We start from the raw sequence: 54,461 nt of genomic DNA on the forward strand, positions 1-54,461 counted from the left end.
CTCGTCTTTACTCATTAGTTTTGGGTTAACAGTTAAGCCTGCTAAATACATCGCATCAGAATTCCCCGTTCGATAAAGTTCTTTGGCAAGCTCTTGATCTTTTTTTACATGTTTTACTAAATGCTTTTTTAAGTCTCCCACTTTCACTCCATAAAAAGGTTCTTTAGCTCCGTGGTTCATAAATGTTTTCTTCGTTTGCTCAGAGCCAAGTTGTTCGAGTTTATCCATCATTTCTTCAAGCGTCATAGGTATGCCTCCTTATTTACTTATAACTATGGGTAATGAGATCTGAACAACCGTACCGTTATTTTTTACACTTTTATATTTGATAGAACCACCTAGCTGTTCAATTAAGCGATTAGTGACCATTGTTCCAAGTCCTGTTCCTTTTGATTTTGTTGTATAAAAAGGTAAGCCAATCTTTTTTAATTGTTCTTTCGTTAAACCTTCTCCATTATCCTTTATTTCAACAATGGCATTATCATTTTCTCTCATTATTTCTACAATGACAGTTCCTTTTTCATCCACAGCTTCAATTGCATTTTTCACGATGTTAATTATACATTGTTGCAAGAAGTTTTTATCTGAATTAATAAAAACATCCTGATTACTTTTATTTGTTACGCTTAAGTTTACACTTTTATAGCTTGCAATTGGTTGTAGCAATCGTATTGTATTTTCAGCTAGATCAGTTAAATTTAGCGTTTCATAAGATACTTTACTAGGTTTTGCTAAAGATAAGTAATCCGTTATAATTTTATTGGTTCGATCGAGCTCTTCCAAAATGATTGGAGCATGGTCTTTTAAATTTTTATGGTTTTCACCTTCATTAAGATATTGCACAAACCCTCTAACAGTTGTTAGTGGATTTCTAATTTCATGGGCAAATGCAGCAGCCATGTTTCCAACTGTTTTAAGCTTTTCTAAATAAATGGCTTCGCTTGCTCTTTCATTCATCTGTATCGTTTTCTCTGTTATTACTAATAACATCATAAAAGTTAAGTAGAAAAGGGTAAAGTATATGATATAAAAATTTACACTTAAAAATGGTATATAGAAATATATGGTGATAAGGACTCCAGTAGTATATAACAGATAAATATATGTACCTACTTTAAAAACGCTTGATTTCTTGGCATAGGCTTTACGAAATAATAGTGCTGAAAGAAGTGCTATTGCATTAACAATTACTCCAATTAAGGCGAACTCTCCACCAACTAATACCACCCTTGCAATGGATATTATTGAAAAGGTAATAAATCCAGATAAAACTCCACTATACAGAGTAACTACTATTATAAAAACCATCCGAAAATCAAAGTTAGTATTTCCAAGTACTTCTATTGGGAAAAACAAGCATAAAATTCCTCCAAAACTACCTAAAAAAGCATAATAGATTGTTTCTTTTAATGTTTGATTATCAACCCCATTAAATGGAATGAACATATTAACCGTATATGTAAGAGCAATAATAATTGTATAATTAATAATTAATGGCTTTATTAAATCTAGAAATGTTGACATTAGTTGTAACTCACCACTTTATTTGTAATATTATGTAAGATGATTATCCTATCCTTACTATCATAATTGAAAAAAGAAGGCATAACAATTAAAAAATCGCTAAGCAACTATTTAGCTTAGCGATTTGTTTTTTTTATTTTATTTTAATAGAAAATGGCTGAGTGAAATAATTAGGATAGTTCGAAAGCTTTAGATAGATTACCTCTTCTTTATCAAGAACAGACTTATCAATATCAATACTAGCATAAGCGATATGATTTCCATCAATTCTCTCATCATATCGAGACCCTTGCGAACCTACATAGTCCACATGATTTCCTTCCTCATCTAACATCATACTACCATCCTCTTCCATTAAGTGACCAACAAAACTAAAGTAAGATGGATTCGGATCATCTTCATTTAAAGTAAGGGAGAATTCTAAACTCATTTGATCTTCCTCAAAATAGGATGGCTCTATTCCATCAAATGAGATTCGGTCATCTGGTTGTTTCAATAGTTTCATCTCTTTTACATCAATTGCAACTAATAAATCTTCTTTAGGTAAAGCAGAAATTGTACTTCCCTCTAAGGATAGAGTATTTCTGTTTTTAAAGAAATTACTTTCAAAGTACATCGTATAGGTCTTTTCACCAGAACCATGTCCAGATATAAAATTCCATTCTTCTCCTGTTTCATCAACTAAACGAAAATCATGAAACGATAATAGTTCGAGCGAATTTTGATCTAGTCCTGAGAAAAAAACTGCAATTTGCGTTGGATAAATAACTGCACGGTCAACGTTAAATGTAAAACCTTCAATCGAAACTTTTTCGTTTAAGAGAACTTCTTCTTCCATCGAAAAGTACTTTTCCTTGTTAGGAAAAAATGATACGGAAAAAGTTCGGTCATTTACCAAGCCGTACTCTTTGCTTTCTTCAAAATATTTTTCGATTTGCACTTGAATTGTTAATGTATCTGGGAACAAATCTGAATTGTATTTTGAAACTTCTATCCGGCCTTTTTTAATATTTTTTTCCCCTGACATACCTCCCCATGATATCCCTGCACTTAATCCTTCTCCATTTTCGTTTAAGATCTTAGGGCGGAGGAAGTAATTTTCATTTGGTATATAGTCTTGGCCAAAATCAAAGGTGTAAAAAATAATCATTCGTGAACGATCAAAAATAATGTGATCGACCGTAAATGTTTGGTCATCTACTGTGTTGGAAACGCCAATTTCTTGTATATAGTCATTTGTGACAGCTTCTCTTATCCCCTTATCTGCCCCTCCTAATAGTTCAAAGAAAGCACTTATACCTGGTACAGTTTTTAAATAGTTAGCAAACGCCGGTGAAAGACTTGCACTTGTTATAAGTGTGGCTAAAAGAATACTCGCAGCAAGTGTAGCGATTCGTAAATTACTTGATATCTTCTTCTTTTTCTTTGCATTGTCTATTCCCATTCGGATGTATGAATCAATGTCATCAGGAATTTTAATGTTATCGTTTTCTCGTTTAATTTCTTTTAATTTTTCATCTTCGTGATTATACATAAAACTTCTCACCATCCTTTTCAAGTATAGCTCTTAACTGTTTTAATGCTTTATGTAACCACGTTTTAATCGTACCTTCAGGTTTTTCTAGCACACTCGCAATTTGTTGCACAGTTAAATCCTCATAATATTTTAAAACAATCACTTTTTGGTAGTTTGCTTTTAGCTTGTATATTGCATCCTGCATGGCAATATTCGTCGCATTATCTTCATTTTTAGTGGCTACTTCCTTCTCCGTAAAAACTAATCTTTTTCTTTTTCTTTGTTCATCAATACAATAATTTATCATTATTCTAATGAGCCACGTTTTGAAGTAACTCGCTTCTTTCAATTTTTTTATTCCCTTATATGCACGAAATGTCACTTCTTGTATTGCTTCAAGTGCTTCAGTTTCATTTTTTAAATAAGAAAAAGCAATTCGATAAAGTTGCTCTTTATTCGAAGAGATTAATAGAAAAAACGCTTCATCATCACCCCGTTGTGCTTTTACTAGTAGTATTTCATTTTCCAATTTTCTCTCTCCCTTCGTTCGCTTTCTAACCATTAGACAGTGCTCTATCGATTTTGGTTTTAATTATTTTTCATTTTTTTAGTTTTATTTTTATTTAATAAAGGTATTTCACTTGTCCATGCAAAATAATATATTGTTAGGATAGTATAGTCTGGAGGTATTAAAGATGGAAAAACAATTATATAAACAACTAGAGTTCGTCCGTTTCCAAACAATTAAGTTACTAGAATCTACGACTGAGGAACTGGCAGACCAAATACCAACTGGATTTAATAATAATATCCGCTGGAACCTTGGGCATATTTATGTTTCACTTGATAATCTATTATACTCGCACCTTGGGGAAGAGCCAGAAATCTCTGATGATTATTTTAACATGTTTCATTTCAACACATCACCTGCTGATTGGAAAGATAAGCCGCCCACTTTAGAAGAGCTGAAAGAGAAGTTAGTATCACAAGAGAAAAGAATAAAAGAAACTTTTACAGGGCGACTAAATGAACAAGGGGAAAAACCTTTTAATTTAGGGGTTGTCCAACTTGATTCGTTAGCTGAAGTCTTAAACTTTGCGCTTTGGCACGAAGGGACACACCGTGGAACGATTATTGCTATTAAGAGGGCGCTCGGAGTAGAGGACATTTGGGTAAAAGGGTAAAAACTTTTTAGCTTTCTTTATTTATTTGAATGCTGTTTTCCAAAAGATTGTTTTTTAAATTCAACCTTAGTCTGTCTAGAAAAAAGAACATTTCGCAATTATGAAATGTTCTTTTTATTATCTCAAGTATTAATTTTTTCACTTACAGTGTTAATAAAAGTTTGAAGTTCAATAGCCTTGTTATCTTTAAACTTCCAAATATGAGCTGCACCTGTCGAAAATCTTTTTTGTGATAGTTTTTCTTTTATATCATAAATTGTTGTAACTACGACAATCTCATTAGCTTGAATGAACTCTATTGGAATAATATCAAACCTCTCCCAAAAGATTGGAAGTTGACTTAACACATGTTTCTTTACTTCGTTGAGCCCTAGAATGGATGCTTCTTGGTCTGTGCCAATTGCTTCACGCCAGTATATATCTTCATGAAGCAATTCCGTTACTGCATCGAAATTTAATACACTAAATGAGTCGTAAATCTTTTTTAACGCACATACATAATCCACATCCATGCTCCTCTCCACTTTGTTAATTAGATTTATGCTTTCAATTGATTTTTTAGCATTATTTTTTAATTATGTGGCTCTGTTAAAGATTTTGTTGATTTCGAATAGCTTCAGGCGGACGCTTTCCGCGGGCAACGCTTCAGCCTCTTCGACCTCGTTCCTCGCTCTGCAGGGTCTTCAGCTGTTGCTTTTTCCGCTGGAGTCGCCGCCCTATTTTTAAATATCAACAATCATAGCTAATAGAGCCAATTATTTAAATAAAAGGAGGTTAATAAAATGGTAAAAAATTTCATTAAATTAGAAGGGTTGGTAGTATTTTTAATATCTTTTGGAATTTATTATGAACTTGACTTCAACTGGACCCTGTTCTTTCTTTTACTATTTGTTCCTGACATTGGTATGCTTGGTTATATTCACTCAAAAAAGATAGGCGCAATGATTTATAACACTTTTCACACTTATTCGCTTCCATTATTTTTACTGTTCATTGGTTTTCTACTGAATAACGATTTTCTTCTCTCAATATCAATCATTTGGACTGCTCATATTGGTATAGATCGAGCAATTGGATATGGGCTAAAATACACAACTGATTTTAAAGATACACATATTAACAAAATCTAAAAAATGCTAAGGACTAGTCCTTAGCATTTTGAATAATGTTTAAATCTTGAGATTCTATTTTTGTGTCCTGCATATCATATAATTCGCCAATAACTTCATTTGTTAACAAATGTGGCTTGTCATCAAATATTACTTTTCCATCTTTCAGAGCAATAATGCGAGTAGCAAAGCGTTTCGCTAGTGTAACGTCATGGACATTTATGATTGTTAACAATTTATGTTCATCATGGACTCTTTTGATTAGTTGAAATATTTTTTCAGAAATTCCAGGGTCTAGACTAGCCACCGGCTCATCGCCTAAAAAAACTTCTGGGCGTTGCACTAATGCACGAGCAATGCCAACACGTTGCTTTTGTCCACCACTTAGCTTTTCTACACGTTTATTTTTAAACGACTCTAATTCCACTAGCTTAAGAGCATTTTCCATTTGCTGCTTTTCCTCTTCAGAAAAAACACCTAAAAAGTTTTTCCACTTACTTCGATAACCAAACATACCTGTTAATACATTTTGGGAAACCGTTAAGCGGGGAATTAAATTAAATTGCTGAAAAATCATACCCATTTCACGGCGAACTTTACGTAATTGTTCATCTTTTAACCAAAGGAGGTTTTTACCTTTGTAACAAACCGCCCCTTTTGTAGGTTGAATAAGACCATTCAAACAACGAATAAGCGTTGATTTTCCTGATCCACTTTTTCCGAGAATGCAAATGAATTCACCGTCGTTTGCTTCCAAATTAATATTGTCCAATGCATAATCGTCATTATTAAAATAGGAAACGGAGAGATTATCAATTTTTATTGTTGGATGTTCCATTAAATCACCTTTTCTCGCATACGACTACCATAAAAATCAACTGCAATTACTAATAACATAATTAATAACACATCCATCGAGACCGCTTTATATTGAAATGTTTTAAAATGATTGAATAATTGCTGACCAATTCCCCCAGCTCCAATAAAACCTAGGATTAGCGACGTTCTAATCGCTACTTCAAAGCGATAAAAGTAATGGGATAGAACGTTTGGCCAAATTTGAGGTAAAATTGCAAAGACGTCTGCAATAGATTTTTCAGCTCCTACTGCCTTCATTGCTTCATGAGGCCCTTCGTCTGATGCCTCAATTAATTCAGAAATAAGTTTTCCTAGCACCCCGATATTATGTATAACAATTGCCAGAACCGCGGGGAAAGGACCTAATCCTAAAACAGTCAACAAGACAAGTCCAATAACAATCTCGGGTATAGACCTCAAAAAACTTAAGAAAATGCGCATCCATTGGTAAACAAACTTGAATCGGCTTGTATTCTTTGCTGCAATAAAGCTAAGTGGCAAGGCGATTAACAACCCAAAAAAACTACCAATAAAAGCTATGGAAAGAGTCACAATACTTTCTTTCGCAAGTTTCGGGAAAAGTTCCCATTTCGGCCATATCCAACGTTCTAAAAAATCAATCATATTATGAAAATCTTTAAATTTTCTTATATCAAATTCTGTATAATAAAGGCCGATTGCCGTAAAGACAATCAGCACAATTAGTTGATACATATGTTTTTTTGTAAACCAAGTCATGGGTTGTTACTCCCCTTCAATTACTCCTTGATCAATCGCAGCTTTACGAATTGCTTCATAATCAGCGTCAGTAGCTGTAGTGAACCCACTAGCACCAAAAGCTTTTAATATTACTGGATCTTTAATATTTACAAACGCTTCTTGTAAACGTTTAATTGTGTCTTCATCCGTATTTTCATGAACTGCCCATGGGTATTGGAAAAGCGGAGCAGATTTCCAAATGATTTTAAACTGATCGCCATCGATTGCACCAGAAGCAATTAATGCATCGTAAATCGCACTATCGATTGCTCCAACATCGACACCTTTATTTTGAACCGTTAACGCTGTTGCGTCATGTGAACCTGTATATTGAACTGATTTAAAGCTGTACTCATCTTCAGATACAAATACTTCACGATCCTTTAATTCAATTGAAGGTATTAATGAACCCGACGTTGAACTAATATCACCAAAAGCAAAGCGAACATTTTCGACATCTGCAATCATGTCTTCAATAGAGTTCCATTTGTTATCAACATGTGTAATCATGTAAGAATGATAGAAAGGCTGATCATTAATTAATTGCGTAACGATTGCCTTTGCGTTACTTTGATGATTAGCAATAACATAAGTTAATGGACCGAAAAATGCCATATCTATTTTATCGTAGTTCATTGCTTCCACTACACCATTATAGTCAGGATAAACAGTTAATTCGACAGTGTCATAATTATCTAATTTAGCTGTTAATTCCGCTTTTAGCTTATTCATTGCTTCTTCCATTTCACCTTCCGTTTGAGCAGGAATAACGCCGATTTTAAATACTTTTTCGTCTTCTCCTCCACAAGCAGTTAATGCAACCGTAAATAATAATACTAATAATGCTAATAAACTTTTTCTCATGATTGTTTTCACCTCAAGTAATTTTGTTATAAAGCTGAGTATATTTTTCTATCTCTACTTTATGGTTGTGATTCTTTTCTACATAGAACTTCCCATTTAAAGCAATTTGTTTTTCTTTATTCACTGATAATAGTACTTTTTGTATGCGATGGTAAAAGTCTACAGAACTATCATACAGAAAACCATTTTCATTGTCTGTAATTACGCTTACATTTCCAGCATTTTTTCTAGCAAAAATTAGCTTATTAAAGTACATGCCTTCTAAAATTGCTGAGGACTGCCCTTCAGATATTGATGTATTTAAAACTGCATCTGACCATTTGTAAAAAGCCGGCATCATTTCCAGTGGAACATCTCGCAAAAATTTCACCCATCGATAACGCTTTTCAACAGCCTTAACTTGTTCATAGACTTTATCATCAAGTATAGTGCCTACAAGAATAAATTGCAGTTTTGGAAAACCCTTTTTTAATTCTACTAAAATATCCATTAAAAATAAAACATCTTTTACTGGACGTAATCCCGCAGGCAAAAGAAGCTTCGGAAACCCATCTGGTAGATCTAAGTGATCTTCATTAGTAGAAGGTGGAAACCAAACACTTTGTGGTACTACTGAAATTTTTCCCATTGTGGTAGGAAAAGCTTTCTCAACTTTTTGTAGTCCATCATCTGTAAACACTGTAATTGCACTAGCATTATTAATGATGCTTTCCATCATAAGCCTTTTCGAATTGTCAAACAAGTCGTGATTAATATCAGTTCCACCACTCGTCATAACATAAGGCTTTTCTAACTGAAAATGGTGCTTCATTTGCCAATTTGCAAAACGATAAAAGTGTAAAATATGTAGAACATCACATGACTTAAGTCTCGTTTCAATATCTGATGTAAACTCTTCTTCTTCATAAGCAAAAACAACAACCTCTACCCCTACACTTTCTAAACCTGATACTATTCGCTTGGCAGTCGTAGCATTGCCCCTAACATTATGAAAATATGGCGTTAAAAATCCTACTTTAAGTCGCTCTTTGTTGTTCATTTTTCACCGGCCTTTTGATCCAATGACGTTCGTTGTCGATCCTTTTCGTAATCGCTAATTTATCTAACGATTCTAGAAGTGGGATAATTCCTTTTCGGGAAAGGTTTAAAACTGACTTTGCGTCTTGCACTGTAAAAGGGTTTCCACTAGTACTTTCAAAGAGTGTTTGTACAGCTAGATTATAAGAACTTCTATGAACAAGCATATTCTCTTCTAACTCTATTAGCTGACTAGTCTCTAATACATAGCGTTTTAGCTCTTGGTGCATGGATACAGGTATTTGCTGATTTGATAAATAAGAGTCCCATTTCTCTACTTGTATGCCAGCTTCTTTTATTGTCGTAACGACATTAGCAACTCTAGTATCCCACTGTTTTGGAACTTTTGGGAGATGAGATGTGGTGCTGATATATTGATGCGTTTTTTGCAACTCACCATTATCTATTAATTCTTCAATGATAACTTCAATCAGCCTTTTCGGATAATGGAGCGTACTAATAATCTCCGCTTTATTCATCCCATATCTCATCGGATGATTTTCATGATAAATTGCTAACACTTTATTTATATCTTCTACTAATTGATTGTATATTTGCTTTGACGTAAAGAATTTATCATCATAACAAATTACATCCTTTTCTTTTAATAATGTAGTTAACAGCTGATCAAGCTCTTCTCCAGCAATAGATGTTAGTTGGGTTAACGTTTCTTTTATGCTTACTATTTCTTCATTCAAGACAGATAATACACGTTCCTTTGGTGTACCTTCCATATTTTGCTTTAACATTTTGACTGTATCTTGCCCAAATCGATATTTATCTCCGTATGGGTCAATTACCCATCCACCACCAATTGTCTCAGTTGGAGAAGGTCTTCTTAAAACGAAACGGTCGCCACGTTTAATAACAATAGGTTCGTCAAGGCGGACTTGGCACAGAACCTCTTCCTCAGTAGCTTTTAGTTCATTTCTATCAAAGAAAACAATTTTACCCATAACTTCTGCTGTTCCTGAATGGAACTTAATTGGTGTACGTTGTTTTAAAGGAAGCTCTAACTCATCTGAAGATGTAAGCACGATATCAAGCGTATTAGTATGTGGGATAGCTAAGCTTGAAGCGAGCACATCACCGCGCTCTATCTCTTCTCTAGCAATGCTTACGTTTATCGCAGCCCGTTGCCCTGCAAACGCTTTTTCAACTTCTTGATTATGTACGTGAATATTTTTCACTTTCACAGCTTTTTCACTAGGTAATACTTGAAGTTGCTGCCCAACAGAAACAGATCCTTCATAAACCGTCCCCCGAACAATGGTCCCTTTACCTTGAAGTGTGAAAACTTGGTCAATAGGGAAACGGAAATCTCCAATTGACGATCTTACAGGAATGTCCTCTAGCTTTGCTTTAATTTTACTCTTTAAAACATCAATACCTTTATGAGAAATGCTATCTACGAAAACGACATCGCTTTTTTCAAAAATAGTGTTTCTTACAACACTTGCAATATCATCTTTTACTAGAGGTAAAAAATCTTCCTCGACTTTGTCTGCTTTTGTTACAACAATAATCCCTTCTTTAATACCTAAATAGGTGAGGATTTGTAAATGTTCCCTCGTTTGCGGCATGACACCTTCATCTGCAGCAATAACAAGAAGAACTAAATCTATTCCAGCTACACCAGCAATCATTTGCCTAATGAATCTTTCATGACCAGGAACATCTATTATAGATGCTTTCAGTTCTCCTAAATCAAAAGGTGCATATCCGAGCTCAATTGTAATTTTTCGCTCTTTTTCCTCTTTTAAACGATCGGTATCTACATTTGTTAATGCTTTAGTTAATGACGTTTTACCATGATCAATATGACCGGCCATTCCAACTGTATAAAAACGTTGGCTCATTTCTTCACCTTCTTCAACTTTTCCCTATTATCCCTTACTTTACGCAAAGATTACTATCTATTTCAAGTTATAAGCATTTCAGCAATAATTAATTGCAGTTCGGGACATTATAATGTTGAGAAGTTTTTACATAAAAGGAGTTGAATTACTAATGGCAAAGCAAAAACAAGGTGGAATGAGTAAGAAATTAAGTCAAGCTGTGCAGCATGCAAATGAGTCAAATCCAAAATCTCGTTCAAGTAACCCACCAAACACTTCATCTACAGAAAAAAACGTATAAAAAAATGCCATGCAAGAAACCTTGCGTGGCATTTTTATGCGAACCAAAATGTTAATGTGTCTAAAGCTCCAATGGTGAAAAGAAGTAACCCGGTTAATATTTGCACTAGACTACCAATTTTTTTACTTTGCTTTAAAGTTGTCCCTTGATATCCCGTAAAAGCGATTAACCCAAGAAATAAGAGTAAAGGTAATGACGTTCCTACTGCAAAAACACTCGGTAACAATACGCCAACACTTGAAGTTAACACGATTGGCATTAATGTTAAGAAAAACAACAGAAACATTGTTGGGCAGAATCCTAGTGAAATAAATACACCGAATAGAAAGGCACTATAAACTCCTTTTTTACTTTTAGTAAAATCGCCTCTAGTGAATGAAAAAGAAAACTTAAAATTGATTAATCCCATTAATACTAATCCTATAAAGACAAGCATTGGACCTAATAATTTTCGAATGTAAGGTGCTATACTTTGGAAACTCTCCATGATCTCTTTTCCTACTACTAATACGATTACACCAAGAAAAGAATAGACTGTAATTTTCCCGATAATGAATGCAATTGCCTCTTTCCAGGCGACTTTTTCTTGAAGTGATTTATTACCATAAAGCATAATAGCTCCGAGGTTTCCCGTTATTTGACATGGCGCTAAAATCGCCACCATACCTAACAGAAGCGCAAACATGATAGGTACACTCTCCATACTATATGTTAAGTTAGCAATTGGATTAGAAAGAACGGTGCTCCATTCATGAAATATATGATGCATAAATTTCGCTCCTTTTTTGTAAGGTTTCTACCATTATATTTACGGGTGTAACTTTTAAGACAAGTAATTTCAAAAACACATTCCAGAGAATCAGCTGTAGTTAAAGGATAACGATATCTAGGATCTATTCAATTAAAAATTTAGCTATAAAAAAAGCACCTCCAAATTTTTGGGGTGCAGTTCGAATTATTAAATTTCTTTTAGAGTATGCAAAAATTTTTATATCCTTGATGAAGCACCCGTTAATACAATAAGCAACCTACGCTTTAATTGGGTTATTTTTTTCTTAAACACTTAGTTTGTCTTTTTCACTGTAGTCTTCTCGATAATAAAATGCTTTGCTTGGCTTCAATACTGATAAAGAAAAGATTATAGATAAGAAAAGCATCACAAGTGCCATCGTAATAATTGTTAGTCTTAAAGAAATTAAATCTGCTACAAACCCTGTTACAAGAATAAATACTACTTGAGCAGCACTTTGTATCAACTGATAAATACTTGTCACTCTGCCCATAATTTCTACTGGAACATTATTTTGGTAAAAAGTCGTTATTCCTGCATTTAAGAACACATTAAAGAAACCTAAGATTACAAATCCAACCACAATTGATAGAAATGACCATGAAAATGCATAAGTTACATAACCTATTGTCATCATGACAATACCGGTGACAATCATATATCTAAGCGAGAAGAAATTTGAAAAAATTGAAAGTAACATAGCACCAATAACAGAACCAATCCCAGTAATACTTATCAAGAGACTATACTCCATCTCAGAAAGCCCTATAACTTGTTGTGTAAATACAACTTCTTGCGCATCCATTGCAAAGGTAAAAAGCATAACAATAATAAAGCCAAGGTAGGTAAAAGTTAGATATTTATTTTGTGACATGAACTTCTGAACTACTGAAAAATCCTGTACCACTTGGGAAAAAGTCAATGTCGGGATTGTATCTTTATTAATATTTTCTTTATCCGGTAGAAAAAATAATAAAATTGCTGAAAACAGAAAGAACAATGCATTTAGCCACAATGTCGCTTCAACTGTAGTCAATAAAATAAGAGAGCCGCCTATAGCTGGTCCAATAATAAATGCCCCAGAACTTGTAAAAGAGCTAATAGAGTTAAATTGCTTTCTTTTTTCTTTAGGAACAAGTATAGCAACGTATGTCATTGATGATGGATGGAAGAATGCTTTTGCTACACTCAGGATAACCAAGATCCCATATATAACTGCTATATTTGGTGCAAGTGGGATTAAGCAGATGAAAGTCGCTCTAATTATGTATGTTACAATCATTACTTTTCTCTTACTACGGTAATCAATAAAACTACCAGTCCAGAACTTAGTAATAATGTTTGTTAGTGGTCCAACTATCCACAGTCCTGCAACAGCAGTTGCCGACCCCGTTAATTGATATACAATAATATTTATTGCAACTAAATAGATAAAGTCTCCGATACTAGATATCCCCATAGAAGATAGTAACAGCGTGGGCTCTTTCCAATCCTTTAAGTTTTTTATCATACAAGACTCCTAATTATGTGTAATAATCTTAACGATGCTTACTACGTTAGCATAAATACTATTATTTGAATACTAATGTGATGTTTGAAAAGTATTATTGAAATACTGTTGTTTTAAGACAACCTAATTAACGAACACCTAATTAAACTCTACTGCACTCGTTATCGGAAGAAGCGATGCTCTGTTTGTACATCGCACCCGTTACTTTAAGTACAACCTATCACAATCTGGTAGATAGAAACTTAAAACATTCCCCAGAATAAATTTAATTGAGTTGTAAGGAAGTAAAGTAGTAACCCTATGGGGACCACTATGATTATTTGTTTGGGCGACTGATATAAGACAAAAATCATGGCTATCCAAAGTAGAAATTCCAATATATTCATAATATCAAAATACCAAAATCCAAATGCAAAAGCTTGTCTTGAAATAAACATAAATATTATAGATGAAATAAAAATAGCAATTATACCTTTACTTTTAGCATACCAACAAGCAAAAGCCATAAATGGTGAAAAAACAATCATGATAATCCAAATCATCATTTATGTGTTAGGGAAAAAACCAGCTATCATAATAGTATAAAAATAATAACTACCTACCATTCCTACAAAAAACAAAAAGACATTTATGGCAGACCTTACAGGCGATTTACTATACACAGAAATTAGTACTGCAAGGAAAATCCAAACTCCCATACGAGAAAAAAAGTTCCTTAAATCCAACACTTCAAGAAAATATGGTAATAAATTACTGGCAGTTTCATCAAGCACCTTGGAAATTATGCCTAAAGTAACTCCTGAGATAAATAATAATGTCGAATATAAAAATTTTCTTGATAGAGATATATTTAATTTTTGAATTTCATTCAACAAGTATTTCATTTATCCCTCACAAATATAAAAAATTTTCATTTCATATTTTTCTACTATTGTACAACCTTCTAGCGCCTTACTTGCCAAATATCTATTTGGACATCTTTCCGATGCAATTTCCTCTAATATATTAATTACTCACCTTGTATTTGCACCATTGTCTTCTTATTCCAATTACCAAGTAAACAAGTGCTACGCACAAAATTACTTGGTTAATGAAAAACGATAGCCTTGTAAATTCACCATAAGTTATTCCTGTTGACAATTTCATGAAGTTCAAATAAACAAAATCAATATACAACGGTGCAAAGAAACTATTTAACTGGTGAAATAAAAGGATGAGAAAAAAATAGATGCCTTCTTTAAATGAAGAGTTTTTACATTGAATGAGTCCAAAGGCTAGTATAATAACAATTAGAAATTGTAATATGATATTTAAAACTCCTATTAAACTCATTAAATACCTTACCTCCTGTAAACGGCAATTTTTTCTAAATCTACTAAACTTCTTCCATTAGTAATTCAATTAAAAAAGGTGCTTTTCCTTCTTCTTGCCGGAAAGCACCCTCTTGTTCAACTTATGATGGTTTACTCATAACAAGTTCAAAGATCTTATTTTAATTTAGAAAGTAAATCTTTAATTGAATCCTTTAAGACTATAGGCAATTTTTCAAACGAGTAATTCGTTTCAAGTCTCTCTGTTCGTTGGTGTGGATCACGACCAAACGGACCAATGTTAATGACTGGAATGTTTAACTCTTGAATCTCTTTCACAGGTAATGAGTAACCTTTATTAAATAAAGGTGTATTATTCGTTACTTGCAAGATGTCTTCATCCGTCTCTTTCAATTGCACGAAGCTTAAGTCTGATAATCCTGCAAAATAGTTTTGTTTTACAACATTGACTCCAAACTTTTCCTTGAAATTAGTAACTGTTTTATTGGCAACAGATTGTATAAATTCATTTTCCATAGATGATACAGCTGGATAAAATGGTGGTGAATAAAACATGACAATCATTGGTGCTTTATCTTTACATAAAAACGCTAAGTCTTGGACTAGCTTTGCAGAAAAGTCTCTATCCCCATCATTTCCTCTGTTCGTAATTAAATAATTTTGTCTTCTTTCAATTTCTTCTTTACCGTGTAGGCTAATCGCATATTGTAACAACTCATCATACGTAAACACATTTACAGAAACTTTTTTCGGATTAGTTAAAACACTTTCAGCACTTTTCGTGTAGTGCTCCTCAATCGATGTTGCAACCTCTTTTACTGAAGAAAGGAGTTTTTCCGTAATTTCTTTTAATTTCCGCTTCATATAGATAAGGTTGATCATCGTAACAGAAGAGTGCGGCGTTTGGACAGAGTATTTCTCTTTAAAATCTTTTTGGATTAAATTCGTTGGTGGTGGTGTCATTTCTCCGTCAACGAACTCACAAAAATCTGTATTTAACTCAAAGAAGTTTGTGATCTTTGAAACCATGAAATTTGAGTTAAGCCCTGAGTAAGGCTCACCAACATGCGTTTCTGCTCCGAGGCAAAAGAAGCTCGGCAAAAGCTTGCCAACAGAACCTGTATAAATATACTTATTTGTATCTTTTGGGTGGTTTTTAAACATTGGTTCTGAATTTAAGCAAGCAACAAATTCTAAATTGTATTGCTCCTTCATTTGTTTTAATACTGGAACAGCCGATAACATACCTACAGAGTTTACCTCTTCGTCTGGTACGGAAACCATTAATAAGTTCCCTTCAAATTCCCCAGCTGCCGCTCGTTCAATCATCGCCATTTGCAATGCAACGCCGGCTTTCATATCCATGGAACCGCGCCCAAATAACCATTCTTCTTCACTATTTTCTATATCTTCTTGAACAACATTATCAAAATTATGTTTCTTTTCTTTCATAGCATTTGTTAACTCTTCCATTTGGAAAGCTAAATGTTTAAAATTACCGTAATCTTCAATATCAACAACATCAAAGTGGCTTAGTAATATAACAGTTTTGGTTGCATTCTTTTTCTTGACGAAAGCTGTTAAAAACTTTCTGCCATCATGTGTAGGGTGGAGTGTTAAAAATTCTTTATTTCGTTTGAAATAATCAAGTGAACTTAGTTGATTGTGTATATTTTCAGCTACGGCAATCTCACCTGCTGTTTCAGAAATACTTGGAACTGCAACTAATGAAGAAAGCAGTTGAATTAATTGCTCTTTAGTTTGCCATTTCAAAATGAACACTCCCTTTAGATACTTTTATTTATGTAAATGTATCATGTCAAAATGGTTTATTAAAGTAGATTTTTCATGCTATATTGTATAATAGCAATGAAAGCAATATAGCTTTTATAAATGGGGTGTTATTATGGAGAAAATAATTTTATTTGATGGGGTTTGTAACCTCTGTAACTTCGGAGTGCAATTTGTAATTAAACGAGATCCCAAAAAACAGTTTAAGTTCGCTTCAATCCAGAGTGAAATCGGTGAGAAGTTGATGATAAAACATTATGGGAAAGTTGAGTTGGATAGTTTTGTTTACATTGAGGGTAAGAATAGTTACAAAAAATCCACTGCTGCATTAAAAGTATGTAAACATTTAAGAGGGGCATGGAAACTATTATTTATTCTTTTAATTATACCAACTCCAATTCGTGATTTCTTTTACGGAAAAATTGCAAAGAACCGTTATAAAATGTTTGGGAAAAAAGATAGTTGTATGCTTCCTTCGCCGGAGTTGAAGGAGCGGTTTTTATCATAAGTAACGACTAGGCTATAATACTTGATTTATTTGAAATACCCCTATATAATTACATCTTGTCTAGTATTCATGGGGCTGGTTGCGTAGCTGGTGCTTGCCTAGGTCTTCAAAACCTTTTGGGAGGTGCGTGCCATCTCTGGTGGGTTCGATTCCCACACAGTCCCGCCAATCCTTACATATCAATGGTATAAGACTTATTGCTCATTAATAAGTAAGCCTCATTTTTTTCCCTCCCGACACTCCGGGTGCCATTTGGGTGCCAATTGTCTTTCACTAGTATTCGTTGCCATCATCCTCGTCAAAAACTTCAACAGCCTGTTCCTGAAGAGAAGGAATCACATGACTAAACAAATCTAAAGTAATACCAATTTTCATAAAAATACCTTCTAAATATAGTATTGTGTTTGACTAAAACCTAATTTTTATACTTTTTGAGGGTAGCTTCTATTATTTTGTTTAACTCATTTATAGACATTTTCTTAGGTTGATGCTCTGTAGTAGTTAGTTTCACTTTTAATTCTTTCAATATTCCGTCTAATTGCAATATTTTATCTTTTGAATCTGCCTTTATTTCCTGGTTACTCACTAAAATATCTTTAAAAAACAAACGATTATTTAAAAAGAAAATATTATTGTAATCCTGTGGATTATGACTTATTTTAACGTCAAGTTGTATAAATGCATTATATGCTTGTAAAATCTTGTAGTTACTATAATCTTCATTATCTAGCATATAGTCTAATACACCCTCAGCAAACACTATCGAACTTGTAAATGATTTTACATACTCGATGTTTCGTTCTTTTCTCTCTAACAATAAATAAATGTTAGAAACTATGCTAATTATAAGAATAATAACAACCAAAGCTTTAAATATTTTCATTTCTTCCCCCACACTTTGTTTTGTAAAATAAAATTAATTAGGTTTTTCTCTACTAGTTTCGTTTATAAAGACTTACTAGACACGCATTCTTTAGAAACATCTATTCTAATAATATTGATGTAATAACATTGATGATAAATATCAATCTAATATATATTTGCTAGAACACTATTAATTTCTTTTACTGATTTCTCTGAAATTGAAAAAGTTGTATGAGAATCTTTATCATTCATTAGTATTCCACTATTCTCGTATAACCATAAAAAATATGTATCATTACCAATTTCAATTTTATATTGAGGATCAACCATGTCTGTTGAATCTGAAATTATTGATGCATTATTAATAGCCTCATAGAAAATATTAATAATTTTAGTATCATTTATTTCTCTTAGCGAATTTTTTGACGTTACAGAAAAGCTTTTCATTTTATATATATTCATACTTTCGATATTATTTATATTATTTTCTGTACATCCAATTAGTATCATGAATAATGCTAAAAATGTTGCCAGGTTAAAAAAGTGTTTTATCAAAACTAATTCCTCCATAGCAATAACAATTCCATACTTAAAAATTGGACTGCGCCATTTTAAATCAAATGTTTGTTAGGAAAATGTACCAACACATAGTCAATCAGTCAATCTTCCCATACATCAGTCATCAGTTTTTTTATTTTTTCGCTACGTTTTTTCGTTTCCTCACCGTCAGGTATCCAACGACCATCACGGTAAACAACAACATCATTTTGTTTTACAGAAGAGTCTACATTATTTCGAGAATAATCCTTTGTTTTCCCTTCTATCTCAATTATTACAATGTTTCCCTCGAATCGATCAATAATCCCTCTCATTCTAAACCCTCCTTATTGTGGAGTAAAAGCTGTAGAAGTGTGTGTTGTCACTCCATTTGCGTTCACAGTAATATCGCCATTAACGGTAAAACCTTTGGAAGCTCGCCCAATCTTGAACGTCAATAGGACCTTACCATTAGAATCGGTTTTACCTGTGTATTCCGTTTCTGTTGATTTAAAGTGTAATAATAAATTTACTGCTGCATCTGCTACAGGATTACCAACTTGATCATTGACTGATACGGTTACTGTAATTGTTGCGTTTTGCTTGGGATTTGGATTGCTAATTATTGATGAAGCTGAGATACTCTTGACTCCCACAGGTGCGTTCGCTTCCTCTTCTACATCATCTTCATTCTCATTCTTATTTTCAGAGTCATCCTCAGCTTTAGTAGTTGATTCTGTCTTAGTTGTAGTATTAGGTTTATATACCCATGAACTTGTATTTATATCTAACGAATGTCCATTTGTTGTAAAAATAATTGTGCCCTGCTTATCATTACGATATATCTTCGCACCCGAATCATCTAATCTTTTTAATACTTTATCTGTAGGATGACCGTAGGAATTTTTTCCAACCTGAATTACTGCATAATCTGGTGTAACTATATTTAAAAAGCTCTGAGATGTACTTGTATTGGAACCGTGGTGCCCTACAGACAACACATCTACATTCAATTTGTTTCCAAACTTTAAAATCATTTCTTCTTCTGATTGTTTATCTGCATCACCAGTAAATAAGAATGATTTTTGCCCATAAGTTAATTTTACAACAATGCTCATTTCATTTCGGTCTGAAGAGGTACCTATTGGTGCAAGAAATTCTGTTTTAATACCATCGCCCAGGTCTATTGTAACGCCTTCCTTACCGGTTTTAACTTTTAACCCTTTATTACGAATTGACTGTAATACATCTTCATAGGTTATGGTATTAGCTGAGATTTTTGGCATGTAAATTTCGCCAATATTAAAAGAATCAATTACAGCATCTAATCCTCCCACATGATCAGCGTCGGGGTGTGTACCAATAACATAATCTACGCGGGAGATTCCTATCTTGTTAAGATATGCTACAATGTCGTCTTCATCATCATTGTTCCCTGCATCTATAAGCATTACTTTTCCGCTTGGAGCAATAATTACTTGTGCAGATCCTTGCCCGACATTTACAAAATGAACTGTCAGCACTCCTTGATTTTTAGAAACTATTTCTTCTTTCTTTTGTTCGTCTTTTTTCTCTTGTTCCTCTTCTTTTTTAGATTCGTTTTTAGACTTTTCTTCGCTAAGTGATTCTTGTTCTTTATTTAATTCTTTATCCTCATCACTTTTACTATCTAATTTCTGTTTTTCATTTTTCTTGAATTCAGAAGCGGCTTCTATTGAAGCTTTGCCTTGTGGAGCACCTTCTACATCGGGAAGGAATGCAGCACAAACACCTGTACCAATAATTGATAATACAAGGGCAATACCCGCAATTTCCCTAGATTTTATATATAAACTAGAGACTTTCCCTTTTATTAATGCAGTAATACTAGCAAAGATTAATAGAAAAAATAAGTACAGAAATAATGTTGCTACCCCATCTTCTAAAAAGAGTATAAAAATAAAAGGTAAACTCAATATACCTCCAACTATGAAAGATATGTATTTAGGATAATCCTTATAGTTTTTAATTAATAGATAAATGCCATAAGGTGTTGCTATCATAAGCATTAACAATGTAAACCACTTTTTACTCGATAACAAATCTACTCAACTCCCATTATTTTATTTTCTTAATACCATTAAATTTAAATAAATCACGTCACTGAGGTTAAGCGATTCATCTATCTTTATCTGTGGGTTAAATTACAGAGGTAAATACATAGTTTAAGATATTGTTTGTTAACGTTTGAAGTTCATGTATTTATTCATTGATATGTATGGGATTAGTAGACTATTAACACATACATACGTATGATATAGATTTGTTCAAGGATATAATAATTAACTAGTTTTATTCGTTATTAACCTAAGAACCCAAAGCTTTTACAATTCGTTGCAATAACTCTTCTAATTCCTTTTTTGTTTGGAACGTATACGTATAACCAAAATTAGACATCAGTTTACCGCCTTCTTCCTTTTTAGGGAATCGTCTTAACGCTGTGTTTTTAATTTGTTTGTTTGGCACATCCATCAACATTTTGTCTTGCTCGACGAGCGAAGGGTGAATAGCAATAGTTGGTGATACATTATCTAATAGATAAACGAAAGATCCTACATTGGCCTCATGTTCAAATTCAGCTGCTTTTTTAGTTAGGTTTGTCATGTTAAAATTTACTTTCTTAAATGCTGATTCAAACCTTTCTAAAGGGACAATTCGTTCATTTGATTTAACTGAGCTAGGGGATTTATTGACTTTAGATTTCTCCTTATCAATAACCAACGATTCTTGTTGTTTTTCTTGTTTCAGTTGTTCCAAATGTTCTTCTATTTCTGTAAGCCTCTTTGTAGTTTCTTGAATATATGTATCCATCCACTTTTTCATATCATGATGGTCTTGTTTTTGGGTGCTCGGCAATTCATACGTGGGAGCTCTAAATGTATGACTAACATAAACTTCCATATACCATATACTTAAGTCGAACAGTGCCTGATGAGCTTGTTTCGCTACTTCTTGATCCATCTCTAAAACTTGATGCGACGCAATATTTCCCTTTTTCCTTATGTATTCCAATTTTTTATAAATATCGTCTTGAATAATGTCTTGTCTATACAATCTATTTATCTTTTCCACCTGTTTCAGTGGATAAACTTCATTCATGTTTTCTTGCTCAAAGATCATCGATACTAACATTTCTCCAAACAAGCGCGCCTGTGTCATAGCTGGTTGCGGTTGATCCCATAATAGCGTTTCTACTCGAATTGCTAACTCTTCTAAGGTACTAGAAAATTCCCCGATGAAATTAAATATACTTGATTTCATTCTTATTACACTTCCTTCTATCTTAATACTCCATATAGTTTACCACTATTTCTAAAAATTGGAAGCTTTATAGAATGCGTTGGTTAATAGTTTTGAAATCTCGGATACATATTTACCTCATAGATTTAACTTACTAGGTAATCATAGCAAGTTAATTCAGATACTCTACAAATACTACTAAACACTTACGTTACTAACTGGAATAAAGGGTTTGTTAAATGATAGTTTTCCTTGGATATTATATTCAGAAAGTATAAAACGGAAGTCAAATAAGACTTCCGCATATTTCATATATCGTTCTTGATGTTTAACTAAATACAAAAGATGTTAAAGTATTTTACAGGCTTTTATCACTGACTATTTCTAATAATTGCTCATGAATTTTCGCCCAATTTCTTGTTAAGTCTAGAGTACATATCTTAATATCAAACCCATGTATCTTATAGTTCAAGTTAATTGATTTGTCCACCCTTGGATACAAAAGAATGCCCTTTGATTTACGACCAGAATAAAACTCATCATTTTTAATATAGGAAAACAGTTGGTATAGATGTGCGCTATGTACCGTTTCTTTATCCCAGTATTCACCAAGAGTTTTTTTATAAAATTTTGTATCCATAATTATCTTTTGATTTGATATTTCTAATGAAATATCGGTTTTCATATTGGGAAGATAATTTGTTTTATTCCCTTCGGCAGGCCAATTAATTGATTCACTTTTAACTTTCGATCCATTAATTTCTTTTCTGTAAAAATTTTTAACGAAATTTTCGAACAACCTTGCCATAAGATGATGTTCACGATTAAAATCTAGAAATATCTTTTGACTCTCACCTTCATTAAGTAAACTATTCTCCCAAATAAACTGGCAAATGTTTAATAAAAATTGGTAATGTTGATTGTTGCGATGCAAGTTAATCTCTTTAAACATTCTTATATTAACTTTAATTAATGAGATACCATGAAAATATGATAGCACACTCTTAATTTCATCTTGGTACTTCTTTTCTAACTCTTTATGCTTAGTTAAAAAGTAGAATGTTGATTTAATTAATTGATTATGCAGAATATCATATGTCATATTCTCTTGTTGAATGAACATTTTAGCTCGCTTGTGTGAAAAGGTTTGGATTGATTCTTTGAAAAGTATCTTTCCTCTAATAATTCCTGACTCTTCTTGATATTCTATATATTTTTTATAAAAACCTTTTTTGATGAGTGCCTTAATCTTCATTAAGAGCACTTTACTTAATAGATTTATTAGATCTTTTTCGTCATCTTCATAAACAGTTATAAAATTTTTCTCATGCGGATGGTCCCAAGCATAAGCTAACATATAATAAATGTTCTTAATAGGTACTCTACTAGGATCGTTTGATGAGGTCATCAACCTTATCCTCCTGGTCAAACCAATATTCTTGTAATAATGGTTTGATTTCCAAACGTACTACTCGTTCATACCATGATTGCTCATCTTGCACTGCCCCATCTGGACAAAAATAGCTATGACCTATTTCAAATCCTTTTCCTAAGTTAACTTTGTCATTAATAATTTCAATATTCACATCGTCCATAAATGCTCGTATCTTATCAACAAAACCTTGGCTGATTCCTTTCGATTTTAGGTGATCAGCAAAAGTATCAGTATGAAAACCAGGTACTAAATCAATAAAAGCAAATCGCCTACGAAGGGCATAATCTACCATTGCTAAGGAGCGGTCCGCGGTATTCATAGTAGCTATCAGATATACATTTTCAGGAATATAAAATGTTTCCCCTTTACCGTATGCCAATTTTATTGCGAATTCATTTCCCCTTTTGTCAGCTTCCATTAGCATCATGACTTCACCAAATATTTTTGAGAGGTTTCCGCGATTGATCTCATCAATAATAAAATAAAAGTTTTCATCAGGTTGTTTTTGCGCCTGTTTACATAGCGAGTAAAAAATACCATCCTGCAATTCAAAATGTCCTTCATCATTTGGTTTAAAACCACGAATGAATTCTTCATATGAATAGGATTGATGAAATTGAACCATTTCTATATTCTCAATTTGTTTCTTTTCCATATGTAAATATGCTAACCGTTTGGCAACAAACGTTTTTCCAACACCTGGGGGTCCTTGCAATATAATATTCTTCTTATATTCTAAAGACTCAATAGCATCTTCAATTTTTTCTAAATCCATAAAAACTTCTTTTGACAAATAATCAATTGTATATGGAATAGATTTTACTGCATTTGGATTTTCAGTTTCATATGGTGGCGAAGTTTCTAATATCTCTATGCGTTTCAATAGACTTTCTAAAAAATCATTATAAGGAGTGATATCTGTCAACGTTTTTGTATTTATCGGTAAGTCTGATACATCCCATTCTCCCTCATTTAAATAATGAACTTCTCTATACGAATGGTGATCACCATTTTCGGTATCAAATTTGTACTGTGAAATGATTTCAGCTAAAGCTATTACTTTTGACTTTCCACGTTTAATTAGGACAAAATCTCCTTCTTTCATATCACGAACAAATTGTTCATTCGCAAGAGCATCATTAGTTGGTGTGTGATCCAATCCATCTAACTCTTTCAGTTTCTCTGCAATATCCTTCTTATTCTTATAGTTGCGTAAATCCCCAAGTTTTTTCCAACCGATTGAAATTTGATTTTTTTGCTTGAAAGAATCCCACTGATTGCCTCCTTCTCCAGCAGCTAACAGCCAATACCTAGGATTATGAAAAATTTCATCATCTTGTAATGTCTGTTTACTTTTTTCAAATACAAAACTAAAGAACTGATCGACTTCATAATAAACTGGGAGATTAGTATAGCGCCCAACAATTGATTCGTATTTATCTGCAATATTATATTGCCTTATAATATTTTGAAACTTAACAAACTTTTGAGAAAAAGTATCACCCCGACTATAATTCGGATCAATTTCCAACTCGTTCTCTACGGCAACACGATCTCTTTGGTTATAAAAACAATATTGTTCTGGAAAGATATTACCAATCATTTCACTTAGTGCATTTGCTCCAATTCCGAATAATTTATAATCTGGATTATTTAAAAACTGATCCATTCGTATTTCTATTGAATCATCTCCATGAACAAGATAAAGAAAACTTTCTCGATATTTTTCTAATGGTGCATTCATTTTCCCAAATGCTCGGCTTCTAGCGATCGCCATTCGATAAGCATTTACATGATTACCTATTTTTTGAAAGTCTTCCCACTCCATATTTTTTATGAAATCAGGATTTCTAAATTGAATGAAGTATTGATAGCTTTGCTCTATGTAATTAAGTTCAGGGAGTTTTCCTTGTGTTTCATTTTTATAATAATTAAGGTATTTCTCTATAATAGATAAATCAGAGTTGTTTGTTAAAAGGTTTGGGTGATTCCAATAATCTATTAAATAAGAAAACTCTTTTTCACTTAATTTATAATTGGTCATTTGTGGAGCTCTTATAACTAGTAAGTTCTTTGTTTCTGGCATTTCTTTTAATAGATGTCTAAGTAACATTCCATCAGATTCGGTTAATCGAACTTCTTTTACTTTTAATTCAACAGTTGATAGTCCATCACCATTGATAAAGGGCTCTGTTATAATCTCAGAGATAGCAATAATTCCTCCACTGTTCTTCTCTTCACCATCAGAACGCCAAATAAATACTTGATCACCTATTTTAATATCTTTTAGATGATGTGCCTGTCTTATGCTCCAGTCAATTATCTCCCCATTTTTTACATAGCTATTAATATCATGTAGATCAGGATACTTTTCTTTATCTATAGTAAAACGTTTTGGATTACCTTGGAAAATCCATTGAGACAATGTGTTTCCTCCTCTTATTGAACATCTTTATTATATTAGTAATGTCATTATATACTTTAACATAATTTAACAATTTTTATCCTATTTAAGAAAACCAATAAAAAGAATGAATTATTTTTTTTATGATGATATGACCTTTCTAGAAATAGACAAAAGCTATCCTAAAAAGGATAGCCTTTCCATGACATAAGGATGCATAAATTTAATATTTATATTATCCTAATTATTCATTCAATTAATCATTGATAATTAATATTTTTTTGCTAGATTATTTTTATCGAGATACTAACTTACTGTTCTCCCTAAGGAATTCAACAACTCTATCATCCTTAAGTGATATATATTGATAATCTTTCTTATATATATTTATAAATAGTTGATCTCTATCCTCTTGTTGTTTTATGCGAATACCTGTCTTTTTATCATTGACTAGCACTTTTTCTAACCCCATTCTGTCGGCAATATAATCTTCTGTGTATGTTGCTCTTGGTAAATCAATTACAATCTCAAATCTGGTAGACTTTAGAAACACTTTTCCCCATTTATTCGTTTTAGTCCCAAAAATGGTAAAGTTTTTACTCTTTATGGAGTAATTATCATCTTTTAATTTATCTAGATAGGAATTTCCTAAACAATTTATCGTACTTTTGAATTCATCTAGTTTCTCCATTCTCTCACTACCTCCTATTATTACTTAGCCAACATGTTCTACTAACTCTTTAAGCTTATCTCTTAATACTATTTCTTCCTGGCTTCCAGTAGTTTTCAGTCTAATTATTGGAATATCGTACTTTTTTAATATATTGTTCTTCATCTCATCCCGTTTTAACTGCACTGGGTTAGGATCTAAATACACTCATATAAAAACATGAACCATAATAGGTTCATGTTTTTTGAAGTTAGTTCTTATCATATTTATTATGTGTTCTTACTTTCTTGAAGCAATATAAGCAGAGTTCCATTTAATGGAATCCATTCAAATATTCAAATTTCTCTCTTTATTTCTCTTTTTGTAATAAATAATAATATTATACTAGTGTACTTTTTAGTTGCCAAATAAAGAATTAACTAGATTTTATAAACACTGTTACTCGTCTAACTATTTTAGAGAATACTTACCACTCATTAAGACCCCATTTAATTAAGAGTATTAGTATCACTCATAAATTATTTAACTTCAAGAAGCCTTTTAACTCTCGCTAATACTTCTCCTATACCATAATCATTAATTACTAAATCAGCTACATCATCAAGGTCTGTTGGGTCATTATTGACTATTACTAGCTTTGCCCCATTCTCCTTTGCATCGACAGGAAACCAGTTGGCAGGAGATACAGAAAGAGATGATCCTAAGACAATAAACAAATCAGCTTTTTCAGACTCTATTGAAGCGAATTTCAGTGTCTTTTCAGGTAGGTTTTCTCCAAACAATACAACACCTGGACGTATTATTCCTCCGCACCTACATGTTTCTTCATTAAGGAATTTTTCAATTTCATATTCTGTTAAACAGTCATTACAATGTGCTCTACTCAATGAACCATGTAATTCGAATACGTTTTGACTACCTGCAGCAGCGTGCAGTCCGTCCACATTCTGTGTAATAATCGATTTAATTAATCCTACTTTCTCCCATTGTGCTAAAATCTCATGCCCTTTGTTAAATTGTACATCTTGCAAATCAAGGATTCTCTTTCTATAAAATTTCATGAAAGATGTACGGTTATGTTTCATTGCATCAACGCTAGCAAGAGATAAAGGATCAATTCCGTTCCACATTCCATTTTGAGCAGAACGGAAGTCTGGCACTCCACTTTCGGTAGCCATACCAGCACCTGTGAAGATAACTGTATGACGAGAAGATTTCATCATCTGTTTAAACTGCTCGAATATATCCACTTCCAGCTCCGTAACCTTTATCCCTGTTGCTTTTTCCCACCTTCGAACAGTACTTAAACTAGGTTTACTATCTGTAATTTCTTTTAGAAACTTCAAGCGAAATTCAGGGTGAATATACTTCGGAAATAATTGCATCCAAGGATATCTTTCTAAAATTTTAAGTGCTCCTTCAAAGCCTTTAAATTGTTGGTTACTCATATTATTAGTTGTAGCACTGATGTTCCTTCTTTCTCTTTGGACTCTACCGGGTACTACTTCATCATCCTCAAGAGAGAATATTTCATTTACTCTCCTACTGAAGACCCAAGATTCGTCTTCTTGCTGCTTTCCAATAAGAGTAATGGAGCCGCCCTCAGCACCTAACTCTAAAATCTTTTGCCAATTATTTTTCACAAGATTTCACCCTTTCTTTATTGAATGAAAAACAGAGTATATTTTCTGTGAAATTCTTTTTATTGTTATTACAAGAATAGGAATTTAATGCGGGTTTTATTAGATCGGTTAGTTGAGTAAGTGAGTTACTATTTTCCGACAATTACTATTAATAATTACCAAATAAGTATGTTGTACTTAGGCTTTTTAATGAAAATTTTCTATTAATTTGTCATATGTTGCGCTTGCCTGGGAAATTTATTAACGGAAGTCTTGTAGATTTCTGCTTCCTTCCATTAATATTTTTTTAGAAACTTATAAGCTGCTTTGCCACCGGTATTGGATATTCTCTTTCCTTCTTTATTTTTTTATAAAAGTTAATACCTCAGAGTTGTAAAACTCTGAGGTTCTTTAATGCTTTATTTTCCCCAAGCAGGAGCTTTGGCTCCTTCAATAACTAACTTAGGTTTACCACCAGAAACAGGTACAATATAGATGGAATTGTTCTTTTCAAAAGCAATGTGCTTTCCATCGGTTGACCACGCAGGACGCGCCATCACAATTCCTGAAATAAGATTAACTCCACCAGAACCGTCAGCATTCATGACCCACAACTGATATTCTTCCGTATCAACAGGAGCCTTAACGACTGCAATTTTGCTTCCGTCATGATTATATGAAGCTTGAAAATAATCATGGTTTGCATCATTTAATAAATCCTTTGCTTTGTTTGAGTTAACATCAATCAAGACAAGCTTAAAGTATGTTCCATCATCACTTAATTGTGTTGCAATTATTGAACTTCCATCTGGTGACCAATCAGGCCAACCTCTTGGAGAGAAACCACTATACGTTCTTTCAAATTCTCCACTTTCAGTAAAAGCTGTAGCAATTAGCATCAAATTATAACTCATGTCAAAAGCTACTTTTGATTTATCCGGTGAAAAAACTGGATTATCTGACAACCACTGACTAGCAACTAGTTTTTCTTGTCCGCCGCTTGCAGGAATCATAAATATCTTTGTTTTTTCAAAACTGTAAACAATACTTAATCCGTCATTTGAAACATCTGGGTTTGAATCAGGCTTTCCATCTACTCCAGTCGTTGATAATTGTTGTAAATTTGATCCATCTGGGTTTGCAGAAAATATGAAGTTATCTTTCATAAAATATAGTGTTCCTGAAAAAGTAGATTGCTTTTGTCCCTCTTCTTCTCCTGCTTCCTTTGCACCCTCTTGTACTTGAACGTTTTCAGAACACGCAGACAAGATTAATAAAAAGCAAACTAGCATAACATAAGCATTTAAGCTTTTCATATTAACCACCTATCTTTCATTAGATATACAGTTAATTTATATTCACATATTTTTAAGTCTATCCACACATTACCTATTATCCAGTTAAATAAAAAAATCCCCAATAGTAGGGCGTATGGATACTAAATGTAGTATCTGTACCTCCACTTTTGAGGATAAATTTCTTTTTTCTTTATTTGTACTCCTTACATGACTCTCGCTTAATAATCTTATAAGGTAAAATAATTCGTTTTGCAGGTTCTTCAGGATTTTCAATTTTTTCAATTAAGCACTTGGCTGCCTGGTAACCAAGTTGATATATATTAATATCTACTGTTGACAGCGGAGGTCTGGAAACTTCCGAAAGCATAATATTATTAAAGCTTACGATTGATAAGTCATCAGGAACTGATATACCTATTTCATCAAGCGTCTTAAGCATCCCAAACGCCATAATATCATCTGCTGCTATGATTGCAGTTGGCGGTTCTTTTAAACTTAGTAATTTTGAAATTGCTTCCTGTCCACCTTCTTGTAAGAATTCTTCGTGGACTATATACTCGTCACGATATGTGAGACCAGCATTTTGCAAAGCTTCTTTATACCCTAACAATCGGTCAATTGTTACGACCAAGTTAATGTTTCCACCAACAAACGCAATTCTTTCATGACCTAATTGAATTAAGTGATTGGTAACATCTTTACTAGCCATAATATTGTCATTATCAACATGGGTAATATTATCCATGTTTTTCGCTGGCTTTCCAATAATCGTAAACGGAAATTTCTGTTTATGTAAATAGGACATAATTTTATTGTCAATGCTAGAATATAATAGAATTATCCCATCTACTCGTCGACCTTGAACCATTCTGACGACTTCTTCATATATATCTCGTTCTGTTGCTCCCGTTGATATATAAAGTGCAAATTCTTTTTCATGCGCAACTTTACTTATACCTCGAACTACTTCAGGAAAGAAAGGATTTTGGAACGCTTTATCCGTTGACCTAGGAATAATAACTCCAAAAGCTTGTGATGACTTATTTGCTAAGCTACGAGCATTTAGGTTTGGATGGTATCCTAATTCTTTCATTGCATCGCGCACTCGTCTTTTTGTATCTTCACTAATACGAGGGCTATCAGCAATTACTCTCGAAACAGTCGAAGGTGCGACATTTGCTAATTTCGAAACATCTTTAATTGTAACAGCCATTAGTGTGATCCCCCTACTACTTTCAAACCAAAAAGTATTAATATTTACATCAAATTCCATTATACAACAATTTAAATTGTTGTCGCTGTAATTTCTATTTAATCCATTAAAATCATCAATAACTATTAGTTAGATTTACGCTTATGTCGTATCAACATAGTAAACCCAATTAATCCTAAAATAGGAATTAATATATAGAGATATAGGTTATAATTACTTGTCTTTTCTTCTAACACAAAAATCTCAGCTGTTTCTGCATCAAGCTCTATTTCATATTTATTATTTTTAGAACGAACAGTATCACCTAGTAACAAGCCAGTAAGTTGCATATCACCTTGAAGATGCTCCTCAGTTACCTCTACCCTTTGTGGATCTGTCGTGTTGTTAATTGCGATAATAGTAGTTTCATCATCGATTGTGCGCTTAAATACTGCCATTCCAGCTTCTTCATAAACTAATTGAAAATCACCTTTCGTTAATGATGGATAACTTCTTCTAATCTCTGCTAGTTTCGCAATATGTTCTTTAATAGGCGATTGGACGCTAAAGTCCATCATGCGACGATTATCTGGATCCTCTCCCCCATCCATCGCGATTTCAGTACCTTGATAGATGACAGGAATACCAGGAGACGTATATAGGTATGTCATAGCTAACTTTAATCTAGTTTCAGGATCTTCTCCTTTTTGAATTGCTTTTCGAACAAACCTTACATTGTCATGATTATCGACAAAGTTTCCTAAAATGTATGGATTGTCATAATAATATTCGTTCCGTTTCCAAACACGAAATAGTCCATCAAGTGACTTATTAGGTTCTGCAAAAATAGTTGAAATTTCGTTGTAATATGGATAGTCGACAAATGACTGAATACCCGTTTTATTATAATCTGCTACATACGTTGGATCATCATGCCATACTTCTCCAAGCAAGAAAAAGTCTTCTTTCACAGATTTAACTGCCGCTGAAAATTCTTCCCAAAACCATTTTGGAACATGTTTAACTGTATCTAGACGATAGCCGTCAATATCTGTTTCTTCAATCCACCATGTTGCCATATCTAATAAGTAATTTTTCACTTCATCATTCTCATGATTTAAATCTGGCAGCCCAAAAAGCCAGCCATTTTCAACTTCCTTTTGACTATCCCAATTAAAGATGTCCTCTTTCTCATGAAACCAGTCTTCTTTATCTAAATCAATTAACCATGGGTGCTTATAACCAGTATGATTAACAACTAAGTCTAAAATAACTTTCATATCTTTTTCATGAGCTTTTTTTACTAACGTTTTGAAGTCCTCAAGTGTCCCGAAATGCTCTTCCACCTCGTAAAAATCTTCCGTCCAGTATCCGTGGTAGCCTTTCTTTTCATTCGCAAAAATAGGTGTTAACCAGATTGTTGTTGCACCTAAATCTTTTATGTAATCTAATTTCTCTGTAATTCCTTTAATGTCTCCACCGTGATATGCATAAGGATCATTCGTATTCACCGTAAAGTCATTAGACGTGTCGCCATTATTAAAGCGATCGACCATAATAAAATATATAACTTCTTCTTCCCATTTTACTTCTTTTTCAGCGGCCTCCACAGGAAAGGCATAAAAAAGAAGAAACGGGATTAGCAAAAGTTGAACCAATTTTTTGCGCATCCTCGTTTCCTCCTCTATGTGTATTGATATTTACTTATCCTTTTGTTCCTCCAGCTGTTAAACCAGAGATAAAGTATTTTTGTAATGATAAGAATAATATTGAGATTGGTAATGCAATTAATACTGCTCCAGCAGCAAATTTCGTAAATTCGTTTCCGAACTGTTTTGCTACCATATCATATAGTCCGACAGCTAATGTAAAGTTCTCTTCACTTCGCAACAGCACTCTCGCTAAAATGAAGTCTGTAAATGGCATAATGAAAGTGAATAGTGAAACTACCGCAATAATCGGTTTTGCAAGTGGCATAATAATTTGCCAGAAAATACGGAAGTGTCCTGCTCCGTCCATTCTTGCAGCTTCATCTAATTCTTTTGGAATTGTATCTAGGTAACCTTTCATAAGCCACGTATTCATAGGAATTGCTCCACCAACATAAATGAGAATCAATCCTAAATGGGTATCTAATAATCCTGTTACTAATGCTAAAACGAAGATAGCAATTAAAGCTGCAAAGTTAGGTACCATTTGCAAGATTAAGAATGTAACTAATCCATTTTTGCGTCCAATAAAACGGTATCTTGAGAAAGAGTAAGCAGTTAAACTAACTAAAATTACCGAAAATACCATTGTTAAGAAACAAATTTTAAGCGTATTCCAATACCAAAGTAAGTAATCACTTTTCTCTAGATCAAATAACTCCTTGTAATGCTTCAATGTCGCATCCTTAGGAATGATACTAGATGACATTAAACTATTTCCAGGATTAAAGGATGACCCTACGATCCAAATCAATGGGTAAAGAATTACGACAAACATAAATAAAATTACTAAGTACGATAACGTTAAACGAATGATTTTATTTCTTTTCATTTCCATATTACATCATGTCCTCTTCTTGGAATGACTTCGTTCTCTTGAATTGCCACAATGCTACAGCTATTACAATTAATGATAAGATTAAAGTGATTGCTGCTGCTTTACTATATTCAGCAGAAGTCATTGTTAAATTGTAAATCCACGAAATCAGGATATCTGTACCTCCGGCATTTTGACCAGAGACAGCAGGTCCTCCTCCATTGAATAAGAAAATAATATTAAAGTTATTAAAGTTAAATGTATACTGCGTTATTAAAATTGGTGCAGTTGCAAACAATACGAGCGGAAGTGTAATATTTTTAAACTTTTGCAATGCTGATGCTCCATCTACAGTTGCAGCTTCGTATAATTCATCTGGGATTGATTGTAAAACACCAGTAGTCATAACGAAGACGAATGGGAAACCAAGCCATGCTTGAATAGAAATTAATGCAATCTTCGTCCACATTGCTTCTGTCATCCACGGTATAGGATTAATTCCGAAAAATTCTAAAACTTGCACATTGATTGCACCAAATGTTTCATTAAACATTCCAGCAAAAACTAGAGTAGAAACGAATGCTGGTACTGCCCATGGAAGAATTAGTACTGTACGTATAATACCTTTAAACTTTAGATCTTTTTGATTAATGACAACAGCAAGGAAAATACCTAATGCTACTTGTATTGTTGTAGCAGAAAACGTCCATACAATCGTCCATGCAAATACATGGAAGAATGTTTCTCTCCAAATTGATAAAGTGAAAATATCAACAAAGTTCTTAAATGAAACCCAATCAACCAGTTTAGCCGGTGGTGAATGGTATAAATCATAGTTTGTAAATGCTAGTAATACCACGAAAATAATAGGTAAAATTACAACAAACACTAACAATACAAAACCAGGTGTAATCATTAAATAAGGAAAACCACTATCAATTAAGTTTTGATATTGCCCTTTTAATGTATTTAATTTTTCCCCTAAATCACGTTTCTTCCCATTTTGATACGCATCATAAAGGTTCAATGCATAGATTCCAAGCCCTAAAGCTGTAATAATGACAGCTATGATCCCTTGTACTAATAAGAAAATGGAGTGATCCCCACGTGATAAGTCAGTACCTAATGTAAACAGACCCCAAAAGCCCATATTAAGCAAATCAAAAAAAGCTACAAAAAACGAAACTGCCAAAATGAAAAAGATCGAACCTTTCACATATTGACGATTGTAAAATTGACCAACACCAGGAATGATTGATAGGGCTAAGGCTCTATTTCTATGTTGTTTATTCTCTTCCGTTTGTTTTTCTCCCATAATGTTGCCTATCCCCTTTCTAGAAATCTAAATAATAAATACAGTAAATTAAAGTATGTATAAGTAATTATCTGTATGTATTATTTAGATTTTTACAAAATTTCATTTCTAAGAATAACATAAGCAGTATCCCATTAAGAGATACCGCTTATAAAGTACTATATCTTAGTTATTTGAGTGTTTTGCTTCGATGTTTTCTAAGATTGTATCAACTGCTTCTTCAAGAGCACTCTTTGGAGCTGCTTTTTGGTTAGCAATTAATTGTAAAGCTGTTGCCATTGGTCCCCAAACTTCTCCCATTTCTGGTACGTTTGGCATTGGTACAGCATATTGAGATTGAACTGCTACTGCTTTTGCACCTTGATCATCAGCTAATACTGTATCAACTAAAGATTTTACAGGTGGGATTTCAGAAGTCTTTTCATAACGAATTTTTGCGTTTTCTTCGTTTGTGATCCACTCAACTAATTTAGTTGCCCAATATTCATTCTTAGTGAATGAAGTTACGTGCCATCCTTTAACACCCATGAATGTTTGTGGATGTTCACCGTTTGGTAATACTGGGAATGGAGCGATTCCTAAGTTAATTCCAGCATCTTTATAAGCTGAGAATGACCAAGGACCATTCATGATTGATGCTACTTTTCCATCTAAGAATAATCCGTCCATTACAGAGTAACCGTTATCACCGATTAATCCTTTAGGGAATACGTTTTTGTACCATTTTTGGATATATTCAGCACCATCAACAGCGCCATCGTTTGCTAATCCTAATTCAGAAGCATTAACGTTTCCTTCTGCATCTGTATTAAATACGTAACCACCCATACCACCGATTACGCCATGAGCGAAATAGAAGTTATCCCATAATGCTAAGAAACCATATTCTTTGTCTCCACCATAGTTTTTAGAAAACTCATAAAGTTCTTCTAAAGTTGCAGGAACTTCTGGTAATAAGTCTTTATTGTAAATAAATACTGGAGTTTCAGTTGCTTTAGGTAAACCGTATAGTTGACCATCATATGTTTGAGCTAAAATTGAAGAATCTGTGAAAATTGATAACACGTCATCACTTACTGTTAGTGGCTTGATTAATCCTTCAGTTACTACTCCACCAATTTGATCATGTGGAAGTGTGATTACGTCAGCACCATTTCCTGCAGGACCGTCTAAACGTAAAGTATCACGAATTTCGTCAGCCATGTTTAATTCTTTGAATTCTACAGTAATTCCATACTCTTCTTCAAAGCTTGCGATTGCGTCTACAAGACCAACAGACTTGTCCGTGTCTTCCCAAATAACTAACTTTTCAGGTTTTGCTGGTTCTTCACCTTGTTTATTGTTATTGTCGTCTGTTGTGTTAGTTGATTCTCCAGGTCCGCATGCAGCTAAGACACTAAGAGACATAACCATCGTCATAAAGATTGCGAGTAGTTTTTTCATCTTTTGTGTTCCCCCTAATATAAATGAGATAAATTTATTATGCACAAGCCACTTATAAAATATCAAGGAATATTTTGTGAAAGCGTTTGCACACATTACCTAAATTCAATTATACCTACATTTTCTTTTTTGACAACCATTTCTTTTTTATTTATTTATTTTTTTACTTTTCTTATATAACTGTTATAATCTTTGTTAGTATTGTTTCATTAGTTTTTACAAGTTCGTATTCTTATGTTACCCAATATTTATACATATATTTTATATGCAACCGTTTGCTTATTTAACTATAGAGAGGATGAAATCTGGTGATCAAAGAGGCTATTTATCATAGACCTAAAAACAATTTTGCCTACGGCTACGATGAAAAAACGATACATATTAGGCTGCGAACAAAGAAGAATGATATTGATGAAGTTAAACTAATCCATGGTGACCCCTACGACTGGAATGGTAGTAAATGGAGCCATGAACGCAATATAATGATGAAAAGTGGATCTGATGAGCTTTTTGATTATTGGTTTATAGCAGTGCAACCGCCATATCGACGTTTAAGATATGGATTTGAACTTAAAGCTAAGGATGAGACAATGTTCTTTGGTGAAAAAGGGTTCCTTTCATCTCAACCAGAAGATGATATTGCATTTTACTTTTGCATTCCTTTTTTAAATAAAGCCGATATTTTCAATGCACCAGCATGGGTTAAGGATACAATATGGTATCAAATCTTCCCTGAAAGGTTTGCTAATGGTGATGAATCTATCAACCCTAAAGGTACTTTACCATGGGGGAGCGCTGAGCCAACGCCTACTAATTTCTTCGGTGGCGATTTTCAAGGAATTATTGATCGGATTGATTATTTGAAAGATTTAGGAATTACTGGCATTTACTTCACTCCTATTTTTAAAGCTTATTCGAATCATAAGTACGACACGATTGATTATATGGAAATCGACCCTCAGTTTGGTGACAAGGCTGCATTTAAACGGTTAGTGGAAACGTGTCATGCAAAAGGGATTAAAGTGATGTTGGATGCTGTGTTTAATCATAGCGGTTACTACTTACCACAATTTCAAGATGTATTAGAAAATGGAAAAGATTCTAAATATAAAGATTGGTTTCATATAAATGAGTTCCCTATAGAAACCGAGCCAAAGCCAAATTATGATACGTTTGCTTTTGTACCAACAATGCCAAAATTAAATACAGAAAATGAAGAAGTGAAAGGCTATCTATTAAAAGTTGCAAGCTATTGGATAGAGGAATTTAATATTGATGGTTGGCGTTTGGACGTGGCAAATGAAATAGATCATAGTTTTTGGCGTGAGTTCCGAAAAACAGTAAAAGCTGCTAATCCAGACGTATATATTTTAGGGGAAATTTGGCATGACTCTATGCCTTGGTTACAAGGTGATCAATTTGATGCAGTGATGAATTACCCATTCACTTCAGCTACCATTGATTACTTTGCGAAAGGTACAATAAATGCTGAGCATTTCTCCAACATAATTAATAGAGTAATTCACGCTTATCCTGAACATGTAAACGCTGTCCAATTTAACTTGCTTGATAGTCACGATACTCCAAGAATATTAACACTTTGTAACGGGAATAAAGATAGAGTTAAGTTACTATTACTATTTCAAATGTCTTTCACTGGGACACCTTGTATTTATTACGGTAATGAAATTTCTATGTCTGGTGGGGCAGATCCAGGTTGTCGTAAGTGTATGGAATGGGATGAAAGCAAGCAAGATAAAGACATGTACAGCTTCGTTCAACAGCTAATTACATATCGAAAACATAATAATGCTTTCGGAAATTCAGGTGACTTTTCTTTTATTGAAACAAATAACGAAAAAAATTATGTTGTTTACAAAAAATCAAACGCGAATGAAACATTACTTTTCATTCTTAATAACAGTGCAAAGTCAATTGATGGTGAATTTGCATTCAATGGAACTATCCAATCAAGTGAAAATTTTTGGAATGCTGATTCAATTGAAGTTAAGAATAATAAAATAGCTTTTGCACTAGATAGTTATAGTTTTGCCATCTTACAAATAAACGAAAAAAAATAATATTCTTTTAATGAGGTGTAGTAATGAAAAAGATTTGGTGGAAAGAAGCAATCGGTTATCAAATATATCCACGCAGTTTTCAAGATTCAAATGGAGATGGAATCGGTGACCTAAAAGGAATTGTTCAACGTTTAGATTATATTAAAGATTTAGGAATTGACGTCATATGGATATGCCCAATGTATAAATCACCAAATGACGATAACGGTTATGACATTTCCGACTATAAAGCAATAATGGAAGACTTCGGTACGATGGAAGATTTCAATCTTCTTTTAGAAGAAGTACATAAACGTGGTATGAAATTAATTCTTGACCTCGTCTTAAACCACTCAAGTGATGAACACGAATGGTTTATCGAGTCTCGTTCTTCAAAAGAGAACCCGAAACGTGACTGGTATATTTGGAGAGACGGTAAAAACGGTCAGGAGCCGAATAACTGGGAAAGTATTTTTGGTGGTTCTGCTTGGGAATATGATGAAAAAACAGATCAATATTATCTCCATGTTTTCTCAACGAAACAGCCAGATTTAAACTGGGAAAATAAAGAGGTACGCGATGCACTTTATGATACGGTTAACTGGTGGTTAGATAAAGGAATTGACGGATTCCGAATCGATGCAATTAGTCACATTAAAAAGCGACCTGGTTTCCCAGAGATGCCAAATCCTGAAGGAAAAAAATATGTTTCTTCCTTCGATATGCATATGAACCAAGAGGGTATTCAACCTTTCTTACAAGAATTTAAAGACAAAACGTATGCGAACTATGATGTAATGACTGTCGGTGAAGCTAATGGAGTAAGTATCGAAGAAGCCGACCTTTGGGTGAGTGAAGAAAAAGGAAAAATGGATATGATTTTCCAATTTGAACACTTAGGATTATGGGATGCTGAAACTAACCCAGTATTAGATATTGTTGGTCTTAAGAAAGTTCTAACAAGATGGCAAAAAGGCTTAGAAAACCGCGGGTGGAATGCATTATTTATCGAAAACCATGATAAGCCACGTGTCGTGTCTACTTGGGGTAATGATGATCAGTACTTGCGTGAAAGTGCTACATCAATGGCAGTTATGTATTTCTTAATGCAAGGAACTCCATTTATTTATCAAGGTCAAGAAATCGGAATGACAAATGTGCAATTTGAATCGATTGAAGACTATGATGATGTTGCAGTGAAGAACCTTTATCGTATAAAGCGTGAAGAAGGCGTTTCACATGAGAAAATCATGGAAATCATTTGGGCATCTTCTCGTGATAATAGTCGTACTCCGATGCAATGGTCTAGTCAAGAAAACGCTGGTTTCACAACTGGTAACCCGTGGATGAAAGTAAATCCTAACTACAAAGAAATTAATGTTGAAGTACAAGAAAAACAAGACGATTCTATACTTTCTTTCTATAAAAAAATGATTTCACTTAAGAAAGAAAATGACGTATTTACTTACGGAATATATGATTTAATCCTTGAAGACGATAAACAAATTTACGCTTATACTAGAACTTTGAATGCTGAAGATAAAGTAGTAGTAATTGCTAACCTTACAGATAAGGAAGCAAATTATAGCTTTAGTGAACTACAGTTATCATCTGAAAACCTATTATTAAATAACTATCATGTTTCTGAGCATGAAGCTATTACAGAAATTAACTTAATGCCTTATGAGGCACGAGTTTACCGAGTTACTAAATAACTTAAGACATTTAGCACAGCAATTTTTTATTGCTGTGCTATTTTAATACCTTTACTTCTTAAAAAAACTAACAGCAAAATACTTCTGCAGTTAGCTTTCCCTACAAATTCAATGAAAATTACTTTTCTAAATGTCTTTCGTATAAGAACCAAGAGATTAACCTAAACCCAATCGTATATACCCCCATAATTGCAGCGGTAATTTTTAAAATAATATCGCTCATGAACAAAATAATAAATAATGATGTAAAAAAGACTAAAACAGATACTAGATTTGCCATTTTTCCATTTATAGGTTGATTACTTAAAAAAGGTGTTTTAAATCCTTTTAAAGCTTTAGCATAGCAATGCTCATGATAAGGTAATACATAATATAAAAAAGACGCTACTACTAAATCTTCTCTAATTTTAATTAGACCGACGCACTGTTCACAGTAAATTTCTCGCTTTTTCATGAATGATATTAGCTCCTTATGACTTATTTCAATTAAATGACTTTATAAACTTTTCAACATTACCTTAGAAATTCCTCTATAAAAACATAAAAAAGATGTAAGGCCCTTTGGCTTTACATCTTATAAATAGACATTAATTATGTTTTATTTCGTATATTCTTGCTTCATGTGGCTTTAATGTAAATGAATTAGCAATGTTATTTTCTACATCTGGATAATTAGCAATTATCAATCGTTTGTCATTGTTCGCAAATTTATCCGGCACCGTGCAGACATTTTCTATATTAGAATGATTTAAAATTACTAACCACGTGACATTATTTAAGCTACGTGTATAAACGTATAACGATTCATCATTCCCTGATAAATCTTCAAATGTCCCATATACCATGACTTCATGCTCTTTTCTTAATCCAATTAGCTTTTTGTAATAGTAATAAACAGAGTCAGGATCCTCTAGTGCTTGCTCCACATTAATCGATTTATAATTTGGATTAATTTTAATCCACGGCTCTCCTGTTGTAAAACCAGCATTCTCTTTTGCATTCCACTGCACAGGTGTTCTTGAATTATCTCGACTTAGGGCAAGCAAGCTTTCGAAAACCTCTTGTGGGTCTCTACCTTTACTAATTTCTTCGTGATATTTATTTTTCATCGCAATGTCATTGTAATCATCAATCGAGTCAAAACGGACTCCTGTCATGCCTATCTCTTCACCTTGAAAAACATATGGAGTACCTGGTAGCGTATGAATCATAGTTGCCAGTAATTTTGCAGACTGCACTCGATATTCTCCATCGTTACCATACCTAGTAACTTGGCGAGTATGGTCATGATTATTCAAAAATTGTGAGTTCCATCCTTTAGGAAATAACCCTTCATACCATCTTGTTTGGATTTCCTTAAATTTTAGCATGTCCCAAGTCGGCATATCGTCTGCTACTTCAAAATGGAAAAGCGTATGCAATTCATTTCGATTTTCGCCAACATATTTTAATCCGTCTTCAGGGGTTACGAATGGAATCTCACCAACGGTCATTACATCGTAATGTCTTAATACCTGTTCGTTCATTTCCTTTAAGTAAGTATGGATACCTGGATTATTGCCTAAATAATTAATATTTTCAGGAGTATCGACATTAGGGAACCCTGGAATTTTAGCAAGGAGATTGATAACATCCATGCGGAAACCATCTATACCTTTGTCTAACCAAAAACGCATCATATCATAGATTGCTTCTCTCACTTCTTCATTTTCCCAATTCAAATCAGGTTGTTCAATCGCAAAGGAATGGAAGTAATACTGCTCTGTTTTCTCATCAAACTCCCATGTCGATGGCGTGAAATAAGAACGCCAGTTACTCGGTTCTTTTCCTTCAACAGGATCCTTCCATATATACCAATCTCTCTTTGGGTTATCTTTTGAAGAACGTGATTCAAGAAACCACGGGTGTTGATTTGACGTATGGTTAACTACCAAATCCATTATTAATTTCATGCCTCGTTTATGAACTTCCTTTAATAATGTCTCCCAAGTTCCCACATTACCAGCTTTCCTCATAATCTTTTGGTAATCTGAGATATCGTATCCATTATCTTTATCAGGAGACTCGTAACAAGGGTTTAACCAGATTACATCGATCCCTAAGTCTTTAATATAATCTAACTTCTCAATAACACCTTGCAAATCTCCATAACCATCGCCATCTGTATCATAAAAGCTTCGCCAATATACTTGATAAACGACAGCTTCTTTCCACCAAATTTTTTTCATTGTTGTTCCTCCAATTGCACTTTGAGATGAATTGCTATTCCTTCACTCCACCTGAAGTTAAGCCTGACACAATTTGTTTTTGGAAAAATAAAACGATAATAAGTGTTGGAATCGTCACTATTGCAGTTGCCGCTGCAACTTCTCCCCATAAAATTTCAAATTGAGTTCTTAAAAATGAAATTGCTACAGGCACTGTATGGTATTCTGGACTGGAATTTAACGTAATCGTTAATAAAAATTCATTCCAAACTCCAATAAAAACGATGATTGCTGTTGTAAAAACACCTGGCGCAGCTAATGGAAAAACAATTTTCACAAGTGTTTGAAGTGGTGTAGCTCCATCAATTTTCGCCGATTCCTCAAGAGCTAAAGGAATATGATTAAAATGTGTAACGAGAATCCAAACAGCAATCGGTAACGTAATTGTTGAATAAGGAAGTACGATAGCATAACTGTTTAGTAACTCTAAATCTAAAAATAAATTGTAAATAGGTCCTGTTACGATCATTTGCGGAAACATAGATACCGCTAAAATTAGACCTAATAAAATGTTTTTCCATCTAAAATGGAAACGTGAAATTGCATAAGCGGTAAAGGTTGCCACTATAATGACATAAACAGTAGTTACTATAGAAACGATAAAGCTATTAATAATCGCTCCAAATATACCTTTCTCAAATAAAACTGTTATATAGTTTTTTAACGTTGGATCTTGGGGAATGACATTAAAAGCCCCTGCACCAAAGATCTCCCCTGACGTTTTAAATGACGTAATAAAGATCCAGAAAAATGGAAACATCATAATAAATAAGTACAATACTACTACTGAGATAAATGTAATAAGTAGTTTTCTTTTTGCATTTTCCATACTAACTCCTCCTCTCTATTTCTTTTCCATTAAGTCTGCACCCAGTACTCTCACAAAGAGAATTGCGATTAGTGCAACACAGACAAACATGAGCATGACAATAACTGACCCATAGCCAAAATTCGTTTGCCCAAACATGACTTTATAAGCATAGATAGATAACGTTTCAGTAGATCCTCCAGGACCTCCTCCAGTTAAAACGAAAATTAAGTCAAATACTCGGAATGCATCTAGCGTTCTAAATAATAATGCAACTAAAATAGCTGGTTTTAATAAAGGCAACGTTACATTAAAGAAGGTTTGTATTTTACTTGCCCCATCAATTGCAGCTGCTTCATATGATGATTTAGGAATATTTTGTAGACCTGCTAATAGAAGCAAAGCCATATAAGGAGTAGTTTTCCAAACATCAGCTAATATGGTAGAAAACATTGCTCCGCCACTTGTTAATAATAAATCTCTAGAATCTTCAATTAAGCCAATATTTTCGAAAAAGTTCGCTACAACACCACTTGTTCCATCATATAAATAACCCCACATTAATGCTGCAACTGCAGTAGGTATTGCCCAAGGAATTAATGATGTAGTACGAATTAAACCTTGTCCAAAGATAGCCTTGTTTAAAATTAATGCTAGTCCTAGACCTAAAGCTAGCTCTAGTGCTACTGAGACCGCTGTGAACAATGTTGTGTTCCATAAAGCGATACCAATACGGCCATCTGTAAAGGCCTTCATATATCCTTTTAAGCCAATAAAGTTTGACGGTATTATACTATTTTGAAAATCTTCTACCAGTGCTGGTAAATTTTCTTCATTTGTAAGTTCGTATTTTGATATTAACTTTTGAACTAATATCGACGTTTCTTCATGAAGTTTTACGATATCTACCCTTTCATCATCACTAATTTTTATGACACCTTTTTTTTCTCCATAAGTATCACTAAATGTATCAAGTGTATGTAGTGTGTCCTTGATATCGGTTTTATCGTCTTCATCTGAAACATTATCTAAATCCTCTTCTAAAAATAAAGATACATATAGTAGTGTCTCGTTAAAAAGTTCCGTATTGAATCGTTCGCTTAAATATAAACCTGCCTTTTGTTGATCATTAAGTCGATAATCAAAAAACGTATATGATAATGATTGAATGACTGGTCCGAGAGAGAATACCCCTAACAAAATAAGCGTTGGAATTATAAAAAGGTATTCTTTAATGCCCATCTTCTTCATGATTAACCCTCCTATAATGTTGCCCTAACAAAAAGAAAAAGGCTCTAATGAAAGCATTAGAGCCTTTTCATTACATTTAATATTTTACCTAGCTAACAAAATTTTACTCTTCATTTACAGCTTTATTTATTGCATTTGCTGCCTCTTCTAATCCTTGACCAGAGCTTAAATATTTATGTGCTGAGATTTGGATTGTATCAGATACTTTTGAGTATTCTGGTGATACTGGTCGAGCAATTGTGGATTTTAACGCATTTTGAAAACCTTCGAATGTAAGCATTTCATTTTTTGCTTGAACATCTTCATCTGTTAACAATGTATTAAATCCAGGTAAGTATCCGCCTTCCGTAGACATAATCTTTTGTCCTTCTTCACTAGCTGCGAATTTAATAAACTCCCAAGCACCATCTATATTTTCTGAATGTTTGTTAAGTCCAAGTAACCAACCACCTACAGAGCCGCCATTTGGTAGAGGAGCAACACCTACATTGTCTACTGATACTGTAACCCCTTCATCTTGTCCTTTAATACGTCCATACATATATGGCCAGTTTCTTGCAAACACTGCTTTCCCTTGTTCAAATGTTGTATGTGTTTCACCTTCAGTAAAGTTCAATATATCCTTCGGCGAGAAAGGAGCAGTAGTAAACTTATACATTGTTTCTAAACCACTTTCAATATTTTCATAAGAACTTGTATACTCTGTTACATTAACTGTTAATCCTTCATATTGTTTTGATTGGTATACAAAGCCATAGTCTGTGTTCCCTTCGCCAGTATACTTTTCCGCCATATTATAAAGTTCATCATACGTGTAATCACCAGATACTAATGTTGCAGCATCACTTTCACTGACTATATCAGATCTAAAATATAGTAATCCTAAGTCAGGGAAGAAAGGTAGGGTAAACTGCTTACCTTTATAATTTCCTGATGCCATAGAACCTGCATTATAATTTTCTTTATTTAAATCATCTTTTTTCATTCTTACATCAAGTGGCTCTAAGTAACCAGCACCAGCAAATTCGCCAGCCCATACAACATCTAAAGATAAAACGTCGTATTCAGAAGAACCGCTCGATAAAGAATTTAATAACTGATCATGCATTTGTGCAGAGTCATTTGTCATTTGCACCCATTCAACTTTGTACTCATCTTGACTTTTATTAAAAGCGTCAATTAGATTATTTGTTGCTGGTGTATTGTCATTTTGTGCTGCGAATTTTATAATTGTTTTTGCTTCATTTGTACCTTCTTCATCACCTGTGCCACATCCGAAAAGTGCTAAAGTTAATGAAAGAGCTAGCATAAGCATATATAATTTTTTCATATTTAATTTCCTCCCTTTAATAATTGAAGTTTATATTGGAATAGCTTATCCTTATATTAAATATTTAATATTTTTAATAAATTTTTAAGGTAAGGTTGAGAATATTATGTTATTGAATAAAACAGAAATAGAAAAAAAGTTTTTTGAGGCAAAAATTAATAATAAAAAAAATCTATTTATTCATCCCCCTTTTGATTTAGAGCAGCATTTAATTAGTTGGGTTACGAAAGGTCATTATGAAGAGGCAAAGTATTATTTGGATGAAATTAATAGCTTAGAGAGAGCAAAACTAGCTAAGGATTCTGTTCGATCCTTAAAGAATTCATTAATATGTTCCTGCACAATTTTTACCAGATCTATTATTAGAGGTGGCGTTGACCCTGAAACTGCTTTTGATCTAAGTGATGTGTTTATTCAACAAATTGAGAAGACCAACACAATTGAATCACTTAGTAAGTTAGAGTACGATATGCTTTTAGAGTTCATAAAAAAAGTGAAAAGTAATAGCAATCGAACATATCAACTTGTAGTTAACAAGGCTATTAATTATATTAATGATCAAATTATGCAGCCTTTATCACTAGAGATTATTTCAAAAAATGTTAAAGTTCATCCAAATTATTTATCAAAACTTTTCAAAGATGAAATTGGAATGACAATTACTGAATTCATTAATCGAAAAAGAATTGAAGAGTCAAAATACTTCTTACTTCACAGTGAACTTGCGATATCAGAAATTGCCCATTTATTTACATATTGCAACCAAAGTTATTATTCTTCACTTTTCAAGAAATATACTAGTATTTCACCTAAGCAATTTATGAAATTACAACATAAAAAAACAGATTGATACCTAGTATCAATCTGTTTTTTATAAGTTTATTTATTATTAACTACAAGCCACGCTGCACCGATAACACCTGCGTCATTACCTAATTTAGCTGGAACTATATCAATATTTCCAGTTAAGTGTGGTAAAGCAAACTTTTTATAATATTCTCGTATTGGCTCAAATAAGATGCTTCCTGCATGAGAAAGTCCACCACCAACAACAATTTTACTTGGGTTAAGTGCAACTGCGTAATTTCCTAATGCTAGGCCTAAATAAAACGATGCTTTGTTAATCATTTTTATTGCTAGCTCGTCTCCTTCATAAGCAGCTTCAGCAATATACTTTGCTGTTAGCCTGCCACGCGAAGCTAGGATATGTGCTAACGATGAAGGGTGCCCCTCATTAATTGCCTCCGTTACTAAACGGATTAAACCAGTCGCTGAGGAGACTGTTTCTAAACAGCCAGTTTTCCCGCAATTACAAGGACTTCCACCTTCAGCAATTACAGTCGTATGACCGAATTCCCCTGAAGTGTCATGAGCTCCATGATATATTTGTCCATTTATGATCACACCTGAGCCAACACCAGTTCCAAGAGTGATACAAAGTAGATCAGTACTACCTTCCCCTGCACCACGCCACATTTCTCCAAGCGCAGCAACGTTGGCATCATTGTCAATAAAAACAGGTAACTTTGTTATATTTTCTAATTGCTCTTTTAAAGGGATGTTTTTCCACTGTAAATTAACGGCTTCTTTTACAAATCCCTTTTTAATATCTAAAAACGCTGGAGCACCAATCCCCATACCTATTAGATTAAAGCGTTCAATCTTTAAGTTCTTGCAACAAAAATCAATCATATTATTGATTTGATGAAATATACCCGTTGCTCCAGCTTCAATTTTCGTTGGTTCACTTGTTTGGAATTTTATTTCACCTTGACCATTTACAATAGCCATTTTAATAGACGTACCACCTAAGTCTACACCGATGATATATTGATTACTCATAGAAAGACGTCAGTCCCTTTTAATTTACTTTAGCGAATTGCTTGTTCTGTTTCTACATCGAAGAAGTGTACTTTATTCATATCAAATGCAAGTTGCAGTTTTTGACCATTTTTCACATCTGTACGTGAATCAATTCGAGCAATAAAGCTATAATCGGCAACTTTTGAGTGTAAGTAAGTTTCAGCACCCATTAATTCAGCAACTTCAATATCAACATTTAATGTACTACCAGGTGAAGATTCAATGAATACTAGCTCATCATGGATGTCTTCTGGACGAACACCTAGAACAACTTTTTTGCCAACATAATCTTTTAATTTTTTCATTTTCCCTTCAGGAATTGTTAATTTAGCATTTTCATTGATAATGAAAGTTCCATTTTCTAATTTTCCTTCAATGAAGTTCATTGCTGGAGAACCAATAAATCCACCTACAAAGATATTGTCAGGATTACTGTATACTTCTTTAGGACTTCCAACTTGTTGTACAACTCCATCTTTCATAATAACAATACGATCTGCCATCGTCATCGCTTCTGTTTGGTCATGAGTTACGTAGATCATCGTTGTTTGTAAACGTTGGTGTAATTTTGTAATTTCCGCACGCATTTGTACTCGAAGTTTAGCGTCTAAGTTTGATAACGGCTCATCCATTAAGAATGCTTGTGGTTCACGAACGATTGCTCGTCCTAACGCAACACGCTGTCTTTGACCACCTGATAAAGCTTTTGGTTTACGATCTAGTAAATGTTCGATGTCTAAAATTTTCGCAGCTTCATGCACACGTTTTTTAATTTCTGCTTTATCAAATTTTCGTAACTTTAACCCGAATGCCATGTTATCGTAAACATTCATATGTGGATATAGTGCATAGTTTTGGAATACCATTGCGATATCTCTATCTTTTGGTGCAACATCGTTAACACGACGATCCCCGATGATTAAATCACCTTCAGAAATTTCTTCTAATCCAGCAACCATACGTAATGTTGTAGATTTACCACAACCTGATGGTCCTACAAATACAATAAATTCCTTATCTTTAATGTCTAATGAAAAATCTTTTACCGCTGTTACTGTATCACTATATCTTTTGTAAATGTTTTGTAGTTTAATTGAAGCCATTTTTAAAACCCCCGAAATAATATTTTTACTATTTCTTATTTTACCCGTTTTACATATAAATCACTATTGGGCATAGTGACGAAATATAATGTTAATTGTTGTTTAACTTGCCTAAAGCAAGGATAAGTAAATAAACATTAACTGCATTTTCAAAGTCACGTATATCTATTCCTGTTTTTTCTGAAAATTTATCTAGTCGATATTGAAGACTATTTCGGTGGATATAAAGTTTTTTTGCTGCTTCAGATACATTCAAGTTCTCTTTCATATAAACTTTTAATGTATGTAGCAACTCTTCATCCTCTTTTATCGTACCAAGCAATTTCTCAGTTATATGATTAATTTCATCATTTCTTACAGAATTTACAAAAAGATAAGGAATTATATCGTTAAATGTTACTACTTCTCTACTCAAAGAATATTGTTGAGCTAAGATATAGTATTCACCTTCATCTTTTATTATTTCCTTTAGTTGCATGGGCATTTCATACAACTCTCCTAAAAATACTTTTAATTCTAACAATAGTTCTGCTGTTAATGTATGTAACACTTCCTCGACTATTTTCACCATATCTTTCTTTTCGTCTGAAGTTAGCCGTATAATCCAAACATAAAGACCATTTTCAAGTTGTAAAAAGTAGGATTTATTTTCAGTAGCTGCAAGAAGCAATTCTTTTACTGAAGAAATTAGTTCATTTTCATCTGTCTTGGCGTAAGGAAGCTGAAAATAAACATTTACAAAAGTTTTTTCAACACTCGAGTGAAGTGCCTCCCATTTATCTCTCCAAATAGCAACATCTTGTTCAATTGCTTCTCTCCACATCAACTGCTCAGTATCATTACTGAAGTCAGTATTTAAAACCTCATGCTTTTCTATTAGTAGTTCAATAAGCTTTGTATGGTAATCATCCAAAGAAAGTTTATCATTTAATTCTAGCCAGCCAATTATTTCATTTTCTTTTTTTATTGGGAAAGCATTTATATTTCTTGAACTCTTATCTTTCTCTTCAGAAAGAGTAATGTTTTCTCTACCAAATAACTTTCCCAGCTGATCATATAACGAATTTTCTATAGGAATACTCAATAGTTTCAACTCCAACGTTCTATTCTATAAAATAAGCCAGCAAGTTCGACTATTCCCGGACCTACTGGCTATTTTTAAAATTCATTTTATCTTTTATTGTAATTCTTTTGCCAAGTCATCAAGATTTTCTTTACTTCCACTTGCTAATAATTTATCACCAAGCTTCAGTCTCGTATCTCCATGTGGAACAATTGGTTCTTCATCTCGGAAAATTTGAATGACTAACGCATCTCCTAAGAATGGAATTTGTCTTAATTGCAAATCATCGTATTTCGAATTCCCAACAGAAATTTCACGAAGCAAATCATTCTGATAAGTGAATAGCTTTAAGATACTTGGTCGCAAAGTTAAAGCCTTAAGTAAAGTTCTAGCAGCAAACAACGTTGAAAACACATTCATACCTTCATTAATTTGCTCTTTATGTTTTTGTGCATCTTCTACTCGAATAATGACATTTTCAAGGCCAATCTCTTTGGCATAATGGGCAATTGTAATGTTGTCGTCATCATTTCCAGTAGCAACAATTAACATATCTGCGTCAAATGCATTATGCATATTAAGCGCTTCACAAGTAAGTTTAGGAACTTCAATTAATGGGAACTGTGTTTTTTTCGAAACCATTTCTGGTTCAACTTTACTTTGTTCTGACCCAAACATACGAACTTCATAACCATCATGTTTTTGTAAATCTAAGGAAACCGGTAAGGTAATTCGATTCGCTCCAATAATGGTTACCTTTTTCTTATCTCTTTTGTTCGCCACAGTTAGTTTATTAAATAATATTGGCGAAATAATACAAGTGATAATTGCTACTAATATTGCCGAGTTCCCCATCTGTTCACTTACTACATCCATTTCTTTCCCAATTTCAACAGCTGCAATAACTAGACTTAACGTTGATGTTAATAAAATCCCAGATGATAAAGTTTTTTTCCAAGGAAACCACTTTTTTAATAAAAGTGAAGGTAATATTTTAGAAATATATAAGACGATTAGTAAAATCGGGATAATGATTAAACTTTTTTTATCGCTTAATAATGCTTTTAAATCCATATTTACCCCTACCATAACGAAGAAAATAGGAATAAAGAAACCGTAACCAAACGAGTCTAGTTGTTTTATGAAAGTCTTCTTCGGATTAATTAATGATACAATCATCCCTGCTAAAAATGCCCCTAAGATACTTTCGGCACCTAATGTTTCTGATAAGGATACAAAAATTAGGATTAAGGCAAAAACTCCTCTTGTTCCCAATTGAATCGTTCCACTCATTAAGTGATCAAAAAACTTCAATTTGAAGTACTTCTTTACTGAACGATACGTAACAAACATGACGACGAATAAAAGTAGAATTGATAAAGATTTAAATCCACTTGCATGTTTAACCATCACATATACTGCTAGTAAAATCATCGTTAAGAAATCAGAGACAGTAGCAATCAGCAAAAGTGTTTGCCCATATAAACTATCCATAATCCCTTTTTCTTTTAATACCGGGACTACTACTCCTAAAGAAATAGTTGAAATAATTAAAGTCATGAAAAATGCGTCTTCGATTAATCCCATGTTTTCTAAGACAACACTTAACCCGTAAGAAAGACCAAACATTAATGAAAAAATGATTGTTGCAATTAATAATGGATTAAATTTCTGTTTTTTATTTTTAGACTCTAACATGGAGAAGTCTATTTCAAGTCCACTTAAAAACATTAAAAAGATGAACCCTAAAGTTGAGATTAAACTTAGCCAAACGTCTTCTGAAATAATATTTAATCCACTTTTACCAATAATTAATCCGGCTATAATTTCAGCTACAACAACTGGAATCATATTAAGATTAAATTTATGTAATAATATAGGAACAAAGAAAGCTATCCCTACAACGAACATTAGTGAAAATAAAGAAACATGTTCCATCATCATCATCTCCCAAGTAGTTTCTTCTATATGAATTGTTATTTCTAGTTGCTTTAAGAGGTTCCATTCCCTTGGTTAAACAATAGTAACAATTTGGAATTCCATCATCCATTTTGTTATTACTAGTATAAGTTACAATATGTACATACATACAATACCATTAAATGATTAATTTGTAAGCTACTGTGCTTAGTTGTTTGAAATTGTATTATACAATAATATAAAAAAAAGTTACTATAGTAAAAAATATTTTATTTTTTTTTATTATGGTACTATAAATTAAGTAACGATGTACATTTACATAATGGGAGTGAGAAACACATGGAGATTTTATCTACAGAATTTTTTTCAGCACTTTTAGCAATTGTTATTATTGACTTAGTTTTAGCTGGTGATAATGCGATAGTAATTGGTTTAGCAGCCCGCAATTTACCTAAAGATAAACAAAAAACAGTTATATTTTGGGGAGCTTTCGGTGCAATCGCAATACGTTCAATTTTAACGGTATTTGTCGTTTGGTTATTAAAAATTCCTGGCCTATTATTAATTGGTGGGTTATTACTAATATGGATTGCCTATAAACTCTTAGTTGAAGGAAAGAATCATGATAATATGAAAGCTGAACAAAGTTTATGGGCTGCCATTAAAACAATTATTATTGCTGATACTGTTATGGGGCTAGATAACGTATTAGCTGTTGCAGGAGCAGCACATGGGAATTTTCTTTTAGTTATATTAGGATTATTAATTAGTATTCCGATTGTGATTTGGGGAAGTACTTTAATTTTAAAATGGATTGAGAAGTACCCTTCGATTATTTATATAGGTTCTGGAGTTCTTGCTTGGACAGCTTCTAAAATGATTGTGGACGAGCCGCTAGTAAAAAACTTCTTTGAAAATAACTTGGCAATAAAATGGATCTTTACCATTGTCATTGTAGCAAGTGTATTACTTATTGGAAAAACGAAGAATACGCGAAAGTTAGAAAAGAGTAATTAAAGTAGAAAAATAGGCTGGGACAATACAAGGAACTAGTCACCTTAAACAATCGATGAGGTGACAGGCACTTGTGTCCTAGCCTATTTTCTTTTAACAATGGCGGTTAATTGTTGTTTCAATGATATTCTTCACTTCATTTACATCTTCGTTAGTAAAGGATAATTTTACAATTGTTTCATCTGTATCTAACATTTCAGATAAAAAACCACCAATTCCCTTTGCTTTACGATCAATTTCAAGAAGTAATTCACAATTAGTATTTGAGAAAAAGAATATCGCCTCAAGTTCGTCTAGCTTACCGCGGAATGAACCGGATGTAGGATAAAATTCAAATTCTTGTACAAACGGTAACCGCTTGCGAAGTTTATATGGCGCTTCCTCGTTTTTTACTTTCCTAATTGTAAAGCCTAAGCTTTCAATTGCATCTAATACCTTTTCTGCCATAATGTTCGGAAGTACTCTTACGTAATCACGGTCTGAAGGGTCAACCGCATTTTTAATATCTAATCCAGTTTGCAGCCAAACTTTACAGTTCCCTATAGTAATAGGAGTATCCGAAGGTAGTGTAATTTCAAACGGTATTGTCTTCGTTTCATTGGCTTGGATGATGAATTCTTCACTTACTTTAAATTTATCTACTGTAGCATGATTTGTTACTTTATTATCATCTACTTCTTTTTCATAAGTTGTCATCACCGCTAAATAAATGGAACTAACTTCTTGTTCTACATTTCCTCCTGTTATTACTACATCACCTGTAATAGTTTCCCCTGCTCTCATCTCAGCTTGATGCAATTGCGTATCTACTTTTGCTGAACCAATGCCTATACTAGAGAGCATTTTTTTCATAAATGACATTATTCTTCCCCCTAATCTACAAATAGATTTACTCTTGATTAAATATACAGAAGTGTACTTAAATATATGTAACATTGGGTAAGAATTTATTAAATTCCTACTTAAAATTTAATTTACCAAAAAAACTCGCCACTTGGCGAGTTTTTTACGTAACTTATCTATTCATGTTTCCCTTGATTTTGAATAGGCTTTCTCATTTGAGGAGAATTTTCTTTACCATGTGCTGCTTCTGAAGCTTCAACTACATCATTAGGAATATTATTATTCATCTTTTGTGTTAAACGATTTCGTTGTTTTTTTCCCATAGCGCACCTCCAAAAAAAGTAATAATACATCCACCTTATTTTGTGTCAGATCGATTTATTTTATACAAATGGCTTAGTATTTTCCTACTTTAGGCATGTCTTGTCTACTCATTTAATATAATGATATTAAAGTATAATGGTAAAAATTTGTCTGGGGGGATAAACGTGACTAAAAGCTGGGAGGAAATCGTCAAAGTTAAGGCCGTCGACAAGGAAAGTGTCTTGCTAGGTAAACAAAGTGATGATGGAAATTGGCGTTATAAAATGCAGGAAAAGTTGAAAGTAAAGGCCGATCAAGAAATAACAATTGAAAAAACAGGGACAAATGCTACATTTCACCAAATGACAACTCGCCAAACAGGAATAGTCAATGATTGGGAAAAAGCTTTAGCGTTTTTAGAGGCAAGTTTCCTAGAAGCTGAACCTGTAAGTGTACACTCATCTTTCCGCCTAAAGATTTGGCAGATTATGTCAGGTCAAGCGAAAGAGTCATTAAAACTTAACTGGCAACAGATTTGCTTTCCTGATGGTCCTCAACTAGCAATTTTAGCCTCTTGGTTACGAAGCTCCAAGCATACCGTAATAATTACAGGTCCGTCGACAAACCAAAAGAAATCTACTGAAGAGAAGATATTATCTGTTGATGCTTTTAATAATAAAAATAAAGAATTTCACAATTATTACAGTAAAAAAATTAAGGAATTAAATAGAGAAAGATATGCTAGTATCCTTGATGACATTAGTGTTTTAGAAAAAGAAGGACATATTCAGTCGATCATTACAGAGTATACAAATGGCTTTCACCAAGATTCGGGAAGTAAGAATGTCTATGAATTGCATGGCTCACTTAAAAAGTGTCACTGTCACTTTTGCGGTCGAACAGTGCATCAACGCGTGTTTTTAGATAATCGTAACTGCCCCGATTGTGGCGGAAACGTTCGACCTTCTGTAGTGTTATTGAGCGAAAAGTTACCTATTGAAACATGGAAAAAGGCAGCAATTGAATTACGAAAAGCTGACCTTGTAATTGTTTTAGATACATCATTACAAATGAACCCTTCCAATAAGCTGTTAGGGTATACGAATGGTAAAACTGTTTTTTTACAAACAGAGAAAAACGAATCATTACCTAAGAATGATCTAACGATTGTTGGCGATGTATCGAATAACATTAAATTATTAACGCAAATTATGAGTCCGAACACAATTGAAGTATAGAAAAGCTGAAGCGACCGTTTAGCGCCATAAATTCTGGAGCACTTTGTTTGAGATAAAGGAAACATCGAAAAGGAAAGGCGACTGTTCATCAACGATGGAACTGGAATACTACGAATGAGATAAAGGAAACACAAAAAG

Annotated in this window: 49 protein-coding genes and 1 tRNA gene (1 of these 50 cut by a window edge); 10 read left to right on the plus strand and 40 right to left on the minus strand. The window is 33.3% G+C overall.

Translation table 11 applies throughout. The features are described 5' to 3' along the window. The 4 genes from CIB95_RS12895 to CIB95_RS12910 form a co-directional block, all read right to left on the minus strand. Nucleotides 1-246: the 5' end (the start) of a DNA alkylation repair protein gene (locus tag CIB95_RS12895; RefSeq protein WP_094925781.1), read on the minus strand. The gene continues 465 nt to the left of window position 1, outside the view; 246 of the gene's 711 nt are visible here — the first part of the coding sequence; its start codon is at nt 244-246; the stop codon falls past the left edge of the window. 12 nt (nt 247-258) lie between these two features. After that, entirely contained in the window at nt 259-1,524 is a 1,266-nt protein-coding gene (locus tag CIB95_RS12900; protein ID WP_094925783.1) for an ATP-binding protein, read from the minus strand. Nucleotides 1,525-1,657: 133 nt separating this feature from the next. Then, on the minus strand, nt 1,658-3,058 hold the full coding sequence (locus CIB95_RS12905) for a DUF4179 domain-containing protein (RefSeq protein WP_158217636.1): 1,401 nt from the start codon (nt 3,056-3,058) through the stop codon (nt 1,658-1,660). Beyond that, nucleotides 3,051-3,569, minus strand: coding sequence for a sigma-70 family RNA polymerase sigma factor (locus CIB95_RS12910; protein ID WP_233144136.1), 519 nt, complete (start codon nt 3,567-3,569; stop codon nt 3,051-3,053). Before CIB95_RS12910 ends, CIB95_RS12905 begins: the two co-directional genes overlap by 8 nt. Before the next feature lie 166 nt (nt 3,570-3,735). On the opposite strand from CIB95_RS12910, the gene CIB95_RS12915 reads away from it, so the two are divergent. Continuing rightward, nucleotides 3,736-4,224 (plus strand): DinB family protein, encoded by a 489-nt coding sequence (locus CIB95_RS12915; protein WP_094925789.1) that lies wholly within the window; start codon nt 3,736-3,738, stop codon nt 4,222-4,224. Nucleotides 4,225-4,346: 122 nt separating this feature from the next. On the opposite strand, the gene CIB95_RS12920 is transcribed toward CIB95_RS12915, so the two are convergent. After that, nucleotides 4,347-4,736: a nuclear transport factor 2 family protein gene (locus tag CIB95_RS12920; RefSeq protein ID WP_094925791.1), complete on the minus strand. Its 390-nt coding sequence runs from the start codon at nt 4,734-4,736 to the stop codon at nt 4,347-4,349. 270 nt (nt 4,737-5,006) lie between these two features. Between CIB95_RS12920 and CIB95_RS12925 the strand changes: the two genes are divergently transcribed. Beyond that, complete coding sequence (locus CIB95_RS12925; RefSeq protein WP_094925793.1) at nt 5,007-5,354, plus strand: DUF4260 domain-containing protein; 348 nt, start codon at nt 5,007-5,009, stop codon at nt 5,352-5,354. Between the two features lie 13 nt (nt 5,355-5,367). Here the strand turns inward: CIB95_RS12925 and phnC are convergent, their stop codons facing one another. From phnC to selB, 5 genes are read right to left on the minus strand one after another with little or no spacing between them, the layout of a single operon-like run. Then, nucleotides 5,368-6,171: a phosphonate ABC transporter ATP-binding protein gene (phnC, locus tag CIB95_RS12930; RefSeq protein ID WP_094925795.1), complete on the minus strand. Its 804-nt coding sequence runs from the start codon at nt 6,169-6,171 to the stop codon at nt 5,368-5,370. Then, nucleotides 6,171-6,929 (minus strand): phosphonate ABC transporter, permease protein PhnE, encoded by a 759-nt coding sequence (phnE, locus tag CIB95_RS12935; protein ID WP_094925797.1) that lies wholly within the window; start codon nt 6,927-6,929, stop codon nt 6,171-6,173. The genes phnC and phnE overlap by 1 nt, the downstream gene beginning before the upstream one ends. Before the next feature lie 6 nt (nt 6,930-6,935). Further along, entirely contained in the window at nt 6,936-7,814 is an 879-nt protein-coding gene (gene phnD, locus CIB95_RS12940; RefSeq protein WP_094925799.1) for a phosphate/phosphite/phosphonate ABC transporter substrate-binding protein, read from the minus strand. A 13-nt stretch (nt 7,815-7,827) separates the two neighbouring features. After that, entirely contained in the window at nt 7,828-8,853 is a 1,026-nt protein-coding gene (locus CIB95_RS12945) for a glycosyltransferase (protein ID WP_094925801.1), read from the minus strand. Next, entirely contained in the window at nt 8,831-10,750 is a 1,920-nt protein-coding gene (gene selB, locus CIB95_RS12950) for a selenocysteine-specific translation elongation factor (RefSeq protein WP_094925803.1), read from the minus strand. The genes CIB95_RS12945 and selB overlap by 23 nt, the downstream gene beginning before the upstream one ends. 151 nt (nt 10,751-10,901) lie before the next feature. On the opposite strand from selB, the gene CIB95_RS16540 reads away from it, so the two are divergent. After that, nucleotides 10,902-11,030, plus strand: a complete 129-nt coding sequence (locus CIB95_RS16540; RefSeq protein WP_269845013.1) for a hypothetical protein — start codon at nt 10,902-10,904, stop codon at nt 11,028-11,030. 34 nt (nt 11,031-11,064) lie between these two features. Here CIB95_RS16540 and CIB95_RS12955 read toward each other — a convergent pair whose 3' ends face one another. The 4 genes from CIB95_RS12955 to CIB95_RS12980 all read right to left on the minus strand — a co-directional run bounded on the left by CIB95_RS12955 (nt 11,065) and on the right by CIB95_RS12980 (nt 16,434). Further along, entirely contained in the window at nt 11,065-11,799 is a 735-nt protein-coding gene (locus tag CIB95_RS12955; protein ID WP_094925805.1) for an urease accessory protein UreH domain-containing protein, read from the minus strand. 286 nt (nt 11,800-12,085) lie between these two features. Beyond that, complete coding sequence (locus tag CIB95_RS12960) at nt 12,086-13,330, minus strand: MFS transporter (RefSeq protein ID WP_094925807.1); 1,245 nt, start codon at nt 13,328-13,330, stop codon at nt 12,086-12,088. Nucleotides 13,331-13,875: 545 nt separating this feature from the next. After that, the gene (locus tag CIB95_RS12970) at nt 13,876-14,214 is read right to left on the minus strand and encodes a hypothetical protein (RefSeq protein WP_094925811.1); all 339 of its coding nucleotides are present in this window, start codon (nt 14,212-14,214) and stop codon (nt 13,876-13,878) included. Between the two features lie 603 nt (nt 14,215-14,817). Continuing rightward, on the minus strand, nt 14,818-16,434 hold the full coding sequence (locus tag CIB95_RS12980; RefSeq protein WP_094925815.1) for a M20/M25/M40 family metallo-hydrolase: 1,617 nt from the start codon (nt 16,432-16,434) through the stop codon (nt 14,818-14,820). A gap of 133 nt (nt 16,435-16,567) precedes the next feature. Here CIB95_RS12980 and CIB95_RS12985 point away from each other — a divergent pair, with 133 nt between their 5' ends. Both CIB95_RS12985 and CIB95_RS12990 read left to right on the plus strand, forming a co-directional pair. Next, entirely contained in the window at nt 16,568-16,960 is a 393-nt protein-coding gene (locus tag CIB95_RS12985) for a thiol-disulfide oxidoreductase DCC family protein (protein ID WP_094925817.1), read from the plus strand. A gap of 71 nt (nt 16,961-17,031) precedes the next feature. Then, nucleotides 17,032-17,128, plus strand: a tRNA-Sec gene (locus CIB95_RS12990). Nucleotides 17,129-17,375: 247 nt separating this feature from the next. On the opposite strand, the gene CIB95_RS12995 is transcribed toward CIB95_RS12990, so the two are convergent. The 15 genes from CIB95_RS12995 to CIB95_RS13065 all read right to left on the minus strand — a co-directional run bounded on the left by CIB95_RS12995 (nt 17,376) and on the right by CIB95_RS13065 (nt 35,545). Continuing rightward, nucleotides 17,376-17,843, minus strand: a complete 468-nt coding sequence (locus CIB95_RS12995) for a hypothetical protein (RefSeq protein WP_094925819.1) — start codon at nt 17,841-17,843, stop codon at nt 17,376-17,378. 146 nt (nt 17,844-17,989) lie between these two features. After that, the gene (locus tag CIB95_RS13000) at nt 17,990-18,379 is read right to left on the minus strand and encodes a hypothetical protein (protein ID WP_094925821.1); all 390 of its coding nucleotides are present in this window, start codon (nt 18,377-18,379) and stop codon (nt 17,990-17,992) included. A gap of 104 nt (nt 18,380-18,483) precedes the next feature. Next, nucleotides 18,484-18,696, minus strand: a complete 213-nt coding sequence (locus tag CIB95_RS13005) for a DUF3006 domain-containing protein (RefSeq protein WP_094925823.1) — start codon at nt 18,694-18,696, stop codon at nt 18,484-18,486. 12 nt (nt 18,697-18,708) lie between these two features. After that, on the minus strand, nt 18,709-20,442 hold the full coding sequence (locus tag CIB95_RS13010; protein WP_094925825.1) for an MBL fold metallo-hydrolase: 1,734 nt from the start codon (nt 20,440-20,442) through the stop codon (nt 18,709-18,711). A 265-nt stretch (nt 20,443-20,707) separates the two neighbouring features. Continuing rightward, a complete protein-coding gene (locus CIB95_RS13015; protein ID WP_094925827.1) occupies nt 20,708-21,661 on the minus strand; it encodes a DUF4145 domain-containing protein in 954 nt (317 codons plus the stop codon). Nucleotides 21,662-21,998: 337 nt separating this feature from the next. After that, nucleotides 21,999-23,048, minus strand: coding sequence for a 5-methylcytosine restriction system specificity protein McrC (locus tag CIB95_RS13020; RefSeq protein ID WP_094925829.1), 1,050 nt, complete (start codon nt 23,046-23,048; stop codon nt 21,999-22,001). Next, nucleotides 23,026-25,500: an AAA family ATPase gene (locus CIB95_RS13025; protein ID WP_094925831.1), complete on the minus strand. Its 2,475-nt coding sequence runs from the start codon at nt 25,498-25,500 to the stop codon at nt 23,026-23,028. The genes CIB95_RS13020 and CIB95_RS13025 overlap by 23 nt, the downstream gene beginning before the upstream one ends. A 274-nt stretch (nt 25,501-25,774) precedes the next feature. Next, nucleotides 25,775-26,170, minus strand: coding sequence for a hypothetical protein (locus tag CIB95_RS13030; protein WP_094925833.1), 396 nt, complete (start codon nt 26,168-26,170; stop codon nt 25,775-25,777). A 497-nt stretch (nt 26,171-26,667) separates the two neighbouring features. Beyond that, entirely contained in the window at nt 26,668-27,792 is a 1,125-nt protein-coding gene (locus CIB95_RS16585) for an NAD-dependent deacylase (RefSeq protein WP_332893347.1), read from the minus strand. Between the two features lie 398 nt (nt 27,793-28,190). Next, nucleotides 28,191-29,087: a TolB family protein gene (locus CIB95_RS13040; protein ID WP_094925835.1), complete on the minus strand. Its 897-nt coding sequence runs from the start codon at nt 29,085-29,087 to the stop codon at nt 28,191-28,193. A 172-nt stretch (nt 29,088-29,259) separates the two neighbouring features. After that, a complete protein-coding gene (locus tag CIB95_RS13045; protein WP_094925837.1) occupies nt 29,260-30,282 on the minus strand; it encodes a LacI family DNA-binding transcriptional regulator in 1,023 nt (340 codons plus the stop codon). Nucleotides 30,283-30,407: 125 nt separating this feature from the next. Then, nucleotides 30,408-31,931, minus strand: coding sequence for an alpha-amylase family glycosyl hydrolase (locus CIB95_RS13050; protein ID WP_094925839.1), 1,524 nt, complete (start codon nt 31,929-31,931; stop codon nt 30,408-30,410). A gap of 34 nt (nt 31,932-31,965) precedes the next feature. Beyond that, on the minus strand, nt 31,966-32,808 hold the full coding sequence (locus tag CIB95_RS13055; protein ID WP_094925841.1) for a sugar ABC transporter permease: 843 nt from the start codon (nt 32,806-32,808) through the stop codon (nt 31,966-31,968). 1 nt (nt 32,809) lies between these two features. After that, complete coding sequence (locus CIB95_RS13060) at nt 32,810-34,102, minus strand: carbohydrate ABC transporter permease (RefSeq protein WP_094925843.1); 1,293 nt, start codon at nt 34,100-34,102, stop codon at nt 32,810-32,812. A 165-nt stretch (nt 34,103-34,267) separates the two neighbouring features. Continuing rightward, nucleotides 34,268-35,545 (minus strand): extracellular solute-binding protein, encoded by a 1,278-nt coding sequence (locus CIB95_RS13065; RefSeq protein WP_094925844.1) that lies wholly within the window; start codon nt 35,543-35,545, stop codon nt 34,268-34,270. A 308-nt stretch (nt 35,546-35,853) separates the two neighbouring features. Between CIB95_RS13065 and CIB95_RS13070 the strand changes: the two genes are divergently transcribed. Both CIB95_RS13070 and CIB95_RS13075 read left to right on the plus strand, forming a co-directional pair. Next, nucleotides 35,854-37,626: a glycoside hydrolase family 13 protein gene (locus CIB95_RS13070; protein ID WP_094925846.1), complete on the plus strand. Its 1,773-nt coding sequence runs from the start codon at nt 35,854-35,856 to the stop codon at nt 37,624-37,626. A 23-nt stretch (nt 37,627-37,649) separates the two neighbouring features. Further along, nucleotides 37,650-39,320, plus strand: coding sequence for a glycoside hydrolase family 13 protein (locus tag CIB95_RS13075; RefSeq protein ID WP_094925848.1), 1,671 nt, complete (start codon nt 37,650-37,652; stop codon nt 39,318-39,320). A gap of 118 nt (nt 39,321-39,438) precedes the next feature. On the opposite strand, the gene CIB95_RS13080 is transcribed toward CIB95_RS13075, so the two are convergent. The 5 genes from CIB95_RS13080 to CIB95_RS13100 all read right to left on the minus strand — a co-directional run bounded on the left by CIB95_RS13080 (nt 39,439) and on the right by CIB95_RS13100 (nt 44,976). Next, nucleotides 39,439-39,774, minus strand: coding sequence for a hypothetical protein (locus CIB95_RS13080; protein WP_094925849.1), 336 nt, complete (start codon nt 39,772-39,774; stop codon nt 39,439-39,441). 133 nt (nt 39,775-39,907) lie between these two features. Next, complete coding sequence (locus CIB95_RS13085) at nt 39,908-41,548, minus strand: glycoside hydrolase family 13 protein (RefSeq protein ID WP_094925851.1); 1,641 nt, start codon at nt 41,546-41,548, stop codon at nt 39,908-39,910. A 34-nt stretch (nt 41,549-41,582) separates the two neighbouring features. Then, nucleotides 41,583-42,416 (minus strand): carbohydrate ABC transporter permease, encoded by an 834-nt coding sequence (locus CIB95_RS13090; protein ID WP_094925852.1) that lies wholly within the window; start codon nt 42,414-42,416, stop codon nt 41,583-41,585. 15 nt (nt 42,417-42,431) lie between these two features. Continuing rightward, nucleotides 42,432-43,646, minus strand: coding sequence for a carbohydrate ABC transporter permease (locus CIB95_RS13095; RefSeq protein WP_094925854.1), 1,215 nt, complete (start codon nt 43,644-43,646; stop codon nt 42,432-42,434). Nucleotides 43,647-43,749: 103 nt separating this feature from the next. Continuing rightward, entirely contained in the window at nt 43,750-44,976 is a 1,227-nt protein-coding gene (locus CIB95_RS13100) for an extracellular solute-binding protein (RefSeq protein ID WP_094925855.1), read from the minus strand. Between the two features lie 106 nt (nt 44,977-45,082). On the opposite strand from CIB95_RS13100, the gene CIB95_RS13105 reads away from it, so the two are divergent. Next, entirely contained in the window at nt 45,083-45,826 is a 744-nt protein-coding gene (locus tag CIB95_RS13105) for an AraC family transcriptional regulator (RefSeq protein WP_094925857.1), read from the plus strand. A gap of 29 nt (nt 45,827-45,855) precedes the next feature. Here the strand turns inward: CIB95_RS13105 and CIB95_RS13110 are convergent, their stop codons facing one another. The 4 genes from CIB95_RS13110 to CIB95_RS13125 form a co-directional block, all read right to left on the minus strand. Then, on the minus strand, nt 45,856-46,818 hold the full coding sequence (locus CIB95_RS13110; RefSeq protein ID WP_094925859.1) for an ROK family glucokinase: 963 nt from the start codon (nt 46,816-46,818) through the stop codon (nt 45,856-45,858). Nucleotides 46,819-46,847: 29 nt separating this feature from the next. After that, nucleotides 46,848-47,942: an ABC transporter ATP-binding protein gene (locus tag CIB95_RS13115; protein ID WP_094925860.1), complete on the minus strand. Its 1,095-nt coding sequence runs from the start codon at nt 47,940-47,942 to the stop codon at nt 46,848-46,850. Between the two features lie 91 nt (nt 47,943-48,033). Further along, nucleotides 48,034-49,026 (minus strand): PucR family transcriptional regulator, encoded by a 993-nt coding sequence (locus tag CIB95_RS13120; RefSeq protein WP_094925862.1) that lies wholly within the window; start codon nt 49,024-49,026, stop codon nt 48,034-48,036. A 93-nt stretch (nt 49,027-49,119) separates the two neighbouring features. Continuing rightward, nucleotides 49,120-50,946, minus strand: a complete 1,827-nt coding sequence (locus CIB95_RS13125; RefSeq protein WP_094925864.1) for a monovalent cation:proton antiporter family protein — start codon at nt 50,944-50,946, stop codon at nt 49,120-49,122. A 318-nt stretch (nt 50,947-51,264) separates the two neighbouring features. On the opposite strand from CIB95_RS13125, the gene CIB95_RS13130 reads away from it, so the two are divergent. Continuing rightward, nucleotides 51,265-51,942, plus strand: coding sequence for a TerC family protein (locus CIB95_RS13130; RefSeq protein ID WP_094925866.1), 678 nt, complete (start codon nt 51,265-51,267; stop codon nt 51,940-51,942). A gap of 90 nt (nt 51,943-52,032) precedes the next feature. On the opposite strand, the gene CIB95_RS13135 is transcribed toward CIB95_RS13130, so the two are convergent. Together CIB95_RS13135 and CIB95_RS16360 are read right to left on the minus strand one after the other, a co-directional pair. Continuing rightward, entirely contained in the window at nt 52,033-52,800 is a 768-nt protein-coding gene (locus CIB95_RS13135) for a sporulation protein (RefSeq protein ID WP_094925868.1), read from the minus strand. 158 nt (nt 52,801-52,958) lie between these two features. Beyond that, a complete protein-coding gene (locus tag CIB95_RS16360; RefSeq protein ID WP_198949201.1) occupies nt 52,959-53,105 on the minus strand; it encodes a hypothetical protein in 147 nt (48 codons plus the stop codon). A gap of 165 nt (nt 53,106-53,270) precedes the next feature. Between CIB95_RS16360 and CIB95_RS13140 the strand changes: the two genes are divergently transcribed. Continuing rightward, nucleotides 53,271-54,323: a Sir2 family NAD-dependent protein deacetylase gene (locus CIB95_RS13140; protein WP_158217638.1), complete on the plus strand. Its 1,053-nt coding sequence runs from the start codon at nt 53,271-53,273 to the stop codon at nt 54,321-54,323. Nucleotides 54,324-54,461: the final 138 nt, after the last annotated feature.

Origin of the sequence: Lottiidibacillus patelloidae (genome assembly GCF_002262935.1) — a bacterium.
Lineage (GTDB): Bacteria > Bacillota > Bacilli > Bacillales > SA5d-4 > Lottiidibacillus > Lottiidibacillus patelloidae.

Bases quoted from the DNA above. Each gene is read 5' to 3' on its own strand.
- CIB95_RS12900 (WP_094925783.1), bottom strand. From the start codon at position 1,524: ATGTCAACATTTCTAGATTTAATAAAGCCATTAATTATTAATTATACA.
- CIB95_RS12905 (WP_158217636.1), bottom strand. From the start codon at position 3,058: ATGTATAATCACGAAGATGAAAAATTAAAAGAAATTAAACGAGAAAAC.
- CIB95_RS12915 (WP_094925789.1), top strand. From the start codon at position 3,736: ATGGAAAAACAATTATATAAACAACTAGAGTTCGTCCGTTTCCAAACA.
- CIB95_RS12920 (WP_094925791.1), bottom strand. From the start codon at position 4,736: ATGGATGTGGATTATGTATGTGCGTTAAAAAAGATTTACGACTCATTT.
- CIB95_RS12925 (WP_094925793.1), top strand. From the start codon at position 5,007: ATGGTAAAAAATTTCATTAAATTAGAAGGGTTGGTAGTATTTTTAATA.
- phnC (WP_094925795.1), bottom strand. From the start codon at position 6,171: ATGGAACATCCAACAATAAAAATTGATAATCTCTCCGTTTCCTATTTT.
- phnE (WP_094925797.1), bottom strand. From the start codon at position 6,929: ATGACTTGGTTTACAAAAAAACATATGTATCAACTAATTGTGCTGATT.
- phnD (WP_094925799.1), bottom strand. From the start codon at position 7,814: ATGAGAAAAAGTTTATTAGCATTATTAGTATTATTATTTACGGTTGCA.
- CIB95_RS12945 (WP_094925801.1), bottom strand. From the start codon at position 8,853: ATGAACAACAAAGAGCGACTTAAAGTAGGATTTTTAACGCCATATTTT.
- selB (WP_094925803.1), bottom strand. From the start codon at position 10,750: ATGAGCCAACGTTTTTATACAGTTGGAATGGCCGGTCATATTGATCAT.
- CIB95_RS16540 (WP_269845013.1), top strand. From the start codon at position 10,902: ATGGCAAAGCAAAAACAAGGTGGAATGAGTAAGAAATTAAGTCAAGCT.
- CIB95_RS12955 (WP_094925805.1), bottom strand. From the start codon at position 11,799: ATGCATCATATATTTCATGAATGGAGCACCGTTCTTTCTAATCCAATT.
- CIB95_RS12960 (WP_094925807.1), bottom strand. From the start codon at position 13,330: ATGATAAAAAACTTAAAGGATTGGAAAGAGCCCACGCTGTTACTATCT.
- CIB95_RS12970 (WP_094925811.1), bottom strand. From the start codon at position 14,214: ATGAAATACTTGTTGAATGAAATTCAAAAATTAAATATATCTCTATCA.
- CIB95_RS12985 (WP_094925817.1), top strand. From the start codon at position 16,568: ATGGAGAAAATAATTTTATTTGATGGGGTTTGTAACCTCTGTAACTTC.
- CIB95_RS12995 (WP_094925819.1), bottom strand. From the start codon at position 17,843: ATGAAAATATTTAAAGCTTTGGTTGTTATTATTCTTATAATTAGCATA.
- CIB95_RS13005 (WP_094925823.1), bottom strand. From the start codon at position 18,696: ATGAGAGGGATTATTGATCGATTCGAGGGAAACATTGTAATAATTGAG.
- CIB95_RS13015 (WP_094925827.1), bottom strand. From the start codon at position 21,661: ATGAAATCAAGTATATTTAATTTCATCGGGGAATTTTCTAGTACCTTA.
- CIB95_RS13020 (WP_094925829.1), bottom strand. From the start codon at position 23,048: ATGACCTCATCAAACGATCCTAGTAGAGTACCTATTAAGAACATTTAT.
- CIB95_RS13030 (WP_094925833.1), bottom strand. From the start codon at position 26,170: ATGGAGAAACTAGATGAATTCAAAAGTACGATAAATTGTTTAGGAAAT.
- CIB95_RS13040 (WP_094925835.1), bottom strand. From the start codon at position 29,087: ATGAAAAGCTTAAATGCTTATGTTATGCTAGTTTGCTTTTTATTAATC.
- CIB95_RS13045 (WP_094925837.1), bottom strand. From the start codon at position 30,282: ATGGCTGTTACAATTAAAGATGTTTCGAAATTAGCAAATGTCGCACCT.
- CIB95_RS13050 (WP_094925839.1), bottom strand. From the start codon at position 31,931: ATGCGCAAAAAATTGGTTCAACTTTTGCTAATCCCGTTTCTTCTTTTT.
- CIB95_RS13055 (WP_094925841.1), bottom strand. From the start codon at position 32,808: ATGGAAATGAAAAGAAATAAAATCATTCGTTTAACGTTATCGTACTTA.
- CIB95_RS13060 (WP_094925843.1), bottom strand. From the start codon at position 34,102: ATGGGAGAAAAACAAACGGAAGAGAATAAACAACATAGAAATAGAGCC.
- CIB95_RS13065 (WP_094925844.1), bottom strand. From the start codon at position 35,545: ATGAAAAAACTACTCGCAATCTTTATGACGATGGTTATGTCTCTTAGT.
- CIB95_RS13075 (WP_094925848.1), top strand. From the start codon at position 37,650: ATGAAAAAGATTTGGTGGAAAGAAGCAATCGGTTATCAAATATATCCA.
- CIB95_RS13080 (WP_094925849.1), bottom strand. From the start codon at position 39,774: ATGAAAAAGCGAGAAATTTACTGTGAACAGTGCGTCGGTCTAATTAAA.
- CIB95_RS13085 (WP_094925851.1), bottom strand. From the start codon at position 41,548: ATGAAAAAAATTTGGTGGAAAGAAGCTGTCGTTTATCAAGTATATTGG.
- CIB95_RS13090 (WP_094925852.1), bottom strand. From the start codon at position 42,416: ATGGAAAATGCAAAAAGAAAACTACTTATTACATTTATCTCAGTAGTA.
- CIB95_RS13095 (WP_094925854.1), bottom strand. From the start codon at position 43,646: ATGAAGAAGATGGGCATTAAAGAATACCTTTTTATAATTCCAACGCTT.
- CIB95_RS13100 (WP_094925855.1), bottom strand. From the start codon at position 44,976: ATGAAAAAATTATATATGCTTATGCTAGCTCTTTCATTAACTTTAGCA.
- CIB95_RS13105 (WP_094925857.1), top strand. From the start codon at position 45,083: ATGTTATTGAATAAAACAGAAATAGAAAAAAAGTTTTTTGAGGCAAAA.
- CIB95_RS13110 (WP_094925859.1), bottom strand. From the start codon at position 46,818: ATGAGTAATCAATATATCATCGGTGTAGACTTAGGTGGTACGTCTATT.
- CIB95_RS13115 (WP_094925860.1), bottom strand. From the start codon at position 47,942: ATGGCTTCAATTAAACTACAAAACATTTACAAAAGATATAGTGATACA.
- CIB95_RS13125 (WP_094925864.1), bottom strand. From the start codon at position 50,946: ATGATGGAACATGTTTCTTTATTTTCACTAATGTTCGTTGTAGGGATA.
- CIB95_RS13130 (WP_094925866.1), top strand. From the start codon at position 51,265: ATGGAGATTTTATCTACAGAATTTTTTTCAGCACTTTTAGCAATTGTT.
- CIB95_RS13135 (WP_094925868.1), bottom strand. From the start codon at position 52,800: ATGTCATTTATGAAAAAAATGCTCTCTAGTATAGGCATTGGTTCAGCA.
- CIB95_RS16360 (WP_198949201.1), bottom strand. From the start codon at position 53,105: ATGGGAAAAAAACAACGAAATCGTTTAACACAAAAGATGAATAATAAT.